The 57,134-nt window shown below is 58.1% G+C and carries 53 protein-coding genes and 3 tRNA genes (1 of these 56 running past the window's edge); 35 read left to right on the forward strand and 21 right to left on the reverse strand.

Features of this window, described 5'->3' with window-relative positions; genetic code table 11:
- Positions 1-71: 71 nt before the first annotated feature.
- Positions 72-953 carry an EamA family transporter RarD gene (gene rarD / locus ACP7EE_RS09110; RefSeq protein WP_420649085.1) on the forward strand — a complete coding sequence of 294 codons (882 nt, stop codon included), beginning with the start codon at positions 72-74 and terminating at the stop codon, positions 951-953.
- Between the two features lie 52 nt (positions 954-1,005).
- Here rarD and hppD read toward each other — a convergent pair whose 3' ends face one another.
- Both hppD and ACP7EE_RS09120 read right to left on the reverse strand, forming a co-directional pair.
- A complete protein-coding gene (gene hppD / locus ACP7EE_RS09115) occupies positions 1,006-2,082 on the reverse strand; it encodes a 4-hydroxyphenylpyruvate dioxygenase (protein WP_426234285.1) in 1,077 nt (358 codons plus the stop codon).
- A gap of 246 nt (positions 2,083-2,328) precedes the next feature.
- Positions 2,329-3,276: a DMT family transporter gene (locus ACP7EE_RS09120; protein WP_426234286.1), complete on the reverse strand. Its 948-nt coding sequence runs from the start codon at positions 3,274-3,276 to the stop codon at positions 2,329-2,331.
- A 76-nt stretch (positions 3,277-3,352) separates the two neighbouring features.
- Here ACP7EE_RS09120 and ACP7EE_RS09125 point away from each other — a divergent pair, with 76 nt between their 5' ends.
- The 3 genes from ACP7EE_RS09125 (at position 3,353) to ACP7EE_RS09135 (ending at position 6,472) form a co-directional block, all read left to right on the forward strand.
- A complete protein-coding gene (locus ACP7EE_RS09125) occupies positions 3,353-4,225 on the forward strand; it encodes a LysR family transcriptional regulator (protein WP_426234287.1) in 873 nt (290 codons plus the stop codon).
- A gap of 112 nt (positions 4,226-4,337) precedes the next feature.
- Positions 4,338-5,873, forward strand: coding sequence for an EAL domain-containing protein (locus tag ACP7EE_RS09130; protein WP_426234288.1), 1,536 nt, complete (start codon positions 4,338-4,340; stop codon positions 5,871-5,873).
- Between the two features lie 233 nt (positions 5,874-6,106).
- Positions 6,107-6,472, forward strand: a complete 366-nt coding sequence (locus tag ACP7EE_RS09135) for a histone-like nucleoid-structuring protein, MvaT/MvaU family (protein WP_426205890.1) — start codon at positions 6,107-6,109, stop codon at positions 6,470-6,472.
- Between the two features lie 218 nt (positions 6,473-6,690).
- On the opposite strand, the gene ACP7EE_RS09140 is transcribed toward ACP7EE_RS09135, so the two are convergent.
- On the reverse strand, positions 6,691-7,209 hold the full coding sequence (locus ACP7EE_RS09140; protein WP_426205889.1) for a DUF4946 domain-containing protein: 519 nt from the start codon (positions 7,207-7,209) through the stop codon (positions 6,691-6,693).
- 143 nt (positions 7,210-7,352) lie between these two features.
- Here ACP7EE_RS09140 and gloA point away from each other — a divergent pair, with 143 nt between their 5' ends.
- On the forward strand, positions 7,353-7,874 hold the full coding sequence (gene gloA, locus ACP7EE_RS09145) for a lactoylglutathione lyase (RefSeq protein ID WP_426205888.1): 522 nt from the start codon (positions 7,353-7,355) through the stop codon (positions 7,872-7,874).
- 229 nt (positions 7,875-8,103) lie between these two features.
- On the opposite strand, the gene ahpF is transcribed toward gloA, so the two are convergent.
- From ahpF to ACP7EE_RS09160, 3 genes are all read right to left on the reverse strand, one after another.
- Entirely contained in the window at positions 8,104-9,666 is a 1,563-nt protein-coding gene (ahpF, locus tag ACP7EE_RS09150; RefSeq protein ID WP_426234289.1) for an alkyl hydroperoxide reductase subunit F, read from the reverse strand.
- Between the two features lie 128 nt (positions 9,667-9,794).
- Positions 9,795-10,358, reverse strand: coding sequence for an alkyl hydroperoxide reductase subunit C (gene ahpC / locus ACP7EE_RS09155; protein ID WP_420649094.1), 564 nt, complete (start codon positions 10,356-10,358; stop codon positions 9,795-9,797).
- A gap of 137 nt (positions 10,359-10,495) precedes the next feature.
- Positions 10,496-11,434 (reverse strand): site-specific integrase, encoded by a 939-nt coding sequence (locus tag ACP7EE_RS09160; protein ID WP_426234290.1) that lies wholly within the window; start codon positions 11,432-11,434, stop codon positions 10,496-10,498.
- Between the two features lie 177 nt (positions 11,435-11,611).
- Here ACP7EE_RS09160 and ACP7EE_RS09165 point away from each other — a divergent pair, with 177 nt between their 5' ends.
- Positions 11,612-12,628, forward strand: coding sequence for a DNA-binding protein (locus ACP7EE_RS09165; RefSeq protein ID WP_426234291.1), 1,017 nt, complete (start codon positions 11,612-11,614; stop codon positions 12,626-12,628).
- Here the strand turns inward: ACP7EE_RS09165 and gorA are convergent.
- Both gorA and galU read right to left on the reverse strand, forming a co-directional pair.
- Positions 12,625-13,983 (reverse strand): glutathione-disulfide reductase, encoded by a 1,359-nt coding sequence (gene gorA, locus ACP7EE_RS09170; protein WP_426234292.1) that lies wholly within the window; start codon positions 13,981-13,983, stop codon positions 12,625-12,627. The two genes, ACP7EE_RS09165 and gorA, sit on opposite strands and share 4 nt — an antisense overlap.
- A 129-nt stretch (positions 13,984-14,112) precedes the next feature.
- Entirely contained in the window at positions 14,113-14,952 is an 840-nt protein-coding gene (gene galU, locus ACP7EE_RS09175; protein ID WP_426234293.1) for a UTP--glucose-1-phosphate uridylyltransferase GalU, read from the reverse strand.
- A gap of 259 nt (positions 14,953-15,211) precedes the next feature.
- On the opposite strand from galU, the gene ACP7EE_RS09180 reads away from it, so the two are divergent.
- Entirely contained in the window at positions 15,212-15,400 is a 189-nt protein-coding gene (locus ACP7EE_RS09180; protein ID WP_426205882.1) for a hypothetical protein, read from the forward strand.
- A 137-nt stretch (positions 15,401-15,537) separates the two neighbouring features.
- Positions 15,538-15,834 (forward strand): hypothetical protein, encoded by a 297-nt coding sequence (locus ACP7EE_RS09185; RefSeq protein WP_420649101.1) that lies wholly within the window; start codon positions 15,538-15,540, stop codon positions 15,832-15,834.
- A 3-nt stretch (positions 15,835-15,837) separates the two neighbouring features.
- Here the strand turns inward: ACP7EE_RS09185 and ACP7EE_RS09190 are convergent, their stop codons facing one another.
- Together ACP7EE_RS09190 and ACP7EE_RS09195 are read right to left on the reverse strand one after the other, a co-directional pair.
- On the reverse strand, positions 15,838-16,068 hold the full coding sequence (locus tag ACP7EE_RS09190) for a hypothetical protein (RefSeq protein ID WP_426205881.1): 231 nt from the start codon (positions 16,066-16,068) through the stop codon (positions 15,838-15,840).
- A 72-nt stretch (positions 16,069-16,140) separates the two neighbouring features.
- Positions 16,141-16,497 carry a hypothetical protein gene (locus ACP7EE_RS09195; protein ID WP_426205933.1) on the reverse strand — a complete coding sequence of 119 codons (357 nt, stop codon included), beginning with the start codon at positions 16,495-16,497 and terminating at the stop codon, positions 16,141-16,143.
- A 210-nt stretch (positions 16,498-16,707) separates the two neighbouring features.
- On the opposite strand from ACP7EE_RS09195, the gene ACP7EE_RS09200 reads away from it, so the two are divergent.
- From ACP7EE_RS09200 to ACP7EE_RS09265, 14 genes are all read left to right on the forward strand, one after another.
- Complete coding sequence (locus ACP7EE_RS09200; protein ID WP_426205880.1) at positions 16,708-17,010, forward strand: DUF1883 domain-containing protein; 303 nt, start codon at positions 16,708-16,710, stop codon at positions 17,008-17,010.
- Positions 17,011-17,044: 34 nt separating this feature from the next.
- The gene (locus ACP7EE_RS09205; protein ID WP_426234294.1) at positions 17,045-17,215 is read left to right on the forward strand and encodes a hypothetical protein; all 171 of its coding nucleotides are present in this window, start codon (positions 17,045-17,047) and stop codon (positions 17,213-17,215) included.
- A gap of 13 nt (positions 17,216-17,228) precedes the next feature.
- The gene (alkB, locus tag ACP7EE_RS09210) at positions 17,229-17,891 is read left to right on the forward strand and encodes a DNA oxidative demethylase AlkB (RefSeq protein WP_426234295.1); all 663 of its coding nucleotides are present in this window, start codon (positions 17,229-17,231) and stop codon (positions 17,889-17,891) included.
- An 87-nt stretch (positions 17,892-17,978) separates the two neighbouring features.
- Positions 17,979-19,052, forward strand: a complete 1,074-nt coding sequence (gene ada / locus ACP7EE_RS09215; protein WP_426234296.1) for a bifunctional DNA-binding transcriptional regulator/O6-methylguanine-DNA methyltransferase Ada — start codon at positions 17,979-17,981, stop codon at positions 19,050-19,052.
- A gap of 163 nt (positions 19,053-19,215) precedes the next feature.
- Positions 19,216-21,657 (forward strand): autotransporter, encoded by a 2,442-nt coding sequence (locus ACP7EE_RS09220; protein ID WP_426234297.1) that lies wholly within the window; start codon positions 19,216-19,218, stop codon positions 21,655-21,657.
- A gap of 103 nt (positions 21,658-21,760) precedes the next feature.
- Positions 21,761-22,822 (forward strand): NAD(P)H-dependent flavin oxidoreductase, encoded by a 1,062-nt coding sequence (locus ACP7EE_RS09225; protein ID WP_426234298.1) that lies wholly within the window; start codon positions 21,761-21,763, stop codon positions 22,820-22,822.
- Positions 22,823-22,913: 91 nt separating this feature from the next.
- On the forward strand, positions 22,914-23,681 hold the full coding sequence (modA, locus tag ACP7EE_RS09230; RefSeq protein WP_426234299.1) for a molybdate ABC transporter substrate-binding protein: 768 nt from the start codon (positions 22,914-22,916) through the stop codon (positions 23,679-23,681).
- 1 nt (position 23,682) lies between these two features.
- The gene (gene modB, locus ACP7EE_RS09235) at positions 23,683-24,363 is read left to right on the forward strand and encodes a molybdate ABC transporter permease subunit (RefSeq protein ID WP_426205874.1); all 681 of its coding nucleotides are present in this window, start codon (positions 23,683-23,685) and stop codon (positions 24,361-24,363) included.
- A gap of 3 nt (positions 24,364-24,366) precedes the next feature.
- Positions 24,367-25,446: a molybdenum ABC transporter ATP-binding protein gene (modC, locus tag ACP7EE_RS09240; protein ID WP_426234300.1), complete on the forward strand. Its 1,080-nt coding sequence runs from the start codon at positions 24,367-24,369 to the stop codon at positions 25,444-25,446.
- 72 nt (positions 25,447-25,518) lie between these two features.
- Positions 25,519-26,556, forward strand: coding sequence for a DNA topoisomerase IB (locus ACP7EE_RS09245; RefSeq protein ID WP_426205872.1), 1,038 nt, complete (start codon positions 25,519-25,521; stop codon positions 26,554-26,556).
- Positions 26,557-26,700: 144 nt separating this feature from the next.
- Complete coding sequence (locus ACP7EE_RS09250; protein ID WP_426205871.1) at positions 26,701-28,338, forward strand: ABC-F family ATP-binding cassette domain-containing protein; 1,638 nt, start codon at positions 26,701-26,703, stop codon at positions 28,336-28,338.
- A 70-nt stretch (positions 28,339-28,408) separates the two neighbouring features.
- The gene (locus ACP7EE_RS09255) at positions 28,409-28,639 is read left to right on the forward strand and encodes a hypothetical protein (RefSeq protein ID WP_420649113.1); all 231 of its coding nucleotides are present in this window, start codon (positions 28,409-28,411) and stop codon (positions 28,637-28,639) included.
- Between the two features lie 84 nt (positions 28,640-28,723).
- Positions 28,724-28,954: a hypothetical protein gene (locus ACP7EE_RS09260; RefSeq protein WP_420649114.1), complete on the forward strand. Its 231-nt coding sequence runs from the start codon at positions 28,724-28,726 to the stop codon at positions 28,952-28,954.
- A gap of 132 nt (positions 28,955-29,086) precedes the next feature.
- The gene (locus ACP7EE_RS09265; protein WP_426234301.1) at positions 29,087-29,371 is read left to right on the forward strand and encodes a hypothetical protein; all 285 of its coding nucleotides are present in this window, start codon (positions 29,087-29,089) and stop codon (positions 29,369-29,371) included.
- Positions 29,372-29,498: 127 nt separating this feature from the next.
- On the opposite strand, the gene ACP7EE_RS09270 is transcribed toward ACP7EE_RS09265, so the two are convergent.
- The 8 genes from ACP7EE_RS09270 to ACP7EE_RS09305 form a co-directional block, all read right to left on the reverse strand.
- On the reverse strand, positions 29,499-29,738 hold the full coding sequence (locus ACP7EE_RS09270) for a YceK/YidQ family lipoprotein (RefSeq protein ID WP_426205869.1): 240 nt from the start codon (positions 29,736-29,738) through the stop codon (positions 29,499-29,501).
- Positions 29,739-29,920: 182 nt separating this feature from the next.
- Positions 29,921-30,007: transfer RNA gene (locus ACP7EE_RS09275), tRNA-Leu, on the reverse strand.
- A gap of 196 nt (positions 30,008-30,203) precedes the next feature.
- Positions 30,204-30,277 (reverse strand) — tRNA-Cys (locus ACP7EE_RS09280).
- Between the two features lie 45 nt (positions 30,278-30,322).
- Positions 30,323-30,398 (reverse strand) — tRNA-Gly (locus ACP7EE_RS09285).
- Positions 30,399-30,458: 60 nt separating this feature from the next.
- Complete coding sequence (gene pgsA / locus ACP7EE_RS09290; protein WP_420649117.1) at positions 30,459-31,019, reverse strand: CDP-diacylglycerol--glycerol-3-phosphate 3-phosphatidyltransferase; 561 nt, start codon at positions 31,017-31,019, stop codon at positions 30,459-30,461.
- Between the two features lie 32 nt (positions 31,020-31,051).
- Positions 31,052-32,875, reverse strand: coding sequence for an excinuclease ABC subunit UvrC (gene uvrC / locus ACP7EE_RS09295; RefSeq protein ID WP_420649118.1), 1,824 nt, complete (start codon positions 32,873-32,875; stop codon positions 31,052-31,054).
- Between the two features lie 5 nt (positions 32,876-32,880).
- A complete protein-coding gene (gene gacA, locus ACP7EE_RS09300; protein WP_420649119.1) occupies positions 32,881-33,522 on the reverse strand; it encodes a response regulator transcription factor GacA in 642 nt (213 codons plus the stop codon).
- Between the two features lie 127 nt (positions 33,523-33,649).
- On the reverse strand, positions 33,650-34,093 hold the full coding sequence (locus ACP7EE_RS09305; RefSeq protein WP_426234302.1) for a GNAT family N-acetyltransferase: 444 nt from the start codon (positions 34,091-34,093) through the stop codon (positions 33,650-33,652).
- A 172-nt stretch (positions 34,094-34,265) separates the two neighbouring features.
- Between ACP7EE_RS09305 and ACP7EE_RS09310 the strand changes: the two genes are divergently transcribed.
- A complete protein-coding gene (locus tag ACP7EE_RS09310) occupies positions 34,266-34,394 on the forward strand; it encodes a hypothetical protein (protein WP_426234303.1) in 129 nt (42 codons plus the stop codon).
- Positions 34,395-34,730: 336 nt separating this feature from the next.
- Entirely contained in the window at positions 34,731-35,807 is a 1,077-nt protein-coding gene (locus ACP7EE_RS09315; RefSeq protein ID WP_426234304.1) for a 3-deoxy-7-phosphoheptulonate synthase, read from the forward strand.
- Between the two features lie 47 nt (positions 35,808-35,854).
- Here ACP7EE_RS09315 and ACP7EE_RS09320 read toward each other — a convergent pair whose 3' ends face one another.
- Positions 35,855-36,973: a hypothetical protein gene (locus ACP7EE_RS09320; RefSeq protein ID WP_426234305.1), complete on the reverse strand. Its 1,119-nt coding sequence runs from the start codon at positions 36,971-36,973 to the stop codon at positions 35,855-35,857.
- A 337-nt stretch (positions 36,974-37,310) separates the two neighbouring features.
- Between ACP7EE_RS09320 and ACP7EE_RS09325 the strand changes: the two genes are divergently transcribed.
- The 10 genes from ACP7EE_RS09325 (at position 37,311) to ACP7EE_RS09370 (ending at position 50,233) form a co-directional block, all read left to right on the forward strand.
- On the forward strand, positions 37,311-38,180 hold the full coding sequence (locus ACP7EE_RS09325; protein WP_426234306.1) for an esterase/lipase family protein: 870 nt from the start codon (positions 37,311-37,313) through the stop codon (positions 38,178-38,180).
- Between the two features lie 99 nt (positions 38,181-38,279).
- Positions 38,280-38,561 (forward strand): peptidylprolyl isomerase, encoded by a 282-nt coding sequence (locus ACP7EE_RS09330; RefSeq protein ID WP_003445034.1) that lies wholly within the window; start codon positions 38,280-38,282, stop codon positions 38,559-38,561.
- Between the two features lie 135 nt (positions 38,562-38,696).
- Positions 38,697-40,565 (forward strand): extracellular solute-binding protein, encoded by a 1,869-nt coding sequence (locus tag ACP7EE_RS09335; RefSeq protein ID WP_426234307.1) that lies wholly within the window; start codon positions 38,697-38,699, stop codon positions 40,563-40,565.
- A complete protein-coding gene (locus tag ACP7EE_RS09340; protein WP_426234308.1) occupies positions 40,565-41,626 on the forward strand; it encodes a microcin C ABC transporter permease YejB in 1,062 nt (353 codons plus the stop codon). The genes ACP7EE_RS09335 and ACP7EE_RS09340 overlap by 1 nt, the downstream gene beginning before the upstream one ends.
- A complete protein-coding gene (locus ACP7EE_RS09345; RefSeq protein ID WP_426234309.1) occupies positions 41,626-42,648 on the forward strand; it encodes an ABC transporter permease in 1,023 nt (340 codons plus the stop codon). Before ACP7EE_RS09340 ends, ACP7EE_RS09345 begins: the two co-directional genes overlap by 1 nt.
- Before the next feature lie 13 nt (positions 42,649-42,661).
- On the forward strand, positions 42,662-44,245 hold the full coding sequence (locus tag ACP7EE_RS09350; RefSeq protein WP_426234310.1) for an ABC transporter ATP-binding protein: 1,584 nt from the start codon (positions 42,662-42,664) through the stop codon (positions 44,243-44,245).
- Positions 44,242-45,657 carry a sigma-54 interaction domain-containing protein gene (locus ACP7EE_RS09355; protein ID WP_426234311.1) on the forward strand — a complete coding sequence of 472 codons (1,416 nt, stop codon included), beginning with the start codon at positions 44,242-44,244 and terminating at the stop codon, positions 45,655-45,657. Before ACP7EE_RS09350 ends, ACP7EE_RS09355 begins: the two co-directional genes overlap by 4 nt.
- Before the next feature lie 286 nt (positions 45,658-45,943).
- Positions 45,944-47,335: a GntP family permease gene (locus ACP7EE_RS09360; protein ID WP_420649129.1), complete on the forward strand. Its 1,392-nt coding sequence runs from the start codon at positions 45,944-45,946 to the stop codon at positions 47,333-47,335.
- Positions 47,336-47,342: 7 nt separating this feature from the next.
- Positions 47,343-48,116, forward strand: coding sequence for a 3-hydroxybutyrate dehydrogenase (gene hbdH, locus ACP7EE_RS09365; RefSeq protein WP_426234312.1), 774 nt, complete (start codon positions 47,343-47,345; stop codon positions 48,114-48,116).
- A 161-nt stretch (positions 48,117-48,277) separates the two neighbouring features.
- Entirely contained in the window at positions 48,278-50,233 is a 1,956-nt protein-coding gene (locus ACP7EE_RS09370; protein WP_426234313.1) for an acetoacetate--CoA ligase, read from the forward strand.
- Between the two features lie 45 nt (positions 50,234-50,278).
- On the opposite strand, the gene ACP7EE_RS09375 is transcribed toward ACP7EE_RS09370, so the two are convergent.
- Positions 50,279-54,085, reverse strand: a complete 3,807-nt coding sequence (locus ACP7EE_RS09375; RefSeq protein ID WP_426234314.1) for a hypothetical protein — start codon at positions 54,083-54,085, stop codon at positions 50,279-50,281.
- Between the two features lie 123 nt (positions 54,086-54,208).
- Positions 54,209-55,318 (reverse strand): PilT/PilU family type 4a pilus ATPase, encoded by a 1,110-nt coding sequence (locus ACP7EE_RS09380; RefSeq protein ID WP_426234315.1) that lies wholly within the window; start codon positions 55,316-55,318, stop codon positions 54,209-54,211.
- A 126-nt stretch (positions 55,319-55,444) separates the two neighbouring features.
- On the opposite strand from ACP7EE_RS09380, the gene ACP7EE_RS09385 reads away from it, so the two are divergent.
- Positions 55,445-57,134 carry the 5' portion of a PAS domain S-box protein gene (locus tag ACP7EE_RS09385; protein ID WP_426234316.1) on the forward strand. The gene runs 848 nt beyond the window's last position, so the window shows 1,690 of its 2,538 coding nt (coding positions 1-1,690); it begins with the start codon at positions 55,445-55,447; the stop codon falls past the right edge of the window.

A 57,134-nucleotide genomic window follows, 5' to 3' on the forward strand; every position in this document is an offset into this window, starting at 1 on the left:
CCCGAGCAATATTCAGCACAGAAACCACGTATCCTTCGCGCCCCGTTTGATTACCCACCCGCGAGGACAGTTTGTCTAAAGGTATCGCTTTATCGGTTTCAGCCTCGGTGCTGTTTGCCGTCATGTATTACTACACTTCGTTGCTCACACCTTTGAGCGGCGTGGAAATCTTTGGCTGGCGCATGCTGCTGACCGTGCCGTGCATGACCGTGTTCATGCTGGTTTCCGGAGAATGGCGGCGTGTTCTGGAGCTGGTACGGCTGGTGGCGGCGAAGCCGAAACTGATCGGCGGGTTGATCGTTTCGGCAGGCTTGCTCGGCGTGCAATTGTGGCTGTTCATGTGGGCGCCACTCAATGGCTACAGCCTCGACGTGTCGCTCGGTTATTTCCTGCTGCCGCTGGCCATGGTGTTGACCGGGCGGATTGCCTTTGGCGACAGCCTGTCGTACCTGCAAAAGGTTGCGGTGTTCTTCGCATGTTTAGGCGTGTTGAACGAGTTGTATCAGGTTGGCGGCTTCTCTTGGGCGACGCTGGTGGTCGTGGTCGGCTATCCGTTGTACTTCGTACTGCGCAAATATCTCAAAACAGACCACCTCGGTGGCTTGTGGGTCGACATGACGCTGATGCTGCCGGTGGCGTACTGGTTCGTGCGCGGCGGCGAGCAAGGCTTCGGCGTGTTCGATCAATACCCGGGATTGCTGTGGCTGATTCCGCTGCTAGGCCTGATCAGCGCCTCGGCACTGGTGGTGTACATCATCGCCAGTCGCTTGCTGCCGTTCAGCCTGTTTGGGTTGTTGAGTTATGTGGAACCGGTGTTGTTGCTGGGTGTGGCGTTGTTGCTTGGCGAGAGCATCAAGCCCGGTGAATGGCTGACTTACATTCCGATCTGGCTGGCTGTTGTCGTGCTGGTCTTCGAAGGTTTCAAACACCTGATGCGACAACGCCGCCCATAAAAAAGCCCGGCCTGCATCACTGCAGGCCGGGCTTTTTCGCATCTGTTGCGGATTACTCAGTGGCGAGTACGCCACGACGCACCTGGTCACGCTCGATCGATTCGAACAGGGCCTTGAAGTTGCCTTCGCCGAAACCATCGTCGCCTTTACGCTGGATGAATTCGAAGAACACCGGGCCCATCAGGGTTTCCGAGAAGATCTGCAGCAGCAGACGCTTGTCGCCCTGCTCCGAAGAGCCGTCGAGCAGAATGCCGCGCGCTTGCAGTTGATCAACCGGCTCGCCGTGGTTCGGCAGACGACCTTCGAGCATTTCGTAATAGGTTTCCGGCGGCGCGGTCATGAAGCGCATGCCGATTTTCTTCAGTTGATCCCAGCTCTTGATCAGGTCGTCGGTGAGGAACGCTACGTGTTGAATGCCCTCGCCGTTGAACTGCATCAGGAATTCTTCGATCTGCCCGGCGCCTTTCGACGATTCTTCGTTGAGCGGGATGCGGATCATGCCGTCCGGCGCGGTCATCGCTTTCGAGGTCAGGCCGGTGTATTCGCCCTTGATGTCGAAGTAGCGGATTTCGCGGAAGTTGAATAGCTTCTCGTAGAAATTCGCCCAATAAGCCATGCGACCGCGATACACGTTGTGGGTCAGGTGGTCGATGATCTTCAAGCCAGCACCGACCGGGTTGCGGTCAACGCCTTCGATGAACACGAAGTCGATGTCGTAGATCGAGCTGCCTTCGCCGAAACGGTCGATCAGGTACAGCGGCGCGCCGCCAATGCCTTTGATCGCCGGCAGGTTGAGTTCCATCGGACCGGTTTCGATGTGGATCGGCTGGGCGCCAATTTCCAGAGCGCGTTTGTAGGCCAGTTGCGAGTCTTTTACCCGGAACGCCATGCCGCACACCGACGGGCCGTGCTCGGCCGCGAAGTACGAGGCAACGCTGTTCGGTTCGTTGTTGAGGATCAGGTTGATCGCGCCCTGACGATACAGGTGCACGTTCTTGGAGCGGTGGCTCGCGACTTTGCTGAAACCCATGATCTCGAAGATCGGTTCCAGGATGCCCGGCGTCGGCGATGCGAACTCGATGAACTCGAAGCCCATCAGGCCCATTGGGTTTTCGTATAAATCTGCCATGGTTGGCGCCTCATCATTCTTATCAATTAACCAGAGTTATTTGTCAGTAATGCTGAGGTCGGCGGGTGGCGCACAGGAGATGCCGCGCACACTGCGGGCGAGGAAGTCACCGTAGATCAATTGAAACCCGTAAATCTTCATTGTCGACCCAAGGCTATTGCGGGCGAGGCTTCTGCTGCCAGAAGACGTTTATTATTGTATGCGTAACCCGATTCTACACAGCGTAATAGGGGTTGTCTGCCCTCTCTATAAAATCCGCTTTTCTGCAGACCGTGCAAGAGGTTTGTTGCACAGATAAATGCCCGCCAGGATCAGCGTGCCGCCCAGCCCCATGCTCAGCGTGAGCTGTTCGCCCAGCAGCAATGCCCCGAAAATCACCGCCGTCAGTGGATTCAGCGCTATGAATACACCCGCGCGCGTGGCGCCGATTTTACTGATGCCGTGGTAATAGCCGATGTACGCCAGCGCCGAACCGAGCAGGCCGAGATAGATCAGGCTCAGCCATTGCGTTGTGCCCAGCTGTGTCAACGCCGACCAGCTCAGCTCGCCGCGCACGGCTGCCAGAGTCCACAGCATCAACGTGCCAAGCAGAATGGAAAACGTCACCGTTTGCAGCGGGCCGAGGCTTTGATTCGGGCTGCGGGAAAACAGCGAATACACGCCCCAGCCCAGCACGCAGCCGAGAATCAGCAGATCGCCGATCCACGCATCCGCCGTGGTCGCCAGCAGTTGAGGATTACGACTGACGATCACTACACCCGCGCCAGCAATGCAGATCGCGATGCCCGCCACCTTCGCCCTGCTCAACCGTTCTTTGAACAGTAACCATGACGCGAGGCCAATCACTGCCGGATTCAGCGCAACGATCAGCGATGCGCGGGAAGCGTTGATGTAATTCAGCCCGTAAAAAAAGCACAGGTTGTAAAAGAAAATCCCGAAGAACCCCAGCAGTGTCAGTTGCAGCCATTGCACCGGAGTAGGCCGTGCGAGGGGAATTCGCGCGAGCCACATAAAGCCGAGCAAGGCCAGGCTGGCCAGTAGAAACCGCAAGCTGGCGGCGAAAATCGGGCTCAGACTGCCAGCCAGAAATCGCCCGGCAACCCAAGTGCCACCCCAGATCATCGTGACCATCGCCAAGGTTAAATACACCCGCATGTCCGACGTAACGGGACGGGGTTGCTCACAAATGCTCATGACACTCCAAAGAATCAGCTGCGGGATGCCGTATCATTATCCTGATTCTCCATCATCGTAAAATGAGTAAAAGCTCATGACCCTGACCCAACTGGAAATCTTCTCGCTTGTGGCCGATCTGCGCGGCTTCACCCTCGCCGCCCATCGTTTGGGCATCTCGCAATCGGCGGTGTCGCACGCCATGAAGTCGCTGGAGCAGGAACTGGGCGTCGAACTGCTGCGCCGGCATCAGTCGCAAGTGGAGCTCAGCGATATCGGCGCCCAACTGCTGCTTCGTGCACGCGCCATGCTCGGACTGGCGAACACCTTGCGTCAGGAAGCGGCCGATGCGCGGGGCATGAAGCGCGGGACGTTGCGCATCGGCTCATTTGGGCCGACGTCATCGATCAAGTTGTTGCCAACCATCCTTCGGCACTACCGCGAGTTGCATCCGGGGATCGAAGTACACATTGACGAAGGGCCGGATCGTCAGGTGATCCAATGGCTGGAGGAGCGCCGCATCGACATCGGTTTCGTGGTGCTGCCCGAGGAGCGTTTCGACACGTTCGCCCTGATCGAAGATCAGATGGTCGCCCTGCTCCCGGCCGGCCATGCTTTGACGCAGCGATCAGAGCTGAGCCTCAAGGATCTTTGCAAAGACCCGTTCGTGCTGACCGAGGCTGGCTCTGCGGAGTTGGTCTCACGCTTGTTCAACGCCGCCCGTTTGAGCCCGAACATCCGCTATCGCTGCTCGCAATTGCTCAGCACCCTCGACACCGTCAGCCGTGGCGACGCAATCACCGTAGTGGCCGAAAGTTCACTGCCGCTCACAGGAGACTCGCGGTACTTGAGCAAACCGCTGTCGCCCGCCGTGCAACGGCAAGTCGGCCTCGCGGTGCTCGATCAACGCCAGTGCTCGCCTGCCGCTTTGGCGTTTATCCAGTTGGCGACACAACTTGACTACTGTTGAGCAGCGCAGGCGCGATCTGCCATCTATCATGGGCACAGTTGAGACACTTTCTGGAAGGTGCGCCGTTGCCCTGCCGGTCTAGAGCCAAACTCCAACGCGACAGGATGCGCCCATGCCTCTGACCGTCAGACCCCGCCGCAAGCGCAGCACCCGAATTGTCGTGACTCTGCTCAGCGGTTTACTGCCGATTGTGCTGGGCAGCGTGATTCTCTATCTGCAAGCCGAACGCACGCTGCAACAGAGTTCGCAACACACTGCCGATGAAGCACTGCGCCAGTTCGAACTGATGCTCGACAATACCGCCCAGGCCGCGCAGGAGTTATTGCCGCTGGCAGGGCAGCCCTGCGAAAGCGTCAAGCTGGCATTGCGCGAACAAGTCACCCGCCGCCCGTTCGTGCGCTCGACCAATCTGGTGTGGGACAACAACCTCTATTGCAGTTCGCTGTTTGGCGACTACAAGGAAGCCGTCAATCCGGGTGATTACACCCACGGCATGTTGTGGCTGATGAACGGCAATCCGGTGACGCCGAATACGGCGCTGCTGGTCTATCGATTAAGTGAAGGTCATGGCGGCGCGCTGACCACGCTGGACGGTTATCACCTGAGCAACGTGTTGCGCCTGATCGGCAGGCAGACGTTATTGGTGCTGCAAGTTGGCAATTTCTGGTTGTCTGCCGATGGCAAGGTGCAGCAGGGCGCCCTGCCCGCGTTGCCGGTCGCTCAAAGCAGGCTTGACTCGTCGCGCTACGCGTTCACCGTGGCAGCTGGTTTTCCTGCCGGCGAGACATGGCGTTACATGAGTAACGAATACCCGCCACTGTTCAGCCTGTTGATTTTCTTTGGCGCGGTGTCGGCGGCAATCGGTTACATCGTGCAAAAACGCTCGACCTCGCCCAGCCACGAAATGCACCGCGCGCTGGAGGCCGGCGAATTCATTCCCTACTTTCAGCCTGTAGTCCACGGTGACACGAAAAAATGGTCAGGGGCTGAAGTGCTGATGCGTTGGAATCACCCGAAAGAAGGTCTGGTGCGCCCGGATCTGTTTATTCCATTTGCCGAGCATTCCGGGCTGATCGTACCGATGACGCGTGGGTTGATGCAGCAGACTGCCTTGGTGTTGGGGCCGCTGTCGTCTACCTTCGCAGCGCCGTTTCACATCGGCATCAACATCACCGCCAGCCATTGCCGCGACCTGCAGCTGGTGGGAGATTGCCGTGAGTTCCTCGCTGCGTTTGCGCCTGAGAGTGTCAGTCTGGTGCTGGAGTTGACCGAGCGCGAGCTGATTGAACCCACCGAGATCACCCGACAACTGTTCGCGCAACTGCAGGCCATGGGCGTGAAAATCGCCATCGACGACTTTGGCACCGGCCATTCGAGCCTCAGCTACTTGCGCACATTCAACGTCGACTTTCTGAAAATCGACCAGACTTTCGTGGCGATGATCGACAAAGACGCGCTGTCGCGGCACATTCTCGAAAGCATTATCGAACTCAGTGCCAAGCTCGAACTGGGCATTGTCGCGGAAGGTGTCGAGACTCAGGCTCAGAGCGACTATCTGTCAGCGCGCAACGTCAACTTTCTACAAGGCTACCTGTTTGGCAAACCGATGCCAGCGGCGGACTTCATTGACGCATTAAGTCACCATTAACTAGCGTAACAAACCCGACGCCGGCAAATTAGCGCACCAAATTGATACAAAACAACGCTATCGTTACATGAAGAAAAAGTCAGGATTTACTCCGGGCGCATTAACTACTACAATTTTTCAAACCTGATGCAAGATTGGCAGGTGAGCCATTATCACCGAGTCGCTTCAAGGCTCTTGGCTTATAGCTTTGTTTGCGGTTGGTTTCAGCCAAACACACTATTGGAGTAAAGATATTGTCCAGACTCGCTGAATTTCGTGCAGCTGAAAAGGCCCTTCAGGAACAGCTCAAGCAGCTGGAATCGCTGAAGAATGACGCCGGGCTCAAGAAAGAAATCGAATTCGAAGAGAAGCTGTTGGGGCTGATGAAAACCTACGGCAAAGGCCTGAAAGAGATCGTCGCCATCCTCGATCCGAACCCGTCCAAGTCCGGCCTGCAAACCGCCGCAGCGCCTAAAACGCGCCGCGCTCGCGTGGTCAAGGTCTATCACAACCCGCACACCGGCGAGCTGATCGAGACCAAGGGCGGCAACCACCGTGGCCTGAAGGCCTGGAAGGAACAATACGGTGCGGCTACTGTTGAGTCCTGGTTGCGCGGTTAATTTCTCGCCAACATAAAAGCCCTGCACTTGCAGGGTTTTTTTATGGACAATATCTAACAAATGCAATGAATTATCACATTTCAAGTTGAGACTATTGTGCAAGATCGGCACGAGACAGCACTGAATATCTCAACCAGATGTTGCATTTTTTGTCTGCAGAAAAACTTTGTGCTTAATTCCTTAGGATATCTAACGCACGCAGATCACGGCAGGACCGATTAAAGTTTCAAGCTATTTCTTGCCGCCACTATTTCGTCTTGGCTCGCCTTATAAACCTCCGCCTGCCCGGCGTAAGAAAGTACATAGGCCTTATCCGCGTCGACCGCGGCGACCAAAGTTTGCGACAACACATGCCGGCCGTTTTCGGTAACCGTGCACGTCGTTTCCAGCGCCGACAGTGAACCCAGCGCGGCGGGATGGATCTTGTTGCAAACACTTTGATAACCGCTCTGGAAAAAGTCTTTCTGCACCGACTTGCGCATTTCCAGCAACACGCCCTGCAAGTTGACCTGATGACCGCTCTGCACAGTGGTCATGGTCAACTCCATCACCATCACCTGGTTGCCATCAGCATCGGTTTTCACCGCGCGCTGGCGGGACACTTCAGGGCCAGTGTCAGGCAGCGCTTCGACCTGCCAGCCAGCGGGCCAGGTGATGCTCGGCTCCTGCGCGAACAATGGCGTGGCCAGCACAGACAAACTGAAGAAAACGAACAGCGATTTGAACGGTCGGATCATTACCGGAGGCACTCGCGAATTGAGCCGTAAAGTCTGAGGCCCGCCCACCCACAGGGCAAGCCCCACGGTTTCGGTTTGGCGATGCCGACAGGCATGCGTATCATTGCGCCCATTCACTCGCCCCAATTTGTTACGGAGGGCTCATGAGCCTGCAAGAACTGAACACTTTCCCCGGCGTCACCGCCACGCCAGACAGCGCAACCCGCAACTTCGTGTTCAACCACACCATGCTGCGCGTGAAGGACATTACCAAGTCGCTGGACTTCTATACCCGCGTGCTGGGTTTCTCGCTGGTAGAGAAGCGTGATTTCCCGGAAGCGGAATTCAGCCTGTACTTCCTCGCACTGGTCGACAAAGCACAGATCCCGGCTGACGACGCCGCGCGCACCGAGTGGATGAAGTCGATTCCCGGCATTCTGGAACTGACTCACAATCACGGCACTGAGAATGACGCGGATTTTGCTTACCACAATGGCAATACTGACCCGCGAGGCTTTGGCCACATCTGCATTTCGGTACCGGATATTGTTGCGGCTTGTGCGCGGTTCGAGGAGTTGGGCTGCGATTTCCAGAAGCGTCTGACTGACGGGCGTATGAAAAGCCTGGCGTTTATCAAGGATCCGGATGGCTATTGGGTCGAGATCATTCAGCCTGCGCCGATGTAACTGTCGAAGAGCCAAAAGCCCCTCACCCTAACCCTCTCCCGGAGGGAGAAGGAACTGACCGCGGTGAACTTTCGATTTATGTCGACCGGAAAAGTTGAGTCGAACTCAGGCTTTGAACAGCACAGATATCTGCTCCCTCTCCCTCGGGAGAGGGCTGGGGTGAGGGGCTGGATCTGAAGCACAAAAAACCCGTCATCGCTGACGGGTTTTTTTCTTTCCAGACTGCCGTTTAAGCCGGAGCCGAAGTACGGATCAAGTGATCGAACGCGCTCAGCGAAGCCTTGGCGCCCTCGCCCACCGCAATCACGATCTGCTTGTACGGCACAGTGGTCACGTCACCGGCAGCGAAGATTCCGGGGATCGAGGTTTCACCACGGTTGTCGACAATGATCTCTCCGCGCGGCGACAGCTCGATGGTGCCTTTGAGCCAGTCGGTGTTCGGCAGCAAACCAATCTGCACGAAGATCCCTTCCAGCTCGACTGTGCGCAGCTCGTCAGACTGACGATCCTTGTAAACCAGACCGTTGACCTTCTCGCCATTGCCAGTGACTTCAGTGGTTTGCGCACTGGTGATCACGGTGACGTTCGGCAGGCTGTGCAGCTTGCGTTGCAGTACCGCGTCGGCACGCAGTTGCACGTCGAACTCAAGCAGGGTCACATGGGCAACGATGCCGGCCAGATCGATAGCCGCTTCAACGCCGGAGTTACCGCCGCCGATCACCGCTACACGCTTGCCTTTGAACAGCGGACCATCGCAGTGCGGGCAGTACGCCACGCCTTTGTTGCGGTATTGCTGCTCGCCCGGCACGTTCATTTCACGCCAGCGCGCCCCGGTAGCCAGAATTACGCTCTTGGCCTTGAGGGTCGCGCCGCTGGCGAAGTGCACTTCATGCAGCTCACCGTTTTTGCCCGGGATCAGCCTGTCGGCGCGTTGCAGGTTCATGATGTCGACGTCGTACTGCTTGACGTGTTCTTCCAGTGCAGTTGCCAGCTTCGGGCCTTCGGTTTCCTGCACGGAAATGAAGTTCTCGATGGCCATGGTGTCCAGCACCTGACCGCCAAAACGCTCGGCCGCGACGCCAGTGCGAATGCCTTTGCGTGCAGCGTAGATCGCCGCCGAAGCTCCGGCCGGACCACCGCCGACGACCAACACGTCAAACGCTGCTTTGCCGCTGATTTTCTCGGCCTGACGCTCAATGGCGCCGGTGTCGAGTTTGGCGAGGATTTCTTCCAGGCCCATGCGGCCCTGACCGAAGTTTTCACCGTTCAGGTAGAGGCTCGGTACGGCCATGATCTTGCGATCATTAACTTCGTCCTGGAACAGCGCGCCATCGATAGCGACGTGACGGATGTTCGGGTTGAGCACTGCCATCAGGTTCAGCGCCTGGACCACGTCCGGGCAGTTCTGGCACGACAGCGAAAAGTAAGTTTCGAAGTTGAATTCGCCTTTGAGCGAGCGAATCTGCTCGATCACTTCAGCGCTGGCCTTCGATGGGTGGCCGCCGACTTGCAGCAGGGCCAGCACCAATGAAGTGAATTCGTGGCCCATCGGAATGCCAGCGAAACGCAGGCTGATATCGGCACCGGGGCGATTGATCGAGAACGACGGCTTGCGTGCATCGTCGCCGCTGTCGATCAAGGTAATCTGGCTGGAAAGACTGGCAACGTCTCTCAGCAGGTCGAGCATTTCACGGGATTTCGCACCGTCGTCGAGCGAAGCAACGATCTCGATCGGTTGGGTGACCCGTTCCAGGTACGATTTCAACTGGGCTTTAAGATTGGCGTCCAACATACGGGCGATCTCCTGACTTTATTTGAGGCGAAAAAAAACGCCCGAGCGAATCTCGCCCGGGCGTTTTACAGGGCGGTGCAGCTTACTGAGTAGGTGCGGATGTCCGCCCTGAGTTGCGTGTCACAGACTTAGATCTTGCCGACCAGGTCAAGGGACGGAGCCAGAGTGGCCTCGCCTTCTTTCCACTTGGCTGGGCAAACTTCGCCTGGGTGAGCAGCGACGTACTGAGCAGCCTTGATTTTGCGCAGCAGCTCGGAAGCGTCACGGCCAACACCGCCATCGTTCAGTTCAACGATTTTGATCTGGCCTTCAGGGTTGATCACGAAGGTGCCACGGTCAGCCAGACCAGCTTCTTCGATCAGTACGTCGAAGTTGCGGGAGATGACCTGAGTCGGGTCGCCGATCATGGTGTACTGGATTTTGCCGATGGCTGGCGAGGTGTTGTGCCAGGCAGCGTGAGCAAAGTGGGTGTCGGTGGAAACGCTGTAGATTTCGACGCCGAGCTTCTTGAATTCAGCGTAGTTGTCAGCCAGGTCTTCCAGTTCGGTTGGGCAAACGAAGGTGAAGTCGGCTGGGTAGAAGAACACTACGGACCATTTGCCTTTCAGGTCAGCGTCCGAGACTTGTACGAAGTCGCCGTTTTTGAACGCGGTAGCTTTGAACGGTTTTACTTGGCTGTTGATGATAGGCATTGATGACTCTCCGTCAGGGTTGAGAAGTTGATGGGGTGAATCCTACCCACTCACTCGACGGATGGCTCATTGGCAAACCTGATGCTGCTGATTGGTTTTCGCTATTAGAGAACAGTATTAATAGAAGAAAACGATATCTACGGCGACAGCGGTTTTTCCGTAACCCGAACCATCCCTTGAAATGGGTTGGCTTCAACATAGCGCATTGCCGACTTCATATCCTTCCAGCCGACATAACTCATCAACGATTTCAGATCCCAGCCACTTTGATGCGCCCAGGTGGCGAAGCCGCGACGCAGCGAATGGCTGGTGTACTGCTCGGCAGCAATTCCGGCACGCTCCAGCGCTTGGCGCAATAACGGGATCACGCTGTTGGCGTGCAAGCTCTCCTTGCTCAAATTGCCCCAGCGGTCGACACCGCGAAAGACTGGTCCTCGCACCAACGCGGCTTCGGTAATCCATTCGATGTAGGCCTGAACCGGACACAGCTTGAGCAGTGCCGGCGTCTGGTAGGTTTGGCCGAGATTTTCCCGGTCGCCCTTGCTGCGCGGCAGGTACAAGGTGATGCCGCTGCCGGCATGCGCCTGCACATGCTCGACCTGCAAGCGGCACAGTTCATCGCTGCGAAAGCCGCGCCAGAAGCCCAGCAGAATCAGCGCGCGATCTCGGCAGGCCCTGAGCAGCGAAGGTTGATCATGGTTTTCTCTCGCTTCCTCGATTTCCTTCTCAAGCCATTCCACAACCAGTTGAAGATCGCGCAGTTGCAGCGGCTCGGCCTGTTTCTCCTGCGCCGGGTGTAGCGCGCGAATGCCCTTGAAGACTTTACGCACTACCGGCGCCTTGGTCGGATCGGCAAAGCCCTGACTGTTGTGCCACTGCGCCAGCGCTGACAGGCGCAACTTGAGCGTGTTGATCGACAACACACCGGCGTGCGCCACCAGATACCGCGCGACGCTGTCAGCCGTCGCCGGCAGAAACCCTCCCCAACTGACTTCGAAGTGTTCGATGGCCGCGCGATAGCTACGGCGCGTGTTATCGCGGGTGGCGGCTTGCAGATAGCGATCCAGATCGCTCATGGGTTGTTTTCTCGCTGGCGTACTGATTTGGAGGCTGAAAATCAAATTACAGCGCATCACACGGGGTAATACCAGTATATCCCGCCTGACAATTGGCCAGCATTTAACTTTATATTCAGCATGGTACACTGCGTACTTTAGTGGTACGTACCACAGTACAAAACCGTAGGAGTGATCATGGCCCGTGGCGGCATAAACAAAGCAGTGGTTCAGATCGCGCGCACAGCGATTCTGGCTCGCGGCGAACACCCAAGCATCGACGCTGTACGCATCGAAATGGGCAACACTGGCTCAAAAACCACGATTCATCGTTATTTGAAGGAGCTGGATGACGGCCGTGAACCTGCGGAAGCCTCAGCAGAACCGATCGATGACGAGCTGGCAGCACTGGTCTCACGCCTGGCGCAACGCCTGAAAGAGCAGGCGCAAGAGCCTATCGATCAGGCTCGCGAGCAATACGAGCAACAGCGCCAGACGCTGGAAACCGAGCTGAATCAAGCGCGCCAGGCACATGCGCAACTGGAGCAGCAACACGAGATCCAGGCCGCCGCCCTCGCCCGCGAATCCGAAGCGCTGAACAACACCCGCTCAATGTTGCAGACCGAACAGACCCGCAACGCCGGTTTGAATCAGGCGCTGGCAGATTTCGAATTACGTTTGCAGGACAAGGACGAGCAGATCCGCTCGCTGGAAGAAAAACACCTGCACGCCCGCGATGCGCTTGAGCACTATCGCAACGCGTCCAAGGAACAGCGCGAACAGGAACAGAGTCGTCACGAAGGACAGGTGCAGCAATTGCAGATGGAGTTGCGCCAGTCCCAGCAAAGCGCACTGGTACGCCAGGACGAAATCACTCAGTTGCACCGCGACAACGAGCGCCTGCTGACGGAAAACCGTGGCACGTTGCGCGAACTGAATCTGTTGCAGGATCAACTCAAGCACAGCAATCAGCGTCAGGATCAATTGCTCGAGCAAGCCACCCGCGTCGATAGCGAACGCACCCTCCTCCAGGAACGCTTGCGCGTGGCCCTGCTGGAAAGCCAGACGCTCAAGCAGAACGTCGACGAACAGACGCAGCTCAATCACTCACTGGAAAAGGATTTGGCCAAGGTTCAGGCCAGTCTGGATGACAGCTTGCGTCTGGCCGCTACCGTTGCGGCAGCGCCAGACGCAGCTGGGTCGAAAAACGCTTAAGCGCCGACCGGCGTACGCATGGTGACAAATTCTTCGGCGGCCGTCGGGTGCACCCCGATGGTTTCGTCGAAGTCACGCTTGGTCGCGCCGGCCTTCAAGGCAATCGCCAGCCCTTGCACGATTTCACCGGCATCCGGGCCGACCATGTGGCAACCCAAGACCTTGTCAGTCTTGCCATCGACCACCAGCTTCATCAGCGTGCGCTCCTGGCACTCGGTCAGTGTCAGCTTCATCGGGCGGAAGCGGCTTTCGTAGATCACCACATCATGACCGGCGTCGCGCGCCTCTTCTTCAGTCAAACCGACCGTACCGATATTCGGCAGGCTGAACACCGCGGTCGGGATCATCTTGTAATCCACCGGGCGATATTGCTCAGGCTTGAACAGACGTCGCGCTACAGCCATGCCTTCCGCCAATGCAACTGGCGTCAATTGCACCCGCCCAATCACATCACCCAGCGCGAGAATCGATGGCTCGGTGGTTTGATACTGCTCATCGACTTTGATGAAGCCCTTGTCGTCGAGCGCCACGTCAGTGTTTTCCAGCCCGAGGTTGTCGAGCATCGGACGCCGACCAGTCGCATAGAAAATGCAGTCCGCTTCCAGCACACGACCATCCTTGAGCGTGGCTTTGAGGCTGCCATCGGCCTGTTTGTCGATGCGCTCAATGTCCGCATTGAATTGCAGATCCATGCCACGCTTGGTCAGCTCTTCGTGCAAATGCTTGCGCACGGCGCCGTCGAAGCCGCGCAAGAACAGATCGCCGCGATACAGCAGCGTGGTGTTCGCGCCCAAACCGTGGAAAATCCCGGCAAACTCGACCGCGATGTAACCGCCGCCAACTACCAATACGCGCTTCGGCAGTTCTTTGAGGAAAAACGCCTGATTCGAACTGATCGCGTGCTCATGCCCCGGAATTTCCGGAATCTGCGGCCAGCCGCCCGTGGCGATCAGAATGTTTTTCGCGGTGAAACGCTCACCGTTGACCTCGACTTCATGCGGGCCAACAATTTTCGCGTGCGCTTCATGCAAGGTCACGCCGCTGTTGACCAGCAGATTGCGATAAATCCCGTTCAGGCGATTGATCTCGCGATCCTTGTTAGCGATCAGCGTCGCCCAATCGAATTTGGCTTCACCCAGTGTCCAGCCGAAACCCGAGGATTGCTCGAAGTCTTCAGCGAAATGCGCGCCGTACACCAACAGCTTTTTCGGCACGCAGCCGACATTGACGCAAGTACCCCCCAGATAACGGCTCTCGGCCACCGCCACTTTCGCACCGAAACCGGCAGCAAACCGCGCAGCGCGCACACCGCCGGAACCGGCGCCAATCACATAAAGATCAAAATCGTAGGCCATTTCTATCTCCTCGGCAGGGGATCAGCATACCCACCGGCATCTTTTGGGCAAGCGTTGCCATGCATATAGGGGCGGAAAATGAAAAAACCACCCGAAGGTGGTTTTTTCAAACAGACGATGCAGGCGCTATCAGTAAGCCTTGCCCGTCTTATAGAAGTTCTCGAAGCAGAAGTTGGTTGCTTCGATGTAACCCTCAGCACCACCGCAGTCGAAGCGCTTGCCTTTGAACTTGTAGGCAATCACGCAACCGTTTTTCGCCTGTTTCATCAGGGCGTCGGTGATCTGGATCTCGCCGCCTTTGCCGGGCTCGGTTTGCTTGATCAGCTCGAAGATGTCCGGGGTCAGGATGTAACGACCGATGATCGCCAGGTTCGACGGTGCATCTTCCGGAGCTGGTTTCTCAACCATGTTGCGCACACGGTACAGGTCGTCAGCAATCAATTCGCCGGCGATAACGCCGTACTTGTTGGTTTCCTGCGGATCGACTTCCTGGATCGCAATGATGGTGCAGCGGTACTGTTCGTACAGCTTGACCATCTGGGTCAGAACGCCGTCGCCTTCGAGGTTGACGCACAAGTCGTCCGCCAGCACTACCGCAAACGGTTCGTCACCGATCAGCGGGCGACCGGTCAGGATGGCGTGGCCGAGGCCTTTCATCTCGGTCTGACGAGTGTAGGAGAACGAGCACTCGTCCAACAGTTTGCGGATACCGACCAGGTATTTCTCTTTGTCGGTACCTTTGATCTGGTTTTCCAGCTCGTAGCTGATGTCGAAGTGGTCTTCCAGAGCGCGCTTGCCACGACCGGTAACGATGGAGATTTCGTTCAGGCCAGCGTCCAGAGCTTCTTCAACGCCGTACTGGATCAGTGGCTTGTTTACCACCGGCAGCATTTCTTTGGGCATGGCCTTAGTCGCTGGGAGGAAGCGAGTACCGTAACCGGCTGCTGGGAACAAGCATTTCTTGATCATAAAAGTCCTTGAAAGGGCTGTGTGTACGAGTTTCGGCGCAGTCTAATCAGGCGGCGTGCACCTTACAATGCCCCGCACTGGCTAACCGATGTCAACATAGAGAAATATTCTCGCCGTTAGTTCCGTCGCAACGTCGAGACGGTCAGAGCAGAGTAGCTCAATGACGCCGGCGAACCGATTTACCCTACGCTTATAAGCAGCCGTGGCGAGCATTTGCCGGTATCATGGCGCCTTTGAACGATTTCAACGAGGCAGATAGATGTCCGCAGCAAAGATCATCAACGGTTATACCGTCGACAAGGGAAAAGACGGCCAGTGGCATATCACCGCCGCGAACGGTGAAGATGTGTCCGGGCCATTGCCCACCGAAGCGATGGCGATTGAAGTGGCGTCGGTACTCGATTACACGCCGCCCGCGCCGAAACGCCGCGGTAAAGATCAGGACTGATCAGCCCCAACATCAAAGCCCTGCCGTCGCGCAGGGCTTTTTTGTGGATCTTTGCGCAGATATGGCCAATCGCTATAACCTTTTCATTTCGGCGCTGTCAGAGCGTCTAGCCCCCTCCTCTCGAAGACGATATCACCATGAACACTCACACTTTCACCAGCATGCTGCCAATGATTGCTTTGCTGACTTTGGGCGGTTGCGCCACCTCGCAGACCACCTACCTGAACAACGGCCAGCAAGGTCTGAGCATCGATTGCTCTGGCGAGGCCAACTCCTGGGCCACCTGCTACGAGAAAGCCGACGCCTCTTGCGCGGGCACCGGCTACAACATCGTTGGCACTGACGGCACACCAGCTCCCAAAGAAAGCGACAAGACCCTTGGCGTAGACGTCGGCAACTACAAGAACCGCAGCGTGGTGGTGGTCTGCAAGTAAGCCTTACATGTGGATTTCGGCGAATTTGATTCCCAGGCCACGGACGACTTCGATCAAGTCATCGAGCCGGGCGAAAGATTCGACTTCGTCGTTATCGTCCACCAAAAAGTAGCTGCGCCCGGCGCTCTTCTTGAAAAACACGATCCATTCGCCCGAATTGGCAGGGTTCTGGATAACGTGGGTGGCAGAAACAAGGCCTTCTGCATGCCGTTCCCGTACTTGCTCGCGCTTCATGCGTATCTCCAGATATGACAATGCCGCCCAAGCGTGACTTGGGCGGCATTGATGCTGACCGCCGACATTCTATCAGCCGGAGATGCACGCCGTAGCGGCATTGCGCACATCGCGCGGGCGCATCGGAACGTTGGACATGCGCTCGTGCAGCTTGATGCTGCTGCCGCCGGAGCGGTCGTCAATGTCAAATACCGCCGCCGGACCCGACGCGAGCTTGCCTGGAACAATGACCCGGACACCGTCTTTGTGCGCTTCCATCTGCAAGGCACCGCGGCTGTTGGCCAGCTTGTCTTCCAGGCACTGCGCATACTCATGGGGCTTCTTGCCGGAAATGACGTTCACGGTGGGCAACGTTTCATTGATCTCTGAAACGTTCGCACAACCACCCATTGCCAAAACCAACGGCAGACACACAACACCCCACTTCATACAAAATCTCCATAAAGACCCTCCGACAGCACGAATGCTGTTTTTCTCCGGGCGTACTGCATTTAACGCGCAACGAATCGCGAATAACTGTTTTAAATTGTCAAAGCGGCGCCCGACGGCCGGATAATAACCTGTCCGGACTGATAAACTGCGGCAAAATTGCCCTGCTATCGTTTTGATTTTGTAGAAAAAGCCCTTCTGGAGGCGCACATGAAATTTATTCACCAGCGCGAACACCTCAACGAAGACGACATTGTCGTCATTCAATGCTCGCAAACCTGCAACATCCGTCTGATGAACGACGCCAACTTCCGCAGCTTCAAGAACGGCGGCCGTCACACCTATCATGGCGGCGCATTCGACACGTTCCCGGCCCGCATTACGGCGCCGAGCACCGGTTTCTGGAACATTACCATCGACACCGTCAATCGCCGTGCGATCAGTGTGACGAAAAAACCGACCCTGACCCACTCGATCAAAGTCATCCGCCGCTCCAGCACCCGACTCAGCTGAGCCGCCTCGCCAACGCAAACAGGTAAGCATTACCGTGGCCCAAACGACCAAGTACGTCATCAAATACAAACTCAACGGTGAACGCCGCTTTGAGTTCGCTCAGTTGGAAAACGGCACGCCCGAAGAAGCCAAAGCCGCTCTGGATGCCCTGCACGGCCAGACCGACGACGTCATCAGTGAAATCAGCGTCAGCAAGGCGCTGTAAAGCGCACACCACCATGCAGACCACCTTCGATCTGTTTGCCGACACCGAATCCACTCAGCCGCCGCGCGCTGAACAGATCGGCGAGCAATCGTGGGTGTTGCGTGGTTTTGCCTTGCCCGATATGGATACGTTGCTGCTGGCGCTTGACGTCGTTCTCGCAAGTGCTGCGCTGCGCCATATGGTTACTCCCGGCGGATTCAGCATGTCGGTGGCCACCAGCAGTTGTGGCGCGCTGGGCTGGATCACTGACCGTAGAGGGTATCGCTATTCTTCAGTGGATCCGGCGACCGGGCAACCTTGGCCGAGGATGCCCGAGGTCTTTTGCAGTCTCGCCCGGGCAGCTGCGACACATGCGGGATTTGCCGATTTCACGCCGGACTCCTGCCTGATCAATCGCTATGTTCCCGGTGCCAGAATGTCTTTGCATCAAGACAAAGACGAAAAGGCCTACGCTGCTCCAATCGTCTCGCTATCACTCGGGCTTCCAGCGATGTTCCTGTTCGGCGGTTTTGAACGCAGCGACAAGCCTCAGCGCATTCCACTGTTACACGGCGACATGGTGATCTGGGGCGGGGTTGATCGCTTGCGTTATCACGGCGTATTGCCGATCAAGCCCGGGCAGCATCCGCGCCTGGGTGAACAACGGGTCAATCTGACCTTTCGCAGCGCCGGGTAATCCTGCAAAGTTTGACCGCAAGGGTCGGAGTGTTGCGACAACTGCGGCTGGTTAACCTGCATCAAACAGGTCAACGGACTCTCCATCATGAAAACGCCTACCACCACGCCAGCCACCGAAGCCGACCCACGCTGGGCCGCTGTCGTAGCGCGAGATGCGCAAGCCGATGGCCAATTCGTCTACGCGGTGAAGACCACCGGGGTGTATTGCCGCCCGAGCAGTCTGGCGCGTTTACCGAAACCGCAGAACGTGGTGTTTTTCGATACCGCACAAGATGCGGAAGCCGCAGGTTTTCGCCCGAGCAAGCGCGCGAGCAGGGATCAGACTGAAGTGCTGGCCCAACATGCCGCGAAGGTTGCAGCGGCGTGCCGACAGATCGAAACCTCTGAAGCGCTGCCGGCGTTGAATGACCTTGCACACGCTGCAGGATTGAGCCCTTTCCATTTCCATCGTGTGTTCAAAGCGGCCACCGGCCTGACCCCCAAGGGTTACGCGGCGGCTCATCGCTCGCGTCGAGTGCGCGAACGCCTGACCGATGGCGGCTCGGTGACTGACGCGCTTTACGAGGCTGGCTTCAATTCCAACAGCCGCTTTTATGAAGCTGCCGACCAACTGCTCGGGATGAAACCCGGCGATTACCGCGCGGCCGGGCAAAACAATGACATTCGGTTTGCCGTCGGGCAGTGCTCGCTGGGGGCGATACTGGTGGCGCAGAGCGCGCGCGGAGTCTGCGCAATTCTGTTGGGCGACGATCCGCATCAACTGGTCTGCGACCTGCAGGACAGATTCCGCCGCGCCAATCTGATCGGCGCAGACCGCGAGTTCGAGCAACTGATCGCCCAAGTCGTCGGCTTCATCGAAGCGCCCGCCATCGGCCTCGATCTGCCGCTGGATGTGCGCGGCACGGCCTTTCAGGAGCGCGTCTGGCAAGCCTTGCGCGAAATCCCGGTGGGCAGCACTGCAAGCTACGCCGACATTGCGCAACGTATCGGCGCGCCAAAATCCATGCGCGCGGTTGCTCAGGCGTGCGGGGCCAACCACCTCGCAGTGGCGATCCCTTGCCACCGCGTAGTCCGCAGCGATGGCAATCTTTCCGGCTATCGCTGGGGCGTGGAGCGCAAGCGTGAGTTGCTGGCCCGCGAATCTGCTGTCAGCGATTGACGGCCACTACAACCCGTCCGACGCGCGAATATCCCATCGCAACATTTTGCCCCACTCGACTTCCCGCCAAACCACAAAACCAGCGGGTGAATCTTCGGCGGGCGACTATGCTTTTTCGACGGCCCCGATTGCCACTGAAAAGCCTCTGTCGATGGAGTTGACGATGTCCCGCACGCGTAGTGTTTTTACATGGCTGCTGCTCTGCTTGCTGACGGTAAATGTCGCTTGGGCTGCGCCTGCGCCCAAAGCTGCCGAGCCGGCCGCCGTCGAACCGAGCTGGCCGCAAGTCATAACCAGCGGCAAGGCGAAACTCACCGTGTATCAGCCGCAACTCGACAGTTGGGATGGCTACACCTTGCAAGCGCGCGCGGCAGTCGAAGCCACAGCTGCCGATGGCAAGGCGACTTACGGGATCGTGCAATTCAGTGCTCATACACTCGTCGACAAGGCCACACGCTGGGTGATGCTTGACCAATACAAACTGATTAAAGCCGATTTCCCCGCAGACGCCAGCCAGGCCGACATGTGGATCGCGGCTTTGAAAAAAGACGCGGCAAAGCGCAAAAAAACCATTTCGCTTGATCAACTGGAGGCTGCAGTCGGTGTACTCAATGCCGAACACCAGGCTGACGCAGCGACGCTGGAAAACACTCCGCCGACAATCATCAGCTCGGACGTTCCGGGGTTGCTGGTGTATATCGACGGCGAAGCCGCCTACCGGCCGGTCGAGGGCACCGGCCTGCAGCGGGTCATCAATACCCGGCCGCTACTGCTCAAGGATGCGCAGGGCAAACACTACCTGCACGTATTCAATGGCTGGATGATCGCCGATCAGTTGAACGGCCCCTACGCACGCCTGCCCTCGCCGTCCGCCGATCTGGAAAAAGCCAAAAAAACTGCAATAGATAGCCGACAAGTGGATTTGCTGACGGGCCAGAGTGATCCCAAGGACAAGATCCCGGATCTGGCCAAACCGCCGCAACCCAAAATATTCATTGCCACCACACCCACCGAGTTGATCGTCACCGACGGCGCTGGGCAATGGCAGCCAATTCAGGGCACGCAACTGCTGTATGTCAGCAACACCACCGGACATATCTTCAAAGAGATTGGTGACCAGAGCAGCTACGTTTTGATTTCCGGGCGCTGGTTTCGCGCCGCAGACATGAACGGTCCGTGGACGTTTACGCCGGCTGACAAGCTGCCGGCAGATTTCGCCAACATTCCCGACGACAGTCCGAAAGAAAACGTCAAAGCTTCGGTGGCCGGCACCCCGCAAGCCAAGGAAGCCGCCATTGCTGCGACCATTCCGCAAACCTCGGCGATCAAGAAAAGCGCGGTGAAAATGAGCCCACCGCAGTTCGACGGCGAGCCGCAGCTCAAAGCGATCAACGGCACGCCACTGCAGTATGTGATCAACAGCGCCACGCCGATCCTGCGGATCGACAACAACAGTTGGTACGCAGTAGAAAACGGTATCTGGTTCACCGCTGCAACGGTCAAAGGGCCGTGGGCAGTCGCCAGCTCGGTGCCAGCGGTGATCTATTCGATTCCACCGAGCTCGCCGATGCACTACCTAACCTACGTCAAAGTCTATGAATCCAGCGGCGACACCGTGGTCGTCGGTTACACGCCCGGTTATCAAGGCTCGACTCTCGATCCGGCAACCGGTGTGGTGGTTTACGGCACCGGTTACCCCTACACGCCGTGGGTCGGCAGCGTCTGGTACGGGCCGCCGGTGACCTACGGTTTCGGCGTCGCGATTCGCTACACGCCATGGACCGGCTGGACGTTCGGCTTTGGTTTCGGCTGGAGCTGGGGCGGCAGCACCGCTGCAATCGGCTGGGGCTGGGGCGCTTATCCGTGGTGGGGCAATTACGGCTGGGGTTACGCCTGGGGGCCGCGCTTGTATCCGGCGCCACTGGCCTGGGGCGGTGCGGCTTATGGCTATCGCGGCGGCGCGGTAGCGTGGGGCCCCGGTGGCTGGGCCGGTACCACCGGCAACATCTACCGGCAATGGGGCGACCGGGCGACCGTCAGTCGTTACGGTTCGGGGTATAACGCGTGGACCGGCAATCGCTGGGCCGGTCAGGTCGGATCGTCGTATAACTCGCGCACCGGGATAGCCACGGCGGGCCAGCGCGGTGCGGTCCACAACGTCTACAACGGCAACTACGCGGCGGGTCGCAGCGGTATGGTGGCCGGGCCGAACGGCGGCGCGATTGCCGGTGGCCGCGTCACCGCTGGCAACGTGCGTAATGGCACGCAGGTCACGGCCAATCGCGGCGCGGTATACAACCCGAATACCGACAAAACCACCCAGTACGGCGGGGTTCGTGGGCGCAATAGCGGCGCGGCTCGCGTCGGCGACAACGTGTACGCCGGGCATGACGGCAACGTCTACAAGAAAACCGATGATGGCTGGCAGTCGATGGTCAGGGGCGGCACCAATCGCGCGCCGGTCAACAACAATGCCCAGCTGCAAAACCTCAATCGCGAATCTGCTGCACGCAATTCCGGTAACCAACGGCTGAACAATTTCCACAACTCCTCGCAGTTCATGAATCACTCGTTTGGCGGAGGCGGCGGATTGCATCGGCGCTGATGAGACTGCGGGCAGGCTGCAAATCTCGGCTGGTCATGCAGGGCTTATTGCGTTAAAAAACCGCTCTAGCGCCCCTGCCCTGTTTCGACGTCGGAGAAAATCAATGAGCCAATGGCCAGATACTCGCATTCTCGATCTACTCGGTATCGAGTTGCCGATCATCCAGGGGCCGATGGCCGGCGCCACCAACTCTTCGATGGTGATTGCGGTGTGTAACGCCGGCGGACTGGGTTCGATGCCTGCGGCAATGCTCAGCATCGAGCAGTTGCGCGAGGAATTGAAAACCATCCGCCAAGGCACAAACAATCCCTTCAACGTGAACTTCTTCTGCCATCTGTCACCAGTTGCCGATGAGCGACGCGCGCAGGAATGGAAGAATCTGTTAGAGCCTTACTACCGCGAACTGGGCGCAGATTTCGACGCACCAACGCCGGTGTCCAACCGCGCACCATTCGATGCCGCGGCCTGTGAAGTGCTGGAAGAATTTCGCCCGCAAGTGGTGAGTTTTCACTTCGGCCTGCCAGAGAAGTCGCTGCTGGATCGGGTCAAGGCCACCGGCGCAAAAATCCTGTCCTCGGCGACCACGGTCGATGAAGCAATCTGGCTCGAGCAGAATGGCTGCGACGCAATCATCGCGATGGGTTACGAGGCTGGCGGCCATCGCGGGATGTTCCTCAGCGATGAACTGAGCACCCAGGTCGGCACTTTTGCCTTGGTGCCACAGATCGTCGATGCCGTGAGTGTACCGGTGATTGCCGCCGGGGCGATTGCCGATGCGCGAGGGGTCGCAGCGGCATTCATGCTTGGCGCATCGGCGGCGCAGGTAGGCACCGCGTACCTGTTTGCCCACGAAGCAAAAGTCAGCGCTGCGCATCACAAAGCCTTGCGCACCGCCAAGGAAAGCCAGACCGCGATCACCAATCTGTTTACCGGCCGCCCGGCACGCGGGATTCTCAATCGGGTGATGCGTGAGATTGGGCCGATGTCGCCCTCTGCCCCGGCCTTCCCTCTGGCGGGTGGCGCTTTGTTGCCACTACGCGCCAAAGATGAAGCGGATTTCAGCAACCTCTGGGCCGGTCAGGCGTTTCCTTTGGGCAAAGACACCACTAGCGCTGAACTCACCCGGCAGTTGGCCGAAGGCGCCCGGGAAAAACTGACTCGCTGAATTCCCGCAGCCATCCAGCACTTCCCGTCTGACGGCGTTTCGCTATATATTTCGCTATATAGCGTTTTAGCCCTCGCAGCGGAGCCGTTTCATGACCATTCGTGCCTCACGTTTTGCCCCTACTACCCTGGCGTCCCTGATCGCGCTCTGCGCTTTCGGTAGCGTTCAGGCCGATGAAGTACAAGTCGCTGTCGCAGCAAACTTCACCGCACCGATCCAGGCCATCGCTGCCGATTTCGAAAAAGACACCGGGCACAAACTGGTCGCAGCCTACGGCGCTACTGGACAGTTCTACACCCAGATCAAAAACGGCGCGCCGTTCGAAGTCTTTCTCTCGGCGGATGACACCACGCCGGAGAAGCTCGAAAAAGAAGGTGAGACCGTCAAGGGCTCGCGCTTCACCTACGCCATCGGCACGCTGGCGCTGTGGTCGGCCAAGGACGGTTACGTCGACTCCGAAGGCGAAGTCCTGAAGAAAAACGAGTACCAACATCTGTCCATTGCCAATCCGAAAGCCGCGCCTTACGGCCTGGCTGCGACCCAAGTGCTGGAGAAACTCAAACTGACCGAAGCGAGCAAAGCCAAGATCGTCGAAGGCCAGAACATCACTCAGGCTTACCAATTCGTTTCCACCGGCAATGCCGAGCTGGGCTTCGTTGCTCTGTCGCAGATCTACAAGGACGGTAAAGTCACCAGCGGTTCAGCGTGGATCGTTCCGGCGAGCATGCACGACCCGATCAAACAAGATGCCGTGATCCTCACCAAAGGCAAGGACAACGCCGCCGCCAAAGCACTGGTCGAATACCTCAAAGGCCCGAAAGCCGCTGCGGTAATCAAATCCTACGGTTACCAGCTCTGACATGTCGCTGACGAGTGCTGATTTCGCAGCGATCTGGCTGACCCTGAAACTGGCGTCCCTGACCACCGTGATCCTGTTGATCATCGGCACTCCGATTGCGCTGTGGTTGTCGCGTACCCGCTCCTGGTTACGCGGCCCTGTCGGCGCAATCGTCGCCCTGCCCCTGGTGTTGCCACCGACCGTCATTGGTTTTTATCTGCTACTGGCGCTCGGTCCGCACGGGTATGTCGGCCAGTTCACCCAATGGCTGGGGTTCGGCACGCTTACCTTCAGTTTCGCCGGATTGGTGATCGGTTCGGTGCTGTATTCCATGCCGTTCGTGGTGCAGCCGTTGCAAAACGCTTTCTCTGCGATTGGCACCCGCCCACTGGAAGTGGCCGCGACCTTGCGCGCCAATGCGTGGGACACTTTTTTCAGCGTGATCCTGCCGCTGGCCCGCCCCGGTTTCATCACAGCGGCGATCCTCGGGTTCGCGCATACCGTCGGTGAATTCGGCGTGGTGCTGATGATCGGCGGCAACATTCCCGACAAAACCCGTGTGGTTTCGGTGCAAATCTACGACCACGTCGAAGCCATGGAATACGCGCAAGCGCATTGGCTCGCGGGGGCGATGTTGGTATTTTCGTTTGTGGTGTTGCTGGCGCTGTATTCCAGCCGCAAGACCCGCGCGGGCTGGAGTTGATCGATGATTGATGCGCGTCTGAAACTGGCGTATTCAGGCTTCAGTCTGGATGTCGACTTGAAGTTACCCGGCCGGGGCGTGACCGCCCTGTTCGGCCAATCCGGTTCTGGCAAAACCACCTGCCTGCGCTGTATCGCCGGCCTTGAGCGCGCCGAGCAGGCGTTCGTGCGCATCAATAACCAAGTCTGGCAGGACAGTGACAACGGCATCTTCGTACCGCCGCACAAACGTGCGGTGGGTTATGTATTTCAGGAAGCCAGCCTGTTCCCGCACCTGTCTGTGCTGGCCAATCTGCAATTCGGCTTCAAACGTATTCCAAAAGCTCAACGCCGGGTCGACATGGCGCACGCCACCGAGTTGCTCGGGATTGGCCATTTGCTTGAGCGGCATCCGCAGCACCTGTCCGGCGGCGAACGCCAACGCATCGGCATTGCTCGCGCACTGCTCACCAGTCCGAAACTGCTGCTGATGGACGAACCGCTGGCGGCGCTCGACAGTCAGCGCAAAAGCGAAATCCTGCCGTATCTACAGCGTCTGCATGACGAACTGGATATCCCGGTGCTGTACGTCAGTCACGCGCAAGATGAAGTCGCGCGACTGGCTGATCACCTAGTCCTGCTCAGTGACGGTAAAGCGCTAGCCAGCGGCCCGATCGGCGAAACCCTCGCCCGCCTCGACCTGCCGCTGGCGATGGGCGATGACGCCGGCGTGGTGATTGAAGGTCAGGTCAGCGCCTACGATTCGGACTATCAATTGCTCACACTGCAACTTCCTGAGACGTTGCTGAGCATTCGCGTGACTCACGCACCGTTGGCCGTGGGCCAGGCCTTGCGTTGCAAAGTTCAGGCGCGGGACATCAGCCTGACGCTGCAAAACACCGAACACAGCAGCATCCTCAATCGCTTGCCGGTCACAGTGGTCACTGAACAGCCGGCAGATAATGCGGCGCATGTGTTGATCCGCCTCGACGCCGGTGGTACGCCGTTGCTGGCGCGAATCACACGTTATTCGCGCGATCAACTCGGCGTACATCCAGGCCAACAGCTCTGGGCGCAGATCAAGGCTGTCGCGGTACTGGCATAAATCCTTTGGCACTGCGGGCATGGCGTGCGGTCAATCGCATAACAGCCATCTATTGCCACCAGGAAACCTGCCATGCCAGACACCGCGCTCACCGATGTGCTGCCCTCCGACCTGCACTATGTTGATGACACGCAGCCAGGCATCACCCGCAAAAAGCTGCGCGGCAAGTTCTGTTATTTCGACCCGGCGGGCCAGCGCATCACTGATCCCGGAGAGATCAAACGCATCAATGCCCTCGCGGTGCCGCCGGCCTACGTTGATGTGTGGATCTGCAACGATCCGCGTGGTCACTTGCAAGCCACCGGCCGTGACGCGCGTGGCCGCAAACAATACCGCTATCACACGCGCTGGCGCGAGGTGCGCGATGCCGACAAATACTCGCGGCTGCGCGAGTTCGGCGCGGCCCTGCCCAAGTTGCGCAAACAACTCGAAGCACTGCTGGAGGCGCCCGGTTTCAGCCGCGACAAGGTCATGGCGACCGTGATTACTTTGCTCGACGCCACGCTGATCCGCGTCGGCAATACGCAATACGCCCGCGATAACCGTTCCTATGGCCTGACGACTTTGCGTAGCCGTCACGTCGAGGTCAACGGCAGTGCGATCCTGTTCCAGTTTCGCGGCAAGAGCGGCATCGAGCATCAGATCACGGTGAAAGATCGACGCCTGGCGCGGATCATCAAGCGCTGCCTGGAGCTTCCGGGGCAAAATCTGTTTCAGTATCTGGATGAAAACGGTGAGCGGCACACCGTCAGTTCCTCGGATGTGAACAGCTACTTGCAGAAGCTGACCGGCGCCGATTTCACCGCCAAGGATTACCGCACCTGGGCCGGCAGTGCACTGGCGTTGTCGGTATTACGCGAACTGCAATGGGAGTCGGAGGCCGAAGCCAAGCGGCATGTGGTGGAAATGGTCAAAGGTGTGGCCCGGCAACTCGGCAATACGCCGGCGGTGTGCCGCAAGTGCTACATCCACCCGGCGGTGGTCGAACATTTCATGCTGGGGGCGTTGGCGGAATTGCCGCGCCCACGCTTGCGCAAAGGGCTGCGCGCAGAGGAAGTTGCACTGGCGACATTTCTTGAGCAGATGTCTGAAGTGGCAGCCGCGCCTTGATCCTCGGGCGTTCCTCGGCTAGTCTGCCGGGCTTCCCCTCTCCCAGGACGACCGCAGAAGTGAACAACTAAGCCTTCAAAAATGTAATCGCGACATGCGCTTCAAGGTGCTTGTCAGTGTTCACGACATTTTTCGGAGGTGCCGATGACTCACGTCTCGCGTACGCCTGCTCTCGTCTCCCTCAATCAGCTGGGTTTTCAGTTGGCTGATGGCCAGACGATTTTCACTGCGCTGAATCTGCAATTCGACCACACACCAACGGCCATCGTCGGACGCAACGGCGTCGGTAAAAGCCTGCTCGCACGCCTGCTAGCCGGATCCTTGCAGCCCACTAGCGGCAGCGTGGTCAGTTCGGTAGCGATCGCTTATGTGCCGCAAAATTTTATCCATGAACCTTGGCAAACGGTTGCTCAAGCCACGGGAACAGCCTCGATTCTTGAAGCGCTGGATCGGCTAAGTCAAGGCTGCGCAACGGTCGAGGATTTCGACGTGATTGGAGAGCGCTGGGATATGGCTGAGCGCTTGCGCCGCGCGCTCGATGGCGCAGGCTTGCCCGAGGTCGCTTTCACCGATTTGACACAGCACCTGAGCGGCGGCCAGCAAGCGCGCATTGCCCTGATCGGCGCCTTTCTGAGCGAGGCATCGATGCTGGTTCTGGACGAGCCAAGCAACCACCTGGATGCGCCCGGCCGACAATGGTTGATGAATACTTTCGAGCGCTGGCGCGGGGGCCTGATCGTTGTCAGTCATGATCGACAACTGCTTGAAGGTATGCAGCGGATCATCGAGCTGAGCGTATCGGGTGTCAGCGAATTCGGTGGCAATTACTCAGCCTTTCGCGAGCATCAGCGCACTCACCAAGCCGCAGCGCAAGCTCGACTTGCTCAAGCCAGAAGCGAACGTCAGCGCGAACGCCTGCGTTTGCAACGTGAACACGACACGATTCAGCGCCATGCGGCTGGTGCCCGACGCCACGCCGACACCGCCAACGTGGCCGGTTTCGAGCGAGCCGCCATGAAAAGCGCCGCCAAGGACATCATGGGCCATGTCCGCTCGAATCATCAGGCGCGCAAATCTGAACTGGACGCGCAGGTCACTGAGGCCTTTCTCAAGGTTGCGCCCATGGAGGGCGTAATGATCAACCTGCCGGGCAGTGCTGTGCCGATGGGGCGGCAAGTCTGCACGCTGGTGGAAGCTGGTTTACCGTGGTTGCCGATAGAAGCGCCGTCAACCCGGCTCACCCTCACGCTGGGTGGCCCGATGCGCGTGGCCGTCCGCGGCCCCAACGGTTGTGGCAAGTCGACTTTGCTGAGAATGCTCGCTGATGAACTCGCACCGGTAAGCGGTACCTGCGCAACGAATGTGCCTTGGGCTTTCCTGGATCAGCATCTGACATTACTCGATGATCAACAGAGCATCATTGAGCAACTGATCGCGCAGGGCACTCCGTTGAGCGAGGGCACCTTGCGCAGTTACCTCGCCCGATTGCAATTGGAGGCCAGGCAGGTCACGCAACCCTGCGGGTCGCTAAGTGGCGGCGAGCGCTTGAAAGCTGCGCTGGCTTTGGCAGTCTGGCGCAAGACACCCGCGCAACTGCTCCTGCTGGATGAGCCGACCAACCATCTGGATCTGCCATCGACAGAGGCTTTCGAAGAGTCTTTACAGACATTTCCTGGCGCAATTGTCGCCGTTTCCCACGATCAGAATTTCCTCCAGGCGCTGAATCCCAGCCACTGCCTGCAATGGCACCGAACAGGCTGGGAGCTGTACCCGACGAACTGACTGTCTATTTTTTGCACGATTGGCCCAGGCTTCTATAGTTCATCTGACACAAATCAGCTGCGGTGAAGCCATGGAAGACATTTTCGTAGTGAAACGCTGCAACAAGATCATCATCCACGGCCGTCGTGCTGGAGAAAGCCAACACGCGCCGGCTGAAGCCACAGTGTGGTTTCGCATTTGCGATACGCGCACGGCTGGTTTCATCGGCGATGGCTACGATGTTGAAGAAGATGCCATGCATGAATGTCGCCGACTCAACACCGCCAGCGCGCCATCACCTGCCCGGGAGTCCTCCGGCTGATGCCGATCATTTTCGGGCCTATACTGAGATTTGCTTAACGCAACGCGTACTGACGATTCACAACTTTTTGAACGGAGGTGTCACATGTCCGAAAAAGAGTCCATCACCACCCTTCTCACCTTGCTCGACGCTCGCGAGGCACGCCTGGCGGCCGCTTGCAAAGACATCGCCGACTGGGTCGACCACCAAGGCGGCCACCCGACCGCACTACGTATCCGTGATCGACTGAACGATATCGAAAAGGATACTCCGCTGATTCGCAGGACCTTGTCCTCGCTCAGACCAGCCGATCGGCCGCTGCCGCGGTTCAGGTAGTTAGCAGTCTGCAATCACGACTGGCGGTTGAGCGACGCTACTGTCGCCAGCTGCTGCCTGGGATAATCGTGTTACCGAACGCCCTTGGTGATTAAAGGTCAAAACCTTTACACGTCACCAAGGAGACGTCTCATGGTCATTCACTTCAAAGTCGACGGGCACCTGGCCTGCGGCCACAACGGTAATAACCTCTCCTCCAGCCGCGAACTCAACCAAGTCAAGTGCCGCAGCTGCCGAAATACCGATGCCTACAAAGATGCTCGCAAGAGCCAACGCAATCTCGCACGGCGAACTTCTCGCAAGAAAATTACGCCGCACGCTACCGGTAACTGGCGTTCGGAGTGGACTGAACGATTGTCGGCAATGATTGGACTGCAACGTCTGCCTCGAGGCTTCGCCGGTCAAGCATTCGTCTGATGTTCGAGCAAAAAAAATGGGCCGATCAGATCGGCCCATTTGCATTAGTGATTGCCTTGAAGTTTCTCCGTATTACGACTAGGTGACGACAATCTCGCGCAGACACACTTCGACGCTTGCGAATCGATCAAAGGTTGCAGGTGTACTGATATTCGAAGGGGAAAAATAGCGTATCGACGACCAATGAGAACGGTGCGTCGATCAGTAAAAAAGGAATCAGCTTTCCTTTAGATGTACCTACCAGCCACCAGTCAAATCGTACCCCGATGTAAGGACATCGATGTTTGTCGTAATCCATTCGCGTGGCAACTGCCGCACACGCGCTCAGACTGGTGATCAAGATCAGCAAAATCAGTTTCCGAAACAAGTAACTTCCTTATTACTTTTGCGTTTGGCTGGGCAGTGCATCTGGAATTGGATTTGAACGGAGATGTACGTTACGCCGACGTAATGACGTATGAAGCGCGTGTTGCTGAGCACAAGCAATATTTTGCGGAGCAAAAGAATAAGGGCCTGCATGAGGTATCTCACGCAAGCCCTTGATATTCATGGTGCCCGAAGCCGGAATCGAACCGGCACGCCCTTACGAGCGGGGGATTTTAAGTCCCATGCGTCTACCAGTTTCGCCATTCGGGCGGTAGCGCGGTGTTGCATGGCTCTGTTGTTGAATCACGATCCTGACAGGGTCAGCACCGCAGCAAGCAGAGGGGAAATATATACATCACTTCCCGGTGACGCAAGTTGGCGAGAGTCGTTTTCAAGACTAAATCTTTCAACTTTTTCGCCAATAAAAAAGCTCCGTAAATCATGGATCTACGGAGCTTGTTTATAGTGGAGGCCGAGGTCGGAATCGAACCGGCGTAGGTGGATTTGCAATCCACTGCATAACCATTTTGCTACTCGGCCTCAAAGCATCTGCTGTCAGTAGCACAACAACAAACACGTACAAATTGGAGCGGGAAACGAGACTCGAACTCGCGACCCCGACCTTGGCAAGGTCGTGCTCTACCAACTGAGCTATTCCCGCTTGGTGTGGCGCATTCTATAGAATCCAGAAGCCCCGTCAACCCTTTGATTCAAAAAAGTTTTATTTCTTTTCAACATCGGTCTTCAGATGCGGCCAGGCAGCCCGCAGGTATTGAACCATCGACCACAACGTCAGGCCGGCAGACACGATCAACAATGCATAACCCAATACGACCCAGAAGTTGAAAGCCTTCGGCGTGGCCAGCAAGATCACCAGTGCGAGCATTTGCGCAGCAGTTTTCCATTTGCCCAGATTCGAGACGGCGACGTGCGCACGAGCGCCCAGTTCTGCCATCCACTCGCGCAGTGCAGAAATAACAATCTCGCGACCGATGATCACGGCGGCCGGCAGAGTCAGCCAAAGATTGCCGTGCTCTTGAACCAGCAGCACAAGCGCAACCGCGACCATCAGTTTATCAGCGACAGGGTCAAGGAACGCGCCAAACGGCGTGCTTTGCTCAAGGCGTCGCGCCAAATAGCCATCCAGCCAGTCAGTCGCGGCAGCGAATGCGAAGACCGAACTTGAAGCGAGATAACTCCATTCGTACGGGAGATAGAACAGCAAAATGAAGATCGGGATGAGCAGGACGCGGAGAACGGTAATCAGATTCGGGATATTCATCGGCACAACTGGCTACGAGGTGAATGGGCATTCTACTCACTATGCAGGTTTGCATAAATCGACTCTGCTAGCTTTTTACTGATCCCCGGCGCTTTGGCGATCTCTTCGATGCTTGCACGAGACAGCTCCTGCAATCCACCAAAATGTTTCAACAAGTCGCGACGCCGGGTTGGCCCCACACCCGCAACGCCTTCCAGCGTTGACGTACGCCGGGTTTTACCGCGGCGCGCGCGATGGCCAGTGATTGCAAAGCGGTGAGCTTCGTCGCGAATCTGCTGGATCAAGTGCAACGCGGGCGAATCTCCACGCAATGTGAACTCATGCGCTGCATCATTAAGATACAAAGTCTCGAAGCCCGCCTTGCGTGTAGCACCCTTGGCAACGCCCAACAGAATCAGATCGGGCACAGCCAGTTCATTGAGAACATCGCGCGCCATCGACAACTGACCTTTACCACCGTCCACCAGCAAAATGTCCGGCAACTTGCCCTCGCCGTCTTTTAGCTTGCTGAAACGTCGGGTCAAGGCCTGGTGCATTGCCGCGTAATCATCGCCAGCCGTTACGCCTTCAATGTTGTAGCGCCGGTAATCTGATTTGATCGGACCTTCCGGGCCGAACACCACGCAGGACGCGACCGTCGCCTCACCGCTGGAGTGACTGATGTCATAGCATTCGAGTCGTTGCGGCGGTTCATCCAGATTCAGCACTTCGGCCAGTGCTTCGAAGCGCGCGGCCACATGTTGTCGGTTGGCCAGTCGCGCGCCAAGCGCCTGCTCGGCATTGGTCACGGCCAATTGCTGCCAACGCGCACGCGTACCGCGAACCCGATGGCTGATCGCCAACTCGCGACCGCGCAGCGTCTGAATACCTTCGATCAGCGCCGGAAAGTCTTCATGGACCACGTTGACAATCAATTCACTCGGCAAGTCGCGCTCCGGGCTGGTAATGAAGTATTGCCCCAGAAACGCCGCCATTACCTCGGACACATCTTCTTCAATACCAACCTGTGGGAAGAAGTTCTTGCTGCCCAGGACGCGCCCTCCCCGCACACTGATCAGATGCACACAGGCGCCACCAGGATTGACGAAGGCGGCGATTACATCGATATCACCGGTGCCGCCTTCCATGCTCTGCTGATCCTGAACCCGGCGCAGCAAGCCGATCTGGTCGCGCAGTTCGGCAGCTCGTTCGAACTCGAGGTTGACCGCCGCCTCTTCCATCGCTGCCGACAGCTCGTTGGTCAACGCATGACTGCGCCCCTCGAGAAACATCACCGAGTGACGCACGTCTTCCGCGTAGATTTCAGGCTCGACCAACCCGACACACGGCGCCTTGCAACGTTTGATCTGATATTGCAGGCACGGACGGGTGCGGTTTTTGTAATAGCTGTCTTCACACTGACGAACGAAAAACGTTTTTTGCAGCAAGCTGAGGCTTTCGCGGATTGCCCCGGCGCTCGGATAAGGGCCGAAATACTTGCCCTTGGCCTTCTTGGCGCCGCGATGAATACTCAGTCGCGGGAATTGTCCGTCAGACAGAAATACATACGGATAGGACTTATCGTCGCGCAACAGAATGTTGTACGGCGGCCGCCACTCCTTGATCAAGTTTTGCTCAAGCAGCAGCGCTTCGGTCTCATTGGCGGTGATAGTCGTTTCGACTTGGGCGATACGCCCGACCAGAGCCGCAGTTTTCGGCGCCAGACCGGTCTTGCGAAAGTAACTGGCCAGGCGTTTCTTCAGATTCTTGGCTTTGCCGACATAGAGCAAACGCGCATCGCTGTCGAACATGCGATAAACGCCTGGACGCCCGCTGACCGTCGACAGAAAGGCGCTGGGATCAAAAGTCTCGGTCATGATGGTCAGAGGCTGGCGTCAACCATGCCGTGACGAACTGCCAGAAGCGTCAGCTCGACATCGCTGCTGATCGATAGCTTCTCGAAAATGCGGTAGCGGTAGGTATTCACGGTTTTCGGTGACAGGCATAACTTGTCGGAAATGATCTGGACTTTCTGACAGCCGACAATCATCAACGCGATCTGGATTTCACGCTCGGAAAGCGCATCGAATGGAGAATCGCTGGTTGGCTGGAAAGATTTGATCGCCAGTTGCTGGGCAATCTGCGGGCTGATATAGCGCTGGCCGGCAAATACCAGACGGATGGCCTGGACCATCTCAGGCAGTCCGGCGCCCTTGGTCAGATAGCCCGCGGCTCCGGCCTGCAGGAGTCGTGTAGGAAACGGATCCTCTTCGCACACGGTGACAGCGACCACCTTGACGTCAGGGTGACTGCGCAGCAGTTTGCGCGTGGCTTCGAGACCGCCGATGCCAGGCATCTTGACGTCCATCAGCACCACGTCGGGCTTCAACTCTCGAGCCTTGATCAGGGATTCTTCCCCGGATTCGGCCTGGCCAACTACTTGTAGGCCATCGATATCGGCCAGCATCCGTGTAATGCCTGTACGAACGAGATCGTGGTCATCGACCACTAGCACCCTAATCAAGCAGACACCTCGCGATATGGTCTTATTGGGATGGCTGACACCTTAGCAAAAAGAGCCAGACAGACCTAGCGGCAAGCCGCATATAAAAAGTTTCAATTCATCATGGAGGGCTTGTCGGCCGTGGATTTCAGAGCACAGCTGTACTCAAATCCAGCTGCATTCTCAGGAAACACTCGTCCTCACCCTGCAGGATCAATCCCTTTCGCTCATAAAGACTTCGCGCCGGATTATTGTGGAAAACCGTCAGGCGCAATGCCGCGCGCTTTTCCTCCCGCGCCACCGCAATAACCTGATCGATCGCCCAGGATCCCGCGCCCCGTCCTTGCCACGCTGGTGCAACCTGCAATTCGCGGATATACAAAGCACGCGCATCGCGGCTCAGGCTGAAATAGCCAACTTGCTCAGCACCATGCCCAATCAGCCAATTGTCCCGGCCGAGCCAGGCCACATCAAATGCCTCGTCTTGCCAAAGCAAGTCGTGCTGAATGTAGTAGCGCAGCATATTCCTGCAAGTGAGTTCTCGAACAAATGACAGGTCGGCCAGCGTCGCTCGACGTAATTGGAACGTCATCACCCCTCCCGTAACAATGAATCGCCGATCTTGCGAAGCGCAAAACCCAGAGTGTGTCAGAACACCGGGGGCAATCAACCGATAGCCAACGTTTCGCCCATTCAATAGCAATTTCTGATTGCTGACGCGCGGCAGGCTCTAGTAAGCTCGGCGCATCCATCGGAGACAGCTCATGTTCAACGCCCTTTCCCAGCTTCACACCGCCAGCGCCCTGCGTTCGGTTGCGGCTGCCCGGGTGAACAACGTCTGCGCTCCGGTCAGCTTTTATTTTGGGTATTGGTTTAGCCACTGGCGCGCCTGATACCCACACGGCGCCCATACAGACGGGTCGCCTACCAGAGAATTCTCAACCCCCGGTCGGCCTCCCGACCGGGGGTTTTGTTTTTTCAGGCCCCACACTTTTCAGTATCACACCAGACACTTTGAGGAATCATCAAATGAACTACGCCACTTATTACCGCTACGACAGTTTTACCGCATGGCGATTTACCAGCCGCCGCTCGGGACAGCCTGCCGCCTCCGATCGGTCACCCACAGGTGGCAAGCACACGCACGCAGCCAGTACGGCCAACTGTCGAACACCCCAGTAGGGCCGAGCGAGCGGGAAGCACCCGCCGCCAGCCCAGGAAATCTGAATATGAACTCGTCCATCTCTGCTCTGCCGCTGTCCACCCTCACTTCTGCCAACGAAGCGCTGACCGTACGTCTGCCCAGCTCGTTGCAACTCAAACAGCAATTGCCACTGAGCAATGAGCTGAGCCAGCAAATCAGTGCCCATCGCCAAGCCGTTCGGGCGATCCTCGACGGGCACGACAGCCGTTTACTGGTGATCGTCGGCCCCTGCTCGATTCATGACCCACAATCCGCGCTCGAATACGCTGGCAAACTCGCACGCCTCGCCGATGAGGTCAGCAATGAAATGCTGCTGGTCATGCGTGCCTACGTGGAGAAACCGCGCACCACGATCGGCTGGAAAGGCCTGGCGTACGACCCTGATCTCGACGGCAGCGATGACATGGCCACCGGCCTGTCCCTGTCCCGCGGTTTGATGCTGGAAATGACTCGCATTGGTTTGCCTGTCGCGACCGAATTGCTGCAACCGATGGCAGCCGGCTACTTCGATGACCTGCTGAGTTGGGTCGCCATCGGCGCGCGCACCACCGAATCACAGATTCACCGGGAAATGGCCAGCGGATTGGGTATCCCGGTCGGGTTCAAAAACGGTACCGACGGCGGTGTCGCGGTAGCCGTCGACGCCATGCGCTCGGCTGCTCACCCGCATCGCCACTTTGGGGTAGATAGCCAGGGGCATCCGGCAATCATCCCGACCTTGGGCAACCCGGATACGCATCTGGTACTGCGCGGCGGTCATTCGGGCCCGAACTACGACAGCGCAAGCGTGGCCTGGATCCGCACCGAGCTTGCCCGCTTGAAGATCCCGAGCCGGATCATGGTCGATTGCAGCCACGCCAACAGCGGCAAAGATCCGCTGCGTCAGCCGAGCGTGTTCAACGACGTGTTGGAGCAACGCCTGCAAGGTGACCATTCGCTGGTCGGCATGATGCTCGAGTCGCATCTGTTCGAAGGCTGCCAGCCATTGGGGACATCGCTGCGCTACGGCGTTTCCGTGACCGACGGCTGCCTCGGTTTCGATGCGACAGAGCGCCTGCTGGTGGACGCGGCAGCTCGCCTGCGCAAGCGTTCCCGGAGCTGAAAGTGACTGCAGCCTTGCAGAGTATGCGTACTCCGCAAGGCTGCACATCATGCTTGTACCCGCAACACGGTTACGCCGGATAGCTGGGTTGCTTCATCCAGTCGTTCAATGGAAAACGACACGCGCACCTCGGTATCCACGTGCTCCCGCCAGAACTCATATGGAACATTGAATTCCAGTGGCTGCGAGGCCATCGCGCCAGTGATTTCCCGATCCTCGCGATGAGAGAAACTTTCGCCATCGCATTTGAGATAAACCAGTTCGCCCTCTTCTACTTGCGCATCACTGATCAGTGCAGTGACGCCATCATTGGCATCCTGCAAATCGAGCACACCACCTATTGCCTCGACTATTTGCGGGGCTTCCAACAGACCTCTTTCCTGCGCCGCGATCATGATTCGTGTGACCCCGGATTCGCGGATTGCCGTGCTTCGTTGCTCGACGCGGTACCGCACGGTTACTTCGCTGCCAATATGCGCAGAGATTGACTCGGGAGGAATGCCAAATACCAGTGGCTGGCCCACAGCGAAAGGCTCGACGATCAATTGATCCCCAAACATCCCGCGCCCCGGCGCCACGCCCCAGAACAACCGGACGCGGTCACCGGCAGCCATCCACGCGTAGGGCCGGATCGTGGCCGAGGTGCCATGCGTAACCCTCGCCGGATCAAGGTGTGCTCTGATCGCGTCGCCAATGATCGCCGGCAACAAGCTGCCGCGAACATCTCCGACATCCAGCTGCAATCGGTCAGAAGTCACGGGGGTCGGGATTCTGCTGCTGGTCAGCGTCCAGAAAACCTCTAGCGCCCCCCCATCCAGCGCAGCGATGTGAGCGCTTCTGACAACGAAAACAACCTCCTTTCCCAGTTGAAGTTGACTCACAAAGCGGATGCTTTCGTGACGGTACGGCAAGCCGTCCATATCCAGACCATGCCAGCTCAACATCAGCCTGTCACCGCACGCCATGCCGGGGTAAGGCGCAATACGCACCACAACCTGTTGCAGTGACGGATCAAGCACCGTTCCATTTACCGCATCGAGCGCCGGTGGATCGAGGGTTACTCCGTGTTCGCGCTTGCAACAGAGCACAGGCAGCGTTGGCTTTTTCGCCATTACCCGAGCGCTAAGCCTTGTTGTTGCCAGCGTTGGTGCATCTCGCCTCTTCATATACTGCTCCATTCCCTGGATTAAACACGCAGCCAGCCTGCCGCGAGCAAGAGCCTTTATTGAACCCGTTTCGTGGTCATTGCGATGTCAGCTCTAGGCGCCTTGGGTGCGAGTCAACAGCGCCCAGGAAGGTAGGCAACTGCGAGAAAATCACTCTGGATGACGTAAAAGATGTCCAGTTATTCCGATCCGGATTTCAGAAAGTAGAGATATTTCGCACGCACGCTGATCCGAATTCCAGCAAACGACAAAGACTCTTCATACATCGCCAGCGCCGTGAGTGTTTTAGAGTGACACGCAGACAACGTCGATCAACTTCTGCGATTTAGGTGCAAATATGCAACGGAATGCCACAACTCGTTACCCCATCCTGTTGGTGCACGGACTGTTCGGATTTGAGCGCATCGGCCCCTTCGACCTGTTCCACGGCGTTACACAGGCACTCAAAGACGCCGGTAATCGAGTGTTTGTGCCGCACCTCTCGGCGACTCAAGACAACGAAGTTCGGGGTGAGCAACTGCTCTTGCAGATAGACTCCGTGCTGCGAGGCACGGGCGCGGCCAAAGTCAACCTGATCGGACACAGTCAGGGCGCACTCTCCGCCCGATACGCTGCGGCGCTTGCACCACACCACGTCGCTTCAGTGACCTCGGTCAGCGGGCCAAATCACGGTTCGGAACTTGCAGATTTCCTGCGCAAGGCGTTGGTACCGGGACGATTACCGGAAACGGTCGCGCAAAATGTCGCGACGCTGTTCGGCGACTTCCTGTCGCTGATCAGTGGCAGCACCACACTGCCGCAAAACGCGCTTGCCTCACTTGAGGCCCTGACGACCGAAGGCGTCGGAAAATTCAATGACAAATACCCGCAAGGCTTGCCTGAAACATGGGGCGGACACGGAGCGGAACAGGTCAATGGCGTGCGCTACTACTCCTGGAGCGGCGTCGTACCGGATGCAGTCTTGCCAGCGGTTGATCCGGTGCGAAGTGTCTGCACAGCCCTTTCTGCATATTTTGTGACCGAGCCTGCACAGAACGACGGTTTTGTCGGTCGCTTCAGCTCTCATCTCGGAACCGTGATCCGTTCTGATTATCCCCACGACCATTTAGCTAGCCTGGGTCGAGCCCATGGCCAACGACCATCACCTGTTGACTCGATTCAACTCTACGTCGAGCACGCCTTGCGCCTGCAAGCAGCGAATCTCTAGGTGCAGTGATCAGACAAGCGAATGGAACTTTGCCGAGAAATCGGCCACTGAATCCGGTAGGCTCCACCCTTTACTGAATCTTGATTGGAGAGTTTCCCCATGGCTAAAGCCACTGCCCGCCACATCCTCGTTGCCAGCGAAGACAAGTGCAACGAACTCAAGGCCCAGATCGAAGGCGGCGCTGATTTCGCCGAAGTCGCCAAAGCCAACTCCACCTGCCCGTCCAGCCGTCAGGGTGGCGATCTCGGTTCGTTCGGTCCTGGCCAGATGGTCAAGGAATTCGACACCGTGGTATTCAGCGCGCCGATCAATGTCGTGCAAGGCCCGGTGAAAACCCAGTTCGGTTATCACCTGCTGGAAGTGACCAGCCGTCAGGACTGATCCGTCGTCCGACTCGCTTGAAAACGGCCCGCCTATTGGTGGGCCGTTGTGTTTTGGTAACACGATACGGCTGGCGGGCACCGCGTTGCTCGCGTACAAATTGCGCTTATCGATCACCCGGCGCTAAGGCTGACAATGCGACTGGCTTTCCCCACATTGATGCTCACTGCCGTGGCCCTGCTGTTTGGCGCCGCTGGTGTGGACGCTGCTCCGCAACATGCATTGACCGTTTATGGCGAACCGGCGAAGTATCCAGCCGGCTTCAGCCACTTCGACTACACCAACGCGCAGGCACCGAAGGGTGGCACCATGCGCCGCTCGGCCGTCGAAATCGGCCATTTCGACCATCTGCTGCCTTATATAGACAAAGGTATCGGCGTCTCCCAGATCGACGGCATGCTGTATTCGCCGCTGGCCCAGCGTTCACAGGACGAGCCGTATACGGTCTACGGCCTGGTCGCGCAGAAGATGGAGCGCTCCGAGGATGGTCTGTCGCTGCGCTTCTTCATCAATCCCAAGGCGCGCTTCGCCGATGGCAAACCGATCACCGCCGAGGATGTGCGCTACACCTACGATTTGTTGATGACCCAGGGCAGCCTGCGCTACCGCACTCAGTTTGCCGACGTCAAAGGCGTCGAAGTCGAAGCGCCACTGACCGTGCGTTTCGATTTCAAGAGCAACGAGAACCGTACCCTGCCGCTAGACATCGCGACTCTGCCGGTGTTTCCCGAACACTGGTGGAAAACCCGGGATTTTGCCGGTGGTGGCGGCTATGAACCACCGTTGGGCAGCGGCCCGTATCGCGTCGGCAAGGTCGACTCCGGGCGCAGTATCACCTTCGAGCGCAATGCCGACTGGTGGGGCAAGGATCTGCCGGTCAGCCGTGGGTTGTACAATTTCGATCACTTCAGTATCGAGTACTTCGGCGACACCGACGTTGCCCGTCAGGTATTGCGCGGCGGCGCTTACGACTACAACCGCGAATTCTCCGCCACCGGCTACTCCATCGGTTACGACAGCCCGGCGTTGAGTGACGGGCGTCTGCAAAAAGCCCATCTGGCAACCGAGGCGCCGCAATCGGCGCAAGGTTTCGTGTTCAATCTGCAAAAACCGCTGTTCGCCGATCGGCGCGTGCGTCAGGCACTGGCCATGCTCTGGGACTTCGAGTGGAGCAACCGGCAGATGATGCGCAACCTGTACATTCGCCAGCAGAGCTATTTTTCCAACAGCGACCTCGCCGCGCGGCAACTGCCGGACGCTGCCGAACTGAAAATTCTCGAACCCCTGCGCGGGCAAATACCCGATGAGGTATTCAATAAAGTCTTCGAAGCGCCGAAGACCGACGGCAGCGGAGTGATTCGCGACAAGCAGTTGCAAGCGCTTGAGCTGCTGGAACAGGCCGGATGGAAGCCGGAGGGCGATCAACTGGTCAATGCGCAGGGCGAACCGTTGAGCTTCACCTTTCTGGTCAGCCAGAACGGCATGGATCGCTTGCTCTTGCCGTACAAGCGCACACTGAAGCAGATCGGCATCGACCTCAACATCCGCCGCATCGACTCCTCGCAATACGTCAACCGTTTGATGAGCCGTGACTACGACATGATCGTCACCGGCTACCCCGTCACCACTTCCCCGGGTGGCGAGTTGCTCAACTATTTCGGTTCAGCCTCGGCCAACGATCCCGGCGCCAACAACTACATGGTGCTGAAGAACCCCGCGGTCGACACCTTGATCAACGGCCTGATCCGCGCCTCGACCCAGCCCGACATGCTGCGCTACGCCCACGCGCTGGATCGCGTGCTGCAATGGAACTACTACTGGATCCCCAACTATTACCCGCCGGGCACCTCGACGGTGTGGTGGAACCGCTTTGGCATCCCGACTGTTCAGGCGAGCAATGACGAGGCCATCGAGAGCTGGTGGGAGATCAGCCGCACGCCGCTGACCAATCAACAGATGACGGCCGAGAAAATCAGCCGTGGCAGACCCGGAGGGCCGCGCTGATGTGGGCTTATATACTGCGACGTCTGCTGCTGATCATTCCGACGCTGGTGATCATTCTGCTGGTCAATTTCGTGATCATTCAGGCCGCACCGGGCGGTCCGGTGGAGCAAGCGATCGCGCACTTGCAGGGTATCGGCGGCAGTAATGTCGGTGGCGGTTCCAGTGAGACCATGAGCGGCACCTCGCGCGCCAGCCGTGGCCTCGACCCGCAACTGATCAAAGACATCGAAAAACAGTACGGCTTCGACAAACCGGCGCATGAGCGCCTGTGGCTGATGCTCAAGAATTACGCGCAACTGGATTTCGGCAAGAGTTTCTTTCGCGGCGCCACGGTCACTGATCTGATCCTTGAAAAAATGCCCGTGACCATTTCCCTTGGATTGTGGGCGACGCTGATTACTTATCTGATATCGATCCCGCTGGGCATCCGCAAAGCCGTGCATCACGGCAGTCACTTCGACATCTGGAGCAGCACCGCGATCATCATCGGCTACGCGATGCCCGCGTTTCTGTTTGCGATGTTCCTGATCGTGGTATTCGCCGGTGGCACTTCACTGAACTGGTTCCCGGTGCGCGGGCTGGTGTCGGACAACTTCGATTCATTATCGACCCTTGGCAAAATCACCGATTACTTCTGGCATCTGGTGCTGCCGGTCACCGCGCTGGTGATCGGCGGATTCGCGACGTTGACCATCCTCACGAAAAACTCGTTCCTCAACGAGATCACCCGTCAGTACGTGGTCACGGCGAGGGCCAAAGGCCTCAGTGAAAACAGGGTGCTTTACGGTCATGTGTTCCGCAACGCGATGCTGTTGGTTGTGTCGGGAATTCCTCAGGCATTCATCAGCGTGTTCTTCGCCGGTTCGTTGCTGATCGAGGTGATCTTCTCCCTCGACGGCCTCGGACGCATGAGTTACGAAGCGGCCGTATCGCGCGACTATCCGGTGGTGTTCGGCTCGCTGTTCATCTTCACGCTGTTCGGCCTGCTGATAAAACTCATCGGCGACCTGTGCTACACGCTGGTCGACCCGCGCATCGACTTTGCCGCGAGGAACGCCTGATGTTCAAGCTATCGCCGTTGGGCCGCCGCCGCTTCGAACGCTTCAAGAAAAACCGCCGGGGCTGGTGGTCGCTGTGGCTGTTTATCGGCCTGTTCCTGCTAAGTCTCGGTGGTGAGTTGATCGCCAACGATAAACCGTTGATCGTCAGCTATCAGGGCGACTGGTACTTCCCGGTATTCAAGCGCCACACTGAGCAGGAGTTTGGCGGACAACTGCCGTTTCAGGCCGACTACCGCAGCGATTACGTGCAGAACCTGATTCGCAAGGACGGTGGCTGGCTGCTGTTTCCGCCAATCCCGTTCAGTGATGACACGCCGAACTACGAACTGAACAAACCGGCGCCGAGTCCGCCGTCGGCCGTCAACTGGCTGGGCACCGACGATCAGGCTCGAGATGTGCTGGCGCGGGTGATTTTCGGTGCGCGGGTGTCAATTCTGTTTGCGCTGATGCTGACCTTCGTCAGTGCGCTGATCGGCATTGCCGCCGGTGCGTTGCAGGGTTATTACGGCGGCTGGGTCGATCTGATCGGTCAGCGCTTGCTGGAAGTCTGGTCAGGGTTGCCGGTGCTGTATCTGCTGATCATTCTCTCCGGTTTTGTCGAGCCGAACTTCTGGTGGCTACTGGGGATCATGGCGCTGTTTTCCTGGCTGGCGCTGGTGGACGTGGTGCGTGCCGAGTTCCTGCGCGGGCGCAATCTCGAATACGTCAAAGCAGCGCGGGCATTGGGTCTGACCGACCGCAAGGTGATCTTCCGGCACATTCTGCCGAACGCGATGAATGCGACCCTGAGCTATCTGCCGTTCATTCTGACCGGGGCAATTTCCACCCTCACGGCGCTGGACTTCCTCGGTTTCGGCATGCCGGCCGGCAGCGCTTCGCTGGGCGAACTGATCGGACAGGGCAAGCAGAATCTGCAAGCGCCGTGGCTCGGGCTCACCGCGTTCTTCACCTTGGCGTTGATTCTCTCTTTACTGGTTTTCATCGGCGAGGCGTTGCGTGATGCCTTTGATCCGCGATCCTGAGGCGCAGGCACATATGACTGACAACCTGATCGAAATCCGTGACCTCAACGTCGCCTTCCATGGCCAGGTTGTGGTGCGCAATCTGTGCCTCGACATCCGGCCCGGCGAATGTCTGGCACTGGTCGGCGAATCCGGCTCTGGCAAATCAGTGACCGCGCATTCGATCCTGCAATTGCTGCCCGAGGGCGAAGCGCAAACCACCGGCAGCATTCGCTATCGCGGGCAGGAGCTGGTCGGCACCGACCCGAAGATCTTGCGCGAGCTGCGCGGCAATCGCATCGCCATGATCTTTCAGGAGCCAATGACCTCGCTCAACCCGTTGCACAGCATCGAAAAACAGATCGGCGAAACCCTGCTGCTGCACCGGGGGCTGGGCGGCAAACAGGCACAAAAACGCATCCTCGAATTGCTCGAACTGGTGGGCATTCAGAAACCGCAAGAGCGGCTCAAGGCGTATCCGCATCAACTCTCCGGCGGCCAGCGCCAGCGGGTGATGATCGCCATGGCTCTGGCCTGCGAGCCGGAGCTGCTGATCGCCGACGAGCCGACCACCGCGCTCGACGTCACCGTGCAGCGCAAGATCCTGCTGCTGCTCAAGTCCCTGCAACAGCGGCTCGGCATGTCGTTGCTGCTGATCAGCCACGATCTGAACCTGGTGCGCAGCATCGCGCAACGGGTGTGCGTGATGAAAGCCGGCGAAATCGTCGAGCAGGCGCCCTGCGAAACGCTGTTCACCGAGCCGAAACACCCTTACAGCTGCGTGCTGCTCAATGCCGAGCCGGAAGGCGAAGCGCTGACCCGGGCCGAGCGGGAAAACGTCCTGGAAGTCGAAAACCTGCGGGTTGACTTCACCGTCGGCGGCGGCCTGTTTCAGCGCAAGCAATACCTGCGCGCAGTTGACGGCATCAGCCTGAACATCCAGCGTGGCAAGACCTTGGGCATCGTTGGCGAGTCCGGTTCAGGCAAGTCGACACTGGGCCAGGCAATCCTGCGGTTGCTCGACTCAGAAGGCAGCATTCGCTTCCAGGGCGGATCCCTCGACAGCCTCAATCAGAAGCAGATGCGCCCATGGCGCCGACAGATGCAGGTGGTGTTTCAGGACCCGTTCGGCAGCCTCAGCCCGCGCATGTCGGTGGCGCAGATCATCAGCGAAGGGCTGGAGGTGCATTGCCAGTCCACCGCTGATGAGTGCGACGCACAGGTGATTCGCGTGCTCAAGGAGGTCGGCCTCGACCCCGACAGCCGTCACCGCTATCCCCATGAATTCTCCGGCGGCCAGCGCCAGCGCATCGCTATCGCCCGCGCATTGGTGTTGAAACCGGCGCTGATCCTGCTCGACGAGCCAACCTCGGCACTCGATCGCACGGTACAGAAACAAGTGGTCGCCCTGCTCCGCGATCTGCAGGAAAAACACGGTTTGACCTATCTGTTCATCAGCCACGACCTCGCCGTGGTGCGTGCCTTGGCCCACGACATGATCGTGATCAAGGACGGCAAAGTGGTCGAGCGCGGGGCGAGCCATGATGTGTTCGACTCGCCGCAGCATCCGTACACCAAAGAGCTGTTGGCGGCGGCGCATCCGGGTTCAGTCCGATGAACAGCACCGAAAGCCTCAAGGATTACCAACGCGTCCGCACCTTGGCGATCCGCTCGCTGTTCGAGATCATCGAGCAGTCCAGCGAAGGCACGGTGATTGTCGACCGTGACGCGAACATCGTCTGGATGAACGAGCGTTATGCCCGGCGCTTCGGCCTCGCATCCGCCGAGGGCGCCATCGGCAAACCTTGCGAAAGCGTGATCCCCGGCAGTCTGCTGCGCGAAGTGGTGCGCACTGGCCGGCCGATTTTGCTGGACATGCAAGACACCCCCAAAGAGCCGCTGGTGGTGATGCGCCTGCCGATCCACGACGACGCCGGCGCCGTGATCGGCGCCATCGGTTTCGCCCTGTTCGACGAATTGCGCACGCTGTCGCCGATGCTCAAGCGCTACCTGAGCATGCAGGAGGAGCTGGCTTCGACCCGCTCGCTGCTCCGCGCCCGGCAGACCAAATACAACTTCGCCCATTTCATCGGCACCAGCGCCGCCAGCCTCGAAGTCAAACGTCGCGCCCGGCGCAGTGCCAGCGCCGAATCGCCGGTATTGCTGCTCGGCGAGACCGGCACCGGCAAAGAACTGCTGGCGCAAGCGATCCACAGCGCTTCGCCGCGAGCGCACAAAGCCTTCGTCAGCATTAACTCCGCAGCCATTCCGGAGGCGCTGCTCGAAGCGGAGTTCTTCGGCACCGCGCCGGGGGCTTTTACCGGCGCTGACCGTAAGGGTCGAACCGGCAAATTGCAGATTGCTCAGGGCGGCACGTTGTTTCTTGATGAGATCGGCGATATGCCGCTGCCGCTGCAGAGCAAACTGCTGCGCGTGTTGCAGGAAAAGGAATTCGAACCGGTCGGCTCCAACGACGTGATTCAGAGTGATGTGCGGGTGATTGCCGCGACCTCGACGGATCTGGAAGCGGCGATCAAGCGTGGCGAGTTTCGGGCGGATTTGTACTATCGCCTGAATGTATTGCCGATTCAGGTTCCGCCGCTGCGCGCACGCCTCGACGATTTGCCGGCATTGAGTGAAGCGATTCTTGAGGAATTGCGCAGCCAGCATGAGCTGCATCGTGAGGCGCTGGAGTTGCTGGGGCAGCACGCATGGCCGGGGAATATCCGCGAGTTACGCAACGTGCTTGAGCGGGCGGCGCTGTTGAGTGATGACTTGCTGTTGACGGTGCATGACATTCGCGCGGCGATTGGTACGTTTACCCCGGTTGAGCGGACGTCAACGGCGTCCGCCGAAGCGCTGTCAGGCGAAACCTTCAGTCAGGCGCGCGAGCGGTTTGACCGGCAATTGATTGAGGCGACCCTCGCGCAATGCGGGGGCAAAGTCGTTGAAGCGGCCGAGCGATTGGGGCTTGGACGATCGACGTTGTACAAGAAAATGGTCGCACTTGGAATTGCCGAATCTCGATAAAGAGACTAGATCTCCATATTGAGATAGATCCCCGGGATCGCTTCGCGATCATCGCTAGCAGGCTAGCTCCCACAGGGAGAACGCGTTTCTACTGTGGGAGCTAGCCTGCTAGCGATGGCGATAGACCATAACCAACAATCTCTAGATTGAGACAGAAAATCGAATTTATTACCTCGCATTGAAATATATTCATATATTTCAATCACTTAACTGTTGGCACACATCTCGCAATAGTCCCTTCCTGCAAAGCATCACCCACAAAAATAACAATCCCAGGAGACACACCATGAGTGTGATCATTGCCTTGGCAGCCCTCGCGCTGCTGATGCTCGCGGCCTACCGTGGCTACAGCGTTATCCTTTTTGCCCCGATCGCCGCCCTCGGCGCTGTCCTGTTAACGGACCCCTCCGCCGTCGCCCCTGCATTCACCGGGGTGTTCATGGAGAAAATGGTCGGCTTCATCAAACTGTATTTCCCGGTATTCCTGCTTGGCGCCGTGTTCGGCAAGTTGATCGAGCTATCGGGCTTCTCGCGTTCGATTGTTGCGGCGGCAATTCGCCTGCTCGGCACGCGTCAGGCGATGCTGGTGATCGTGCTGGTCTGCGCCGTGCTCACCTACGGCGGTGTATCGCTGTTTGTGGTGGTGTTTGCGGTGTATCCGTTCGCCGCAGAAATGTTCCGCCAGAGCAATATCCCCAAGCGCCTGATCCCGGCGACCATCGCCCTCGGCGCGTTCTCGTTCACCATGGACGCCCTGCCCGGCACACCGCAGATTCAGAACATCATCCCCAGCACCTTCTTCAACACCACGGCGTGGGCAGCGCCGTGGCTGGGGGTGATCGGCACGATCTTCGTGTTCTGCGCCGGCATGCTGTTCCTACAGCGGCAACGCAACAAGGCGCAACGCGCCGGCGAAGGCTATGGCACTGAACTGCGCAACGAACCGGAAACAGCTGAAGACCTGAAGCTGCCGAACCCATGGCTGGCGCTGTCGCCGCTGTTGGCGGTGGGCATCATGAACTTGCTGTTCACCCACTGGATTCCGCAGTGGTACGGCAAGACCCACAGCCTGGCGCTGCCGGGCATGGCCACGCCGGTCACCACCGAAATCGCCAAACTAACGGCGATCTGGGCGGTGCAGGCAGCCCTGCTGATCGGCATTTTGATGGTGTTGGCGTTTGGCTTTAATGCGATCAAAAGCAAACTTGCCGAGGGCAGTAAAAGCGCGGTCAGCGGTGCGCTGCTGGCGGCGATGAATACTGCATCGGAATACGGTTTCGGCGCGGTTATCGCCTCGCTACCGGGTTTTCTGGTGTTGGCCGACTGGCTCAAAGGCATCCCCGATCCGTTGGTCAACGAAGCGATCACCGTGACCTTGTTGGCGGGCATCACCGGTTCCGCTTCGGGCGGCATGAGCATCGCCCTAGCGGCGATGTCCGAGCAGTTCATCAGCGCCGCCCACGCCGCGAATATTCCGCTGGAGGTGTTGCACCGAGTGGCGGCGATGGCCAGCGGCGGCATGGACACCCTGCCGCACAATGGCGCGGTAATCACCTTGCTCGCGGTCACCGGCCTGACCCACCGTGAAGCCTACAAAGACATTTTCTGTATTACGCTGATCAAGACCCTGGCGGTTTTCGTGGTGATCGGCACTTTCTACGCCACTGGCATTGTGTGAGGTATTGATGACGACTCTTTCAGGCAAGACCGCGCTGGTTACCGGTTCCACCAGCGGCATCGGGTTGGGCATCGCCCTGACGCTGGCCAAGGCTGGCGCCAATCTGATCCTCAACGGTTTTGGCGATGCGTCCAAAGTGATTGCCGAAGTCGAGCAATTTGGCGGCAAGGTCGGGCATCACCCGGCCGACGTCAGCGACCCGGCGCAGATTGCCGAGATGATCGCCTACGCCGAGCGCGAGTTCGGCGGCGTCGACATTCTGGTGAACAACGCCGGTATTCAGCATGTGGCAGCGGTTGAAGAATTTCCGGTGGAGCGTTGGGATTCGATCATTGCGATCAACCTGTCCTCGGTATTTCACAGCACGCGTCTGAGCTTGCCGGGCATGCGCCGCAAGGGCTGGGGGCGGATCGTCAACATCGCTTCGGTGCATGGTCAGGTCGGTTCGACCGGCAAAGCTGCGTATGTGGCGGCCAAACACGGGGTGATCGGTTTGACCAAGGTTGTCGGCCTGGAAACCGCCACCAGCAATGTCACCTGCAACGCGATCTGCCCTGGCTGGGTGTTGACGCCGCTGGTGCAGAAGCAGATCGATGACCGGATTGCCACGGGTGTCGAGCCGCAGCAGGCGCAGCATGATTTGCTCGCGGAAAAACAGCCGTCGCTGGAGTTCGTTACACCGGCGCATCTGGGGGAACTGGTGCTGTTTTTGTGCAGCGAGGCTGGCAGTCAGGTGCGCGGTGCGGCGTGGAATATTGATGGTGGCTGGCTCGCGCAGTGAGCAACCGCTAGACCGCGTTATCGTTCATCGCGGGCAAGCCACGCTCCCACAGGATTGAGGTTGACGCTTAACCTGCGCACGACACGACACCTGTGGGAGCGTGCGATGCGGCGATCCGACTTGCCCGCGATTGGATCTGAAGATAAAACAAGAGGCAAACCATGTCCGACACTCTCTGGCAACCCGATGCAACGCGTATCGCCAAGTCCCGCATGGACATGTTCCGGCGCTGGGTTAATCAGCGCCATTCGTTGGATCTGCACGACTACCCTGCCCTGCACCAATGGTCGATCGACGAGCGTGAAGCGTTCTGGCAGGCAATCGTCGATTTCTTCGATATTCGCTTCCACACACAACCAGATGCGGTACTGCGCGAAGGCACACAAATGCCCAGCGCCGAATGGTTCCCCGGTGCGACGCTGAACTTTGCCGAACACCTGCTGCGTCGCCGCGACGATGCCGTGGCTGTCATCTCAGTCGCGGAGAATGGTCAGCGCGAACAGCTGACCTGGGCCGAACTGGCCGAACAAGTCTCAGGCTTTCAAGCCAGTCTGCAAGCAGCGGGAATCGGCATTGGCGACCGCGTGGCGGCGTGCATGCCCAACACCTGGCAGACCTTGGTGGCGATGCTCGCGACCACCAGCCTTGGCGCGATCTGGTCGTGTTCATCGCCAGACTTCGGCACCCACGGTGTGATCGACCGCTTCGGCCAGATCGAACCGAAGGTGCTGATCACCTGCGCCGGTTACCGCTATGCCGGCAAGTACATCGACCAAAGCCAAAAGCTCAACGAAATCCTCGAACAACTGCCGTCACTCGAGCAACTGATCATCGTGCCGTACGCGCGAACGCAGGCCCACATCGAGGATTACCGCACGCAGGCCAACGTCACGCTTTGGGATGATTTCTATCAACCCGGCGGCGAGCCGCATTTCGTCGCGGTGCCCTTCGCTCATCCGCTGTACGTGCTGTATTCCAGCGGCACCACCGGTGTGCCGAAATGCATCGTGCACAGCACGGGCGGTGTGTTGCTGCAACACGTCAAGGAGCACGGGCTGCACGTCGATCTCGGCCCCGGCGATCGCTTGTTCTACTACACCACCTGCGGCTGGATGATGTGGAACTGGCTGGTCTCGGCGCTGGCGGTCGGCAGCGCGGTGCTGCTGTATGACGGCTCGCCGTTTCATCCGGATAATGCGCGCCTGCTGGAGTTGATCGAGGATGAGCGGATCAGTGTGTTCGGCACCAGTCCCAAGTATCTCGCGACGCTGGAAAGCAACGGCCTCAAGCCGCGCGAAAGCCATGATTTGAGTAGCCTGAAAACCCTGCTCTGCACTGGCTCGGCGCTGTCGCCACAGAGCTACGATTTCGTCTATCGCGACTTCAAACCGGACGTGTGCCTGGCCTCGATGTCCGGCGGTACCGACATTGTTTCCTGCTTCGTCAACGGCAATCCGCTGTCGCCGGTACGCCGGGGCGAGAACATGGGCAAGAGCCTGGGCATGGCGGTCGCGGTATGGAACGACGCCGGCCATGCGGTGATTGGCGAAAAAGGCGAGCTGGTCTGCACCCGGCATTTCCCGGCGATGCCGGTTGGCCTGTGGAATGACCCGGACGGCGAGAAGCTGCGCAAATCCTATTTCAGCCAGTTCCCCGGCGTGTGGGCGCAGGGCGATTACGCCGAGGAGCTGGCGCATGGCGGGATGGTCATTCACGGCCGCTCCGATGCAGTGCTCAACCCCGGCGGCGTGAGAATCGGCACAGCGGAAATCTACCGGCAGGTGGAAAAAGTCGCTGAAGTGCTCGACAGCGTAGCCATCGGCCAACAGTGGCAGGACGACGTGCGCGTGGTGTTGTTCGTGCGCCTCAAGGACGGCGTGGTGCTGGATGAGGCGTTGCAGCAGCAGATTCGCCAGGTGATCCGCGCCAACACCACGCCGCGGCATGTGCCGGCGAAAATCGTTGCGGTGACTGATATTCCGCGCACCATCAGCGGCAAGATCGTGGAACTGGCGGTGCGTAATGTGGTGCACGGTGAACCGGTGAAGAACACCGACGCACTGGCTAATCCTGAGGCGCTGGAGCAGTTTCGCGATCGACCTGAACTGAACCACTGAGACAGCGCCCCTGCGAGAGGAGCGCTGTTTTGCAATGCAGGCGGATTATTCAGGACGGTTCAAGGTGAGTAAGACCGGTCCGCTAATCGCACCGGCAGCACGGGACGCGAGGCACTGTTCGATGGTTTCGAGGTTGCGCTCGAATTCGAATTTGTCGGTGTAATACTGGTCCAGCAGCGAAATGACCAGCGCCAACGAGTCGGCATTTTCAATGGCTTTGGCTGCCGGATGGTATTGCGCCGTGGCGCCACTCTCTGCCACTTGAAGTTGACCGCTTGCCAGATCGAGCAACGCCGCCACGTTCAGCGACTGGTCGGTAGCCCCTTCTGCTGCTGCATCGCTGGCGTAGCTGACATCTTTGGTCTGCGCTGCACCATGCAGCATCTCGTGAATCAGGTCATCTGCCACTACACCATGGTTGTAACCGTGTCCGATGAAATGAGCGTTCAGATTGCGCGTAAAGATCTCCATGAACATCACCTTAGGCCGCTCGTTGGCACTGGCGGCGATCCATTGCCGGTACAACTGCGGATTGAAGGCAGCGATATTGCCGTTGTCTTTGTATGGGTCCAGAAGCAGATTGCTCAGAGACAAACCGGCGAAATCGGTACGGATCAGTTTCAGGTATTTCAGCAACCGATCTGTCGCATCCGCGGCGTTGCTCCCCAAAACCGCTTTGATGATGAGGTCGCGATCCTTGGTGAAGTCGTGATCACTGAAGGCCTTGATCGCTTGCTCGATCTTGGCTTTAGCGCCAGGCAGACTTTTCTCGATGAAAGCCCGGGTGTAGCTGACCGGTAATGTTTTCTGGAAACGATTCGCCCTGAACGGTGCATTGAAGGTGAAGTTGCTCAACTTCGGCCCCCAGGCTTTGCCCGTGCGGTCAAGCGCATACCAGTGAAAATCTGCGCGCGCGGCCAGCACGGTCAATGTGTCTGCGCTGGTCGGTTTCGGTTGCCAGGTGCCTTGCGCCATCGCGGCGCCGTTGTCCGCACTCGCCAGATGCGCGGGTTTGCCGGTCCCCTTGATATGACTCATCTGTGCTTTCGCCAGCGCGATAACCTCTTGGGTTTGCCGACTCAGACGCAGCCCGCCCTTATAGACTAGCTTGCCCGTGCCGCGCACGACCGACGGCAGATCGTCCAAAGGATTGAAAATTGAAATTCCGCTGATAATCACCAGTTTCGCCAGATGCCCCAACTTGGCGGACATGCTGGTAGCTTTGGCCACAATCGAAGCCGTTTTGCTGGCGACGCCGGCAACTGTGCCCAACAGCGCAATGGCATCCATGGCGCAACCGTAGATGCCGTCGACCACAAGGTTGTGTTCACCGGAGGACAGGTCTTGAATGCATCGCTTGAACGGCACGGCCAGATCAACGATGTAAGTCCCGACCACTTCACCTTTTGCCCGCTCGCGCTCAAGTACCGTAGGCTGCGTGGCCGCCGCCTGCAATTGATCGAACGTCATCAGCGGGTGACGCGAAACAACCAGCGCCGAAATCTGCTCTATGCGCGGGTCTGAGAAGTTCTGAAATTCGCTGTCCTTGGGTTTCGAAGCCGTCGCCGGCGCTGGCAATTCGATCAGCTTTTCGATAATCGCTGTGCTAGTGGTGACGCTGAAATCGTTCGCTACACCCTCCGCATAACATTTGAAATTGATCGGCAGGCGTTCTGTGGGTGTTGGCGGTACATGGGTTTTAAGATCACCCTTGAAATCCACTCGGGCGGGTGAGTTCAGTTTCCCGCTTTTGACGATCAGCGCGCCGAGCTCATCATTGCGATGGATCTCACCCCGCAAAGTGAATATTTCGTAGCAGCTTACTTTGCCCTCATATGCGACACACATGACAATGCCGAAACGCCCGGTCGCAGCATCTTTGCCGGCCTGACTCTCTACGTGCTCCACTCGGATGAGCGGTCCACTTATTGGTGTGGTTCGGGTAGTGACCGCTGAATCTCGTACGGTGAAAAAGGTCAGTTGCCCGCGCAACACATCTTGCAAGTCGTAACGGGACAACCGTGCCAAGGCCAATTTGATAGTGGTCGCAAGCGCGCTATTCAATTCATTCAAATAGCTATGCAGTTGACGGTTGAATTCGAGATTGTTATCGGCCATATGCAGCAGTTGCGGATAACGAGTGTAGATACTGGCGACCTTCGGATCGTAAAGCTGCGGTCTGCCAGTGCCGGTTACGTCACTCAGCAAATCGGGCGCCTTACTGTCGGGGAAGACCGCACGGAAGTCCCATTCCTGTTTTTTCAAGTCGCCGGACATATGTAAATCGACCAACGACATCCGCGTCGGCGAAGCGTAAAGGCCTGGCCGCTGATTCAGCACCGGAGTCTCCAGAAAATCACAGGCTGGAGCCGCTCGGGTCAGAGCGGCGCGCGCGATGCTTTTGCGGTCGGGTAATGGCGTTGCATAGGCATGCCCCACTTGCGAGAAATTTGCCACGTAGTGCTGGTACGCCGTAATTGCCCGTTGTGTGGTCGCCTGCTCGGCCTGGCGAAGTTCGGTCTCGGTCACGACGCTGTTGATCAACGCCCAATCAACGATCGGATCAATCAACGCCAGCATCTGCACATCGGCCATTGCCTGGCTGACCGGTTCCAACTCCGCATATGCCATGACCTGCGAATAAGTCATCACCCGGGCGGCTCCGCGCGCGACAGCTTCGACCAAAGCCACGGCGCGGCAGAAGGCGACCCATTCCAGCGACCCGACTATCAGGGAGGTGGGAACCTGCCTGACGAGAAACTCAGGGGCGTTTTGTGCCAGGCACAAATGAATTGCCAGCGGTGCAGCATCTTGATTTACCCACGCATTGGCCACCATGTGAGCGCGCAGTCCTTCGATAACTACTGCCGCAGGCCGACCCAGATAGCGTGGCGAGTACATTTCATAAGTGCCAACCGACTTTCTGCCCTGATGCTTGCCAAGTAACGGATTGATATCCAGCAACATGGCCGTCACCAGCAGTTGCTCGAGTTGCGGCGCCGACATTACCTGACCGGTCTGCGCGCCGAACCAGCCAAGTCGCTGCAAGCATGAGTTGGCCAGACTTTGCGCAAGCGGATGGCCGATCACTTGCTTCAACAACTGCGCAGCATTGTCATGCACGGCTACCCCGACTCGGGTTCCGCGCAATAGATTATCCAACAGCCGAGTATTACCAGGTACGTGCTGAGCCGTAACATTTTTGATCGCAGTACATTGTTCTGCAGATAAGACGATCAACGCATGATCATCTGTGATCAGTTGACCCCAGTAGTTGCCGAGACCATCAACTTCAGGAAATTCAAACTCGAAATAATCAATCAGATTTTCTAATTGGGCAATGTTTTCCGGTACATCGAAACCGTGGAATTCAAGCCATTGATTTACCATTATTTCATTGTCGGACCAGATGTACCCTCCGGCTGCTGTGGCAATATCCGTGAGCATGGGTATCAAGCTCTTCTCGATTTTCAGGTCATCAAGATACCCGAGTGCGACGAAATCCAGCCAGCTCGTCTCAGCTAAAACTTCCATTTTGCCAGTTCGCGTTACGCATACCGGCGGCCTGTCGCTGAGGGTCTCCCGAGTCAACAAAGACCGAACAGAGACCCTGCTGATCAACTCGATCAACAGCTTTTGACCTGGCGCGTGAATGTCATACAGCGACGAGTGTTTCTGCAACTCGAACTGGTAGTCCCAGCCGAGGATCTGCTGTTCTGGAGGCTGCTTGTTCAAGCAGGTTTTTAGTTCCGCCAACACCAACTCACGTTCCTTTGCATCCGCCGTCACACGCTGTCGCGCATCATCAGCCGACGCATACTTGTAAAACTTTCTTCCCGATTCAATATTCACTACATCAAACTCACAAAATGTTTATGCCAACTTGGCGGGAGCAATCTTACTTCTCGCCAAGTCTATTTCCAGCATGCAATCATGAGGTGACGTTTCAGCGCACTAACCTCTAATATCAGCAAACTATTCGAGCAACCCCCACTCCCCTGTCGTGGGACCAGACACTATGCCTTGCTGGACTTCCAACTTCAGTCGCAACTTCAAATTATTGCTTGAGTCAGCATATTTAAGCGCTTCAGATTCGCTGATAACACCATCGACAACTAACTTGTAAAGCGCATCATCAAAAGTCTGCATGCCCGACTCGCGGGACTTTTCCATAATGTTTTTCAGTTCACCCAACTCATTGCGGCGAATCAAATCACCAATGGTCGGCGTCCCCAACATGACTTCGACGGCGGCCCGTCGTTGTCCGTCCAGCGTGCGCAGCAAGCGTTGGGACACGAATGCTTTCAGATGATTGCCCAACGCATGCAGCAGCTGCGGCCGGCGCTCTTCAGGGAAGAAATTAATGATCCGGTCCAGCGCCTGATTGGCGTTGTTGGCGTGCAACGTCGATAGCACCAGATGCCCGGTCTCGGCAAACGACAACGCATGTTCCATGGTCTCGCGGTCGCGGATTTCGCCGATCAGCACCACATCCGGCGCCTGGCGCAGGGTGTTTTTCAGCGCTGCATGAAAGCTGCGCGTATCGACGCCGACTTCGCGCTGGTTGATGATCGATTTCTTGTGCCGATGGATATATTCCACCGGATCTTCGATGGTGATGATGTGCCCGCTGCTGTGCCGATTGCGATGATCGATCAGCGCCGCCAGTGAAGTGGATTTACCCGAATCGGTGGCGCCGACAAACAGAATCAACCCTTGCTTGAGCATTACCGTTTCGAGCAACACCGGCGGCAGTTTGAGGTCTTCAAAACGCGGAATGTCGAGCTTGACGTTGCGGATCACGATTGACACATCGTTGCGTTGCTTGAAGATATTGACCCGAAAGCGCCCGATGCCTGCGCGCGAGATCGCCAGGTTCATTTCCAGATCCCGGTCGAACTCCCGGCGTTGCTCGGCGTCCATCAGGGAGGTGGCGATGGTTGCGACCTCGCCGGGTTTGAATGGCTGCTCGCTCAACGGCGTCAGCACGCCGTCGAATCGCGCACTGGGCGGCGCGCCGGTGGACAGGAACAGGTCCGAACCGTGACGGCTCGCCAGTTGTTTGAGCAGTGCATCGATTTCCATGGCAACAACACCTGCGAAGCTTTCAATGATCAGGGACAACCCGCGCCGTGACGCAGCGGGCCAAACAGCGTCTACCGAACTAGGATAGTAGACGCCGCCTCACCGACCGACGCTCAGGACTTTTAGATGAACGCTGTACCCACCAGCAACGACGCCCAGGCACTGATTGCCCGAACCGACTGGAGCCGCACGCCACTGGGCGCTGCCGGAACCTGGCCGCAGAGCCTGCGCACTGCGGTGGACATCGTGCTGCACTCGCCAATGCCGATGCTGTTGTTGTGGGGGCCGGAGCTGACACAGATCTACAACAATGGCTTCGCCCTGCTCGCCGGCAGCAAGCATCCGTACGCTTTCGGACAACCAGCGAACCTTATATGGCCAGAACTTCGAGACTTTACTGACCCGATTTACAGCGCCGTCCTACAAGGCGAAGTGCGCACCTACAGCGAACGGCGCTTTACCCTGCAACGCGATGGCCAGGAATCCGACTTCTGGCTCGACCTGACCTACAGCCCGATCCGCGATGAACGCGCGCAGGTCGCCGGGATTCTGGTCACGGCCATCGAAACCAACGAACGCCGACGCATCGCCCTCGAACTCCAGCAGCGCTCCGACGACAGCCTCAAGGCCCAGCGCGAAACCGAAGAACGCCTGCAACTGGCGCTGGCCGCCACTGATGCAGTTGGCACCTGGGATTGGGACATCGGCGAAGACCGTTTTATTGCCGACGCGCATTTTGCGCAATTGCACGGTGTCGATCCGGCGCTGGCCGAGCAATTGCCGATCAGCGAATACCTGCAAGGCGTGCACCCCGAAGACCGCGCGCTGATTGCCCGTAGCATCAAACATTGCATCACCCACGGCACCGAATACGCCGAGGAATATCGCCTGCTACGCGCCGACGGCGAGTTGCGCTGGGTATTTGCTCGCGGTCGTTGCTACAAGGATCACCACGGCCGGCCGACGCGCTTTCTCGGTGCGGCGCTGGATCTGACCGAGCGCAAACACACTGAACAGGCGCTGCGCCAAAGCCAGACCGAGTTGCAGTTAATCATCAACGCCATGCCGATTCTGATCAGCTACGTCGACCACGAAGAGCGCTTTCGCTTGAACAACGCCGCTTACCTCGACTGGTACGGCCTCACGCCGCAGGAACTCTACGGCCGCACCATTCGCGACGTGCTCGGCGATGAAGCCTACTTTCTGCGAGCACCGTACATTGCCGAAGCATTGGCCGGGCGGCCCTGTTCGTTCAGTCTGTACACCCCTCACCGCGATGGCAGCCAGCGTCATGCACTCATGAATTACCTACCGCGCCACGGTCCGGACGGCTCGGTGAATGGTTTCTATATTTTCGTGATCGATGAAAGCGAGCGTAAGAAGACCGAGGAAGCGCTGCGTCACCTCAATGAAACCCTTGAAGAACGCGTCAGCGCGCGTACCGAGCAACTGGCGCAGGCCAACGAGCGTTTGCAGAACGAAATGGTCGAACGCGAGCGCGCCGAGGATGCGTTGCGGCATGCGCAGAAAATGGAAGCGGTCGGCCAGCTCACCGGCGGCATCGCGCATGACTTCAACAACATGCTTACCGGGATCATCGGCAGCCTCGATTTGATGCAGCGCTACATCGCTAACGGTCGCGCCGACGAGATTGGCCGTTTCACTGAAGCGGCGGTGTCATCGGCCAACCGCGCGGCGGCGCTGACCCACCGTTTGCTGGCGTTCTCGCGCAGGCAATCGCTGGATCGCAAGACGCTGGACGTCAACGAGCTGGTGCTCTCGCTCGAAGACCTGATCCGCCGCACAAAGGGTGATC

This window comes from Pseudomonas sp. TWP3-2 (assembly GCF_049897765.1).
GTDB lineage: Bacteria > Pseudomonadota > Gammaproteobacteria > Pseudomonadales > Pseudomonadaceae > Aquipseudomonas.

Excerpts from the sequence above, each read along its gene's own strand:
- modA (WP_426234299.1), top strand. The coding sequence starts at position 22,914 with ATGACCATTCGTGCCTCACGTTTTGCCCCTACTACCCTGGCGTCCCTG.
- ACP7EE_RS09130 (WP_426234288.1), top strand. The coding sequence starts at position 4,338 with ATGCCTCTGACCGTCAGACCCCGCCGCAAGCGCAGCACCCGAATTGTC.
- uvrC (WP_420649118.1), bottom strand. The coding sequence starts at position 32,875 with ATGACCGAGACTTTTGATCCCAGCGCCTTTCTGTCGACGGTCAGCGGG.
- modC (WP_426234300.1), top strand. The coding sequence starts at position 24,367 with ATGATTGATGCGCGTCTGAAACTGGCGTATTCAGGCTTCAGTCTGGAT.
- ada (WP_426234296.1), top strand. The coding sequence starts at position 17,979 with ATGAAAACGCCTACCACCACGCCAGCCACCGAAGCCGACCCACGCTGG.
- ACP7EE_RS09315 (WP_426234304.1), top strand. The coding sequence starts at position 34,731 with ATGAACTCGTCCATCTCTGCTCTGCCGCTGTCCACCCTCACTTCTGCC.
- gloA (WP_426205888.1), top strand. The coding sequence starts at position 7,353 with ATGAGCCTGCAAGAACTGAACACTTTCCCCGGCGTCACCGCCACGCCA.
- alkB (WP_426234295.1), top strand. The coding sequence starts at position 17,229 with ATGCAGACCACCTTCGATCTGTTTGCCGACACCGAATCCACTCAGCCG.
- ACP7EE_RS09355 (WP_426234311.1), top strand. The coding sequence starts at position 44,242 with ATGAACAGCACCGAAAGCCTCAAGGATTACCAACGCGTCCGCACCTTG.
- ACP7EE_RS09340 (WP_426234308.1), top strand. The coding sequence starts at position 40,565 with ATGTGGGCTTATATACTGCGACGTCTGCTGCTGATCATTCCGACGCTG.
- ACP7EE_RS09310 (WP_426234303.1), top strand. The coding sequence starts at position 34,266 with ATGTTCAACGCCCTTTCCCAGCTTCACACCGCCAGCGCCCTGCGTTCG.
- ACP7EE_RS09265 (WP_426234301.1), top strand. The coding sequence starts at position 29,087 with ATGGTCATTCACTTCAAAGTCGACGGGCACCTGGCCTGCGGCCACAAC.
- ACP7EE_RS09225 (WP_426234298.1), top strand. The coding sequence starts at position 21,761 with ATGAGCCAATGGCCAGATACTCGCATTCTCGATCTACTCGGTATCGAG.
- ACP7EE_RS09370 (WP_426234313.1), top strand. The coding sequence starts at position 48,278 with ATGTCCGACACTCTCTGGCAACCCGATGCAACGCGTATCGCCAAGTCC.
- ACP7EE_RS09260 (WP_420649114.1), top strand. The coding sequence starts at position 28,724 with ATGTCCGAAAAAGAGTCCATCACCACCCTTCTCACCTTGCTCGACGCT.
- gorA (WP_426234292.1), bottom strand. The coding sequence starts at position 13,983 with ATGGCCTACGATTTTGATCTTTATGTGATTGGCGCCGGTTCCGGCGGT.
- pgsA (WP_420649117.1), bottom strand. The coding sequence starts at position 31,019 with ATGAATATCCCGAATCTGATTACCGTTCTCCGCGTCCTGCTCATCCCG.
- ACP7EE_RS09335 (WP_426234307.1), top strand. The coding sequence starts at position 38,697 with ATGCGACTGGCTTTCCCCACATTGATGCTCACTGCCGTGGCCCTGCTG.
- ACP7EE_RS09125 (WP_426234287.1), top strand. The coding sequence starts at position 3,353 with ATGACCCTGACCCAACTGGAAATCTTCTCGCTTGTGGCCGATCTGCGC.
- ACP7EE_RS09195 (WP_426205933.1), bottom strand. The coding sequence starts at position 16,497 with ATGAAGTGGGGTGTTGTGTGTCTGCCGTTGGTTTTGGCAATGGGTGGT.
- ACP7EE_RS09380 (WP_426234315.1), bottom strand. The coding sequence starts at position 55,318 with ATGGAAATCGATGCACTGCTCAAACAACTGGCGAGCCGTCACGGTTCG.
- ACP7EE_RS09345 (WP_426234309.1), top strand. The coding sequence starts at position 41,626 with ATGTTCAAGCTATCGCCGTTGGGCCGCCGCCGCTTCGAACGCTTCAAG.
- ACP7EE_RS09350 (WP_426234310.1), top strand. The coding sequence starts at position 42,662 with ATGACTGACAACCTGATCGAAATCCGTGACCTCAACGTCGCCTTCCAT.
- ahpC (WP_420649094.1), bottom strand. The coding sequence starts at position 10,358 with ATGCCTATCATCAACAGCCAAGTAAAACCGTTCAAAGCTACCGCGTTC.
- ACP7EE_RS09160 (WP_426234290.1), bottom strand. The coding sequence starts at position 11,434 with ATGAGCGATCTGGATCGCTATCTGCAAGCCGCCACCCGCGATAACACG.
- galU (WP_426234293.1), bottom strand. The coding sequence starts at position 14,952 with ATGATCAAGAAATGCTTGTTCCCAGCAGCCGGTTACGGTACTCGCTTC.
- ACP7EE_RS09320 (WP_426234305.1), bottom strand. The coding sequence starts at position 36,973 with ATGAAGAGGCGAGATGCACCAACGCTGGCAACAACAAGGCTTAGCGCT.
- ACP7EE_RS09140 (WP_426205889.1), bottom strand. The coding sequence starts at position 7,209 with ATGATCCGACCGTTCAAATCGCTGTTCGTTTTCTTCAGTTTGTCTGTG.
- ahpF (WP_426234289.1), bottom strand. The coding sequence starts at position 9,666 with ATGTTGGACGCCAATCTTAAAGCCCAGTTGAAATCGTACCTGGAACGG.
- ACP7EE_RS09325 (WP_426234306.1), top strand. The coding sequence starts at position 37,311 with ATGCAACGGAATGCCACAACTCGTTACCCCATCCTGTTGGTGCACGGA.
- ACP7EE_RS09330 (WP_003445034.1), top strand. The coding sequence starts at position 38,280 with ATGGCTAAAGCCACTGCCCGCCACATCCTCGTTGCCAGCGAAGACAAG.
- ACP7EE_RS09190 (WP_426205881.1), bottom strand. The coding sequence starts at position 16,068 with ATGAAGCGCGAGCAAGTACGGGAACGGCATGCAGAAGGCCTTGTTTCT.
- ACP7EE_RS09165 (WP_426234291.1), top strand. The coding sequence starts at position 11,612 with ATGGCCCGTGGCGGCATAAACAAAGCAGTGGTTCAGATCGCGCGCACA.
- hppD (WP_426234285.1), bottom strand. The coding sequence starts at position 2,082 with ATGGCAGATTTATACGAAAACCCAATGGGCCTGATGGGCTTCGAGTTC.
- ACP7EE_RS09255 (WP_420649113.1), top strand. The coding sequence starts at position 28,409 with ATGGAAGACATTTTCGTAGTGAAACGCTGCAACAAGATCATCATCCAC.
- ACP7EE_RS09185 (WP_420649101.1), top strand. The coding sequence starts at position 15,538 with ATGAACACTCACACTTTCACCAGCATGCTGCCAATGATTGCTTTGCTG.
- ACP7EE_RS09360 (WP_420649129.1), top strand. The coding sequence starts at position 45,944 with ATGAGTGTGATCATTGCCTTGGCAGCCCTCGCGCTGCTGATGCTCGCG.
- ACP7EE_RS09220 (WP_426234297.1), top strand. The coding sequence starts at position 19,216 with ATGTCCCGCACGCGTAGTGTTTTTACATGGCTGCTGCTCTGCTTGCTG.
- ACP7EE_RS09180 (WP_426205882.1), top strand. The coding sequence starts at position 15,212 with ATGTCCGCAGCAAAGATCATCAACGGTTATACCGTCGACAAGGGAAAA.
- modB (WP_426205874.1), top strand. The coding sequence starts at position 23,683 with ATGTCGCTGACGAGTGCTGATTTCGCAGCGATCTGGCTGACCCTGAAA.
- ACP7EE_RS09250 (WP_426205871.1), top strand. The coding sequence starts at position 26,701 with ATGACTCACGTCTCGCGTACGCCTGCTCTCGTCTCCCTCAATCAGCTG.
- ACP7EE_RS09245 (WP_426205872.1), top strand. The coding sequence starts at position 25,519 with ATGCCAGACACCGCGCTCACCGATGTGCTGCCCTCCGACCTGCACTAT.
- hbdH (WP_426234312.1), top strand. The coding sequence starts at position 47,343 with ATGACGACTCTTTCAGGCAAGACCGCGCTGGTTACCGGTTCCACCAGC.
- ACP7EE_RS09305 (WP_426234302.1), bottom strand. The coding sequence starts at position 34,093 with ATGACGTTCCAATTACGTCGAGCGACGCTGGCCGACCTGTCATTTGTT.
- ACP7EE_RS09200 (WP_426205880.1), top strand. The coding sequence starts at position 16,708 with ATGAAATTTATTCACCAGCGCGAACACCTCAACGAAGACGACATTGTC.
- ACP7EE_RS09120 (WP_426234286.1), bottom strand. The coding sequence starts at position 3,276 with ATGAGCATTTGTGAGCAACCCCGTCCCGTTACGTCGGACATGCGGGTG.